At 55.7% G+C, this 57671-nt stretch carries 50 protein-coding genes and 3 pseudogenes (2 of these 53 only partly in view); 25 read left to right on the forward strand and 28 right to left on the reverse strand.

Annotation, left to right across the window (positions count from 1 at the left end; genetic code table 11):
- On the reverse strand, positions 1–104 hold the beginning of the coding sequence (gpmM, locus tag BFV64_RS00555) for a 2,3-bisphosphoglycerate-independent phosphoglycerate mutase (protein ID WP_045281321.1). It extends 1441 nt beyond the left edge of the window; 104 of the gene's 1545 nt are visible here — the first part of the coding sequence; the start codon lies at positions 102–104; the stop codon falls past the left edge of the window.
- 246 nt (positions 105–350) lie between these two features.
- Here gpmM and BFV64_RS00560 point away from each other — a divergent pair, with 246 nt between their 5' ends.
- The 5 genes from BFV64_RS00560 (at position 351) to cysE (ending at position 3461) form a co-directional block, all read left to right on the forward strand.
- The gene (locus tag BFV64_RS00560; protein WP_014882007.1) at positions 351–782 is read left to right on the forward strand and encodes a rhodanese-like domain-containing protein; all 432 of its coding nucleotides are present in this window, start codon (positions 351–353) and stop codon (positions 780–782) included.
- Positions 783–793: 11 nt separating this feature from the next.
- Positions 794–1045, forward strand: a complete 252-nt coding sequence (gene grxC / locus BFV64_RS00565; protein WP_014882008.1) for a glutaredoxin 3 — start codon at positions 794–796, stop codon at positions 1043–1045.
- Positions 1046–1077: 32 nt separating this feature from the next.
- Positions 1078–1545 (forward strand): protein-export chaperone SecB, encoded by a 468-nt coding sequence (gene secB / locus BFV64_RS00570; protein ID WP_008502716.1) that lies wholly within the window; start codon positions 1078–1080, stop codon positions 1543–1545.
- The gene (gene gpsA / locus BFV64_RS00575) at positions 1545–2564 is read left to right on the forward strand and encodes an NAD(P)H-dependent glycerol-3-phosphate dehydrogenase (protein WP_014882009.1); all 1020 of its coding nucleotides are present in this window, start codon (positions 1545–1547) and stop codon (positions 2562–2564) included. The genes secB and gpsA overlap by 1 nt, the downstream gene beginning before the upstream one ends.
- Positions 2565–2639: 75 nt before the next feature.
- Positions 2640–3461 carry a serine O-acetyltransferase gene (gene cysE, locus BFV64_RS00580; RefSeq protein ID WP_008502718.1) on the forward strand — a complete coding sequence of 274 codons (822 nt, stop codon included), beginning with the start codon at positions 2640–2642 and terminating at the stop codon, positions 3459–3461.
- On the opposite strand, the gene trmL is transcribed toward cysE, so the two are convergent.
- The 9 genes from trmL to BFV64_RS00625 form a co-directional block, all read right to left on the reverse strand.
- A complete protein-coding gene (gene trmL / locus BFV64_RS00585; RefSeq protein WP_014882010.1) occupies positions 3458–3931 on the reverse strand; it encodes a tRNA (uridine(34)/cytosine(34)/5-carboxymethylaminomethyluridine(34)-2'-O)-methyltransferase TrmL in 474 nt (157 codons plus the stop codon). The genes cysE and trmL overlap by 4 nt on opposite strands.
- Before the next feature lie 45 nt (positions 3932–3976).
- Positions 3977–5317 carry an MFS transporter gene (locus BFV64_RS00590; protein ID WP_023331734.1) on the reverse strand — a complete coding sequence of 447 codons (1341 nt, stop codon included), beginning with the start codon at positions 5315–5317 and terminating at the stop codon, positions 3977–3979.
- Positions 5318–5499: 182 nt separating this feature from the next.
- Complete coding sequence (lldD, locus tag BFV64_RS00595) at positions 5500–6687, reverse strand: FMN-dependent L-lactate dehydrogenase LldD (protein ID WP_045134456.1); 1188 nt, start codon at positions 6685–6687, stop codon at positions 5500–5502.
- A complete protein-coding gene (lldR, locus tag BFV64_RS00600) occupies positions 6684–7457 on the reverse strand; it encodes a transcriptional regulator LldR (protein ID WP_014882013.1) in 774 nt (257 codons plus the stop codon). The genes lldD and lldR overlap by 4 nt, the downstream gene beginning before the upstream one ends.
- Entirely contained in the window at positions 7454–9109 is a 1656-nt protein-coding gene (lldP, locus tag BFV64_RS00605) for an L-lactate permease (RefSeq protein WP_014882014.1), read from the reverse strand. Before lldP ends, lldR begins: the two co-directional genes overlap by 4 nt.
- 271 nt (positions 9110–9380) lie before the next feature.
- Positions 9381–9743, reverse strand: coding sequence for a YibL family ribosome-associated protein (locus BFV64_RS00610; protein WP_014882015.1), 363 nt, complete (start codon positions 9741–9743; stop codon positions 9381–9383).
- A 58-nt stretch (positions 9744–9801) separates the two neighbouring features.
- Entirely contained in the window at positions 9802–10392 is a 591-nt protein-coding gene (gene mtlR, locus BFV64_RS00615; RefSeq protein WP_069601604.1) for a mannitol operon repressor MtlR, read from the reverse strand.
- Positions 10389–11537: a mannitol-1-phosphate 5-dehydrogenase gene (gene mtlD / locus BFV64_RS00620; protein WP_014882017.1), complete on the reverse strand. Its 1149-nt coding sequence runs from the start codon at positions 11535–11537 to the stop codon at positions 10389–10391. Before mtlD ends, mtlR begins: the two co-directional genes overlap by 4 nt.
- 102 nt (positions 11538–11639) lie before the next feature.
- Positions 11640–13547, reverse strand: coding sequence for a PTS mannitol transporter subunit IICBA (locus BFV64_RS00625; RefSeq protein ID WP_014882018.1), 1908 nt, complete (start codon positions 13545–13547; stop codon positions 11640–11642).
- Positions 13548–14208: 661 nt separating this feature from the next.
- Between BFV64_RS00625 and BFV64_RS25175 the strand changes: the two are divergent.
- Positions 14209–14304 (forward strand): annotated as a pseudogene (locus tag BFV64_RS25175) (DUF3302 domain-containing protein); the annotation flags it as partial.
- An 11-nt stretch (positions 14305–14315) separates the two neighbouring features.
- Here BFV64_RS25175 and BFV64_RS00635 read toward each other — a convergent pair.
- Positions 14316–15014: pseudogene (locus BFV64_RS00635) on the reverse strand (IS1-like element IS1B family transposase).
- Between the two features lie 56 nt (positions 15015–15070).
- Here BFV64_RS00635 and BFV64_RS00640 point away from each other — a divergent pair.
- From BFV64_RS00640 to aldB, 6 genes and pseudogenes are all read left to right on the forward strand, one after another.
- Positions 15071–15343 (forward strand): annotated as a pseudogene (locus tag BFV64_RS00640) (DUF3302 domain-containing protein); the annotation flags it as partial.
- A gap of 2 nt (positions 15344–15345) precedes the next feature.
- The gene (locus BFV64_RS00645) at positions 15346–16482 is read left to right on the forward strand and encodes an HlyD family secretion protein (RefSeq protein ID WP_069601606.1); all 1137 of its coding nucleotides are present in this window, start codon (positions 15346–15348) and stop codon (positions 16480–16482) included.
- 90 nt (positions 16483–16572) lie between these two features.
- Positions 16573–17181, forward strand: a complete 609-nt coding sequence (locus tag BFV64_RS00650) for a glutathione S-transferase (RefSeq protein ID WP_069601607.1) — start codon at positions 16573–16575, stop codon at positions 17179–17181.
- A 103-nt stretch (positions 17182–17284) separates the two neighbouring features.
- Positions 17285–18670, forward strand: coding sequence for an L-seryl-tRNA(Sec) selenium transferase (gene selA / locus BFV64_RS00655; RefSeq protein WP_032635340.1), 1386 nt, complete (start codon positions 17285–17287; stop codon positions 18668–18670).
- Positions 18667–20514, forward strand: a complete 1848-nt coding sequence (gene selB / locus BFV64_RS00660) for a selenocysteine-specific translation elongation factor (protein WP_045282194.1) — start codon at positions 18667–18669, stop codon at positions 20512–20514. The genes selA and selB overlap by 4 nt, the downstream gene beginning before the upstream one ends.
- Positions 20515–20600: 86 nt before the next feature.
- Positions 20601–22139, forward strand: a complete 1539-nt coding sequence (aldB, locus tag BFV64_RS00665; protein WP_014882024.1) for an aldehyde dehydrogenase AldB — start codon at positions 20601–20603, stop codon at positions 22137–22139.
- Here the strand turns inward: aldB and BFV64_RS00670 are convergent.
- Complete coding sequence (locus tag BFV64_RS00670) at positions 22136–23101, reverse strand: LysR family transcriptional regulator (RefSeq protein ID WP_063161495.1); 966 nt, start codon at positions 23099–23101, stop codon at positions 22136–22138. The two genes, aldB and BFV64_RS00670, sit on opposite strands and share 4 nt — an antisense overlap.
- A gap of 116 nt (positions 23102–23217) precedes the next feature.
- On the opposite strand from BFV64_RS00670, the gene BFV64_RS00675 reads away from it, so the two are divergent.
- Positions 23218–23958 (forward strand): MipA/OmpV family protein, encoded by a 741-nt coding sequence (locus BFV64_RS00675; RefSeq protein ID WP_014882026.1) that lies wholly within the window; start codon positions 23218–23220, stop codon positions 23956–23958.
- A gap of 74 nt (positions 23959–24032) precedes the next feature.
- Here BFV64_RS00675 and BFV64_RS00680 read toward each other — a convergent pair whose 3' ends face one another.
- Both BFV64_RS00680 and BFV64_RS00685 read right to left on the reverse strand, forming a co-directional pair.
- Positions 24033–25982: a glycoside hydrolase family 127 protein gene (locus tag BFV64_RS00680; protein ID WP_023331741.1), complete on the reverse strand. Its 1950-nt coding sequence runs from the start codon at positions 25980–25982 to the stop codon at positions 24033–24035.
- 10 nt (positions 25983–25992) lie between these two features.
- Complete coding sequence (locus BFV64_RS00685; protein WP_045282192.1) at positions 25993–27393, reverse strand: MFS transporter; 1401 nt, start codon at positions 27391–27393, stop codon at positions 25993–25995.
- A gap of 225 nt (positions 27394–27618) precedes the next feature.
- Between BFV64_RS00685 and BFV64_RS00690 the strand changes: the two genes are divergently transcribed.
- Positions 27619–28428, forward strand: coding sequence for an AraC family transcriptional regulator (locus BFV64_RS00690; protein WP_069601608.1), 810 nt, complete (start codon positions 27619–27621; stop codon positions 28426–28428).
- 56 nt (positions 28429–28484) lie between these two features.
- Here the strand turns inward: BFV64_RS00690 and avtA are convergent, their stop codons facing one another.
- Together avtA and BFV64_RS00700 are read right to left on the reverse strand one after the other, a co-directional pair.
- Positions 28485–29741, reverse strand: coding sequence for a valine--pyruvate transaminase (avtA, locus tag BFV64_RS00695; protein ID WP_014882030.1), 1257 nt, complete (start codon positions 29739–29741; stop codon positions 28485–28487).
- Positions 29742–29984: 243 nt separating this feature from the next.
- Positions 29985–32015: an alpha-amylase gene (locus tag BFV64_RS00700; RefSeq protein WP_069601609.1), complete on the reverse strand. Its 2031-nt coding sequence runs from the start codon at positions 32013–32015 to the stop codon at positions 29985–29987.
- A gap of 314 nt (positions 32016–32329) precedes the next feature.
- Between BFV64_RS00700 and BFV64_RS00705 the strand changes: the two genes are divergently transcribed.
- Entirely contained in the window at positions 32330–33154 is an 825-nt protein-coding gene (locus tag BFV64_RS00705; protein ID WP_014882032.1) for a protein bax, read from the forward strand.
- 38 nt (positions 33155–33192) lie between these two features.
- On the opposite strand, the gene xylR is transcribed toward BFV64_RS00705, so the two are convergent.
- The 4 genes from xylR to xylF all read right to left on the reverse strand — a co-directional run bounded on the left by xylR (position 33193) and on the right by xylF (position 38170).
- Positions 33193–34371: a D-xylose utilization transcriptional activator XylR gene (gene xylR / locus BFV64_RS00710; RefSeq protein ID WP_014882033.1), complete on the reverse strand. Its 1179-nt coding sequence runs from the start codon at positions 34369–34371 to the stop codon at positions 33193–33195.
- 33 nt (positions 34372–34404) lie between these two features.
- A complete protein-coding gene (gene xylH / locus BFV64_RS00715; protein ID WP_069601610.1) occupies positions 34405–35586 on the reverse strand; it encodes a xylose ABC transporter permease XylH in 1182 nt (393 codons plus the stop codon).
- Positions 35564–37105, reverse strand: a complete 1542-nt coding sequence (locus BFV64_RS00720) for a xylose ABC transporter ATP-binding protein (RefSeq protein ID WP_063614450.1) — start codon at positions 37103–37105, stop codon at positions 35564–35566. The genes xylH and BFV64_RS00720 overlap by 23 nt, the downstream gene beginning before the upstream one ends.
- 72 nt (positions 37106–37177) lie before the next feature.
- Positions 37178–38170 (reverse strand): D-xylose ABC transporter substrate-binding protein, encoded by a 993-nt coding sequence (gene xylF / locus BFV64_RS00725; RefSeq protein ID WP_014882036.1) that lies wholly within the window; start codon positions 38168–38170, stop codon positions 37178–37180.
- A gap of 370 nt (positions 38171–38540) precedes the next feature.
- On the opposite strand from xylF, the gene xylA reads away from it, so the two are divergent.
- The gene (gene xylA, locus BFV64_RS00735) at positions 38541–39863 is read left to right on the forward strand and encodes a xylose isomerase (protein ID WP_086527836.1); all 1323 of its coding nucleotides are present in this window, start codon (positions 38541–38543) and stop codon (positions 39861–39863) included.
- Between the two features lie 61 nt (positions 39864–39924).
- Complete coding sequence (xylB, locus tag BFV64_RS00740; RefSeq protein WP_069601611.1) at positions 39925–41379, forward strand: xylulokinase; 1455 nt, start codon at positions 39925–39927, stop codon at positions 41377–41379.
- Positions 41380–41433: 54 nt separating this feature from the next.
- On the opposite strand, the gene BFV64_RS00745 is transcribed toward xylB, so the two are convergent.
- Positions 41434–42429, reverse strand: coding sequence for an acyltransferase (locus BFV64_RS00745; protein ID WP_023338914.1), 996 nt, complete (start codon positions 42427–42429; stop codon positions 41434–41436).
- A gap of 182 nt (positions 42430–42611) precedes the next feature.
- Between BFV64_RS00745 and BFV64_RS00750 the strand changes: the two genes are divergently transcribed.
- The 4 genes from BFV64_RS00750 to BFV64_RS00765 all read left to right on the forward strand — a co-directional run bounded on the left by BFV64_RS00750 (position 42612) and on the right by BFV64_RS00765 (position 48124).
- Positions 42612–42917 carry a YsaB family lipoprotein gene (locus BFV64_RS00750; RefSeq protein WP_014882040.1) on the forward strand — a complete coding sequence of 102 codons (306 nt, stop codon included), beginning with the start codon at positions 42612–42614 and terminating at the stop codon, positions 42915–42917.
- Positions 42918–43077: 160 nt separating this feature from the next.
- Entirely contained in the window at positions 43078–43989 is a 912-nt protein-coding gene (gene glyQ / locus BFV64_RS00755; protein ID WP_003860141.1) for a glycine--tRNA ligase subunit alpha, read from the forward strand.
- A gap of 9 nt (positions 43990–43998) precedes the next feature.
- The gene (gene glyS, locus BFV64_RS00760) at positions 43999–46068 is read left to right on the forward strand and encodes a glycine--tRNA ligase subunit beta (RefSeq protein WP_014882041.1); all 2070 of its coding nucleotides are present in this window, start codon (positions 43999–44001) and stop codon (positions 46066–46068) included.
- A 436-nt stretch (positions 46069–46504) separates the two neighbouring features.
- The gene (locus tag BFV64_RS00765; RefSeq protein WP_069601612.1) at positions 46505–48124 is read left to right on the forward strand and encodes an ABC-F family ATP-binding cassette domain-containing protein; all 1620 of its coding nucleotides are present in this window, start codon (positions 46505–46507) and stop codon (positions 48122–48124) included.
- Positions 48125–48162: 38 nt separating this feature from the next.
- On the opposite strand, the gene BFV64_RS00770 is transcribed toward BFV64_RS00765, so the two are convergent.
- Positions 48163–48450: an HTH-type transcriptional regulator gene (locus BFV64_RS00770; protein ID WP_014882043.1), complete on the reverse strand. Its 288-nt coding sequence runs from the start codon at positions 48448–48450 to the stop codon at positions 48163–48165.
- A 332-nt stretch (positions 48451–48782) separates the two neighbouring features.
- Between BFV64_RS00770 and BFV64_RS00775 the strand changes: the two genes are divergently transcribed.
- Both BFV64_RS00775 and cspE read left to right on the forward strand, forming a co-directional pair.
- Positions 48783–49493: a DUF3053 domain-containing protein gene (locus BFV64_RS00775; RefSeq protein ID WP_014882044.1), complete on the forward strand. Its 711-nt coding sequence runs from the start codon at positions 48783–48785 to the stop codon at positions 49491–49493.
- A 247-nt stretch (positions 49494–49740) separates the two neighbouring features.
- Positions 49741–49953, forward strand: a complete 213-nt coding sequence (gene cspE / locus BFV64_RS00780) for a transcription antiterminator/RNA stability regulator CspE (protein WP_003860775.1) — start codon at positions 49741–49743, stop codon at positions 49951–49953.
- Between the two features lie 58 nt (positions 49954–50011).
- On the opposite strand, the gene ghrB is transcribed toward cspE, so the two are convergent.
- From ghrB to BFV64_RS00805, 5 genes are all read right to left on the reverse strand, one after another.
- Positions 50012–50986 (reverse strand): glyoxylate/hydroxypyruvate reductase GhrB, encoded by a 975-nt coding sequence (gene ghrB / locus BFV64_RS00785; protein ID WP_023338918.1) that lies wholly within the window; start codon positions 50984–50986, stop codon positions 50012–50014.
- Positions 50987–51012: 26 nt separating this feature from the next.
- Complete coding sequence (locus BFV64_RS00790) at positions 51013–52293, reverse strand: MFS transporter (RefSeq protein WP_023331751.1); 1281 nt, start codon at positions 52291–52293, stop codon at positions 51013–51015.
- 117 nt (positions 52294–52410) lie between these two features.
- Complete coding sequence (locus BFV64_RS00795) at positions 52411–53349, reverse strand: sugar kinase (protein ID WP_023331752.1); 939 nt, start codon at positions 53347–53349, stop codon at positions 52411–52413.
- Positions 53350–53352: 3 nt separating this feature from the next.
- The gene (locus tag BFV64_RS00800; RefSeq protein ID WP_032629647.1) at positions 53353–54102 is read right to left on the reverse strand and encodes a sugar phosphate isomerase/epimerase family protein; all 750 of its coding nucleotides are present in this window, start codon (positions 54100–54102) and stop codon (positions 53353–53355) included.
- A 103-nt stretch (positions 54103–54205) separates the two neighbouring features.
- Positions 54206–55222 (reverse strand): LacI family DNA-binding transcriptional regulator, encoded by a 1017-nt coding sequence (locus tag BFV64_RS00805; protein ID WP_014882049.1) that lies wholly within the window; start codon positions 55220–55222, stop codon positions 54206–54208.
- A gap of 309 nt (positions 55223–55531) precedes the next feature.
- On the opposite strand from BFV64_RS00805, the gene BFV64_RS00810 reads away from it, so the two are divergent.
- Positions 55532–56467 carry an IS110 family RNA-guided transposase gene (locus BFV64_RS00810; RefSeq protein ID WP_045282185.1) on the forward strand — a complete coding sequence of 312 codons (936 nt, stop codon included), beginning with the start codon at positions 55532–55534 and terminating at the stop codon, positions 56465–56467.
- A gap of 69 nt (positions 56468–56536) precedes the next feature.
- On the opposite strand, the gene BFV64_RS00815 is transcribed toward BFV64_RS00810, so the two are convergent.
- Entirely contained in the window at positions 56537–57199 is a 663-nt protein-coding gene (locus BFV64_RS00815) for an OmpA family lipoprotein (RefSeq protein ID WP_010426241.1), read from the reverse strand.
- Between the two features lie 176 nt (positions 57200–57375).
- On the opposite strand from BFV64_RS00815, the gene BFV64_RS00820 reads away from it, so the two are divergent.
- Positions 57376–57671 carry the 5' portion of a molybdopterin guanine dinucleotide-containing S/N-oxide reductase gene (locus BFV64_RS00820; RefSeq protein ID WP_069601613.1) on the forward strand. The gene runs 2020 nt beyond the window's last position, so only the first 296 of its 2316 coding nucleotides appear in the window; its start codon is at positions 57376–57378; its stop codon lies off the right edge, out of view.

Raw genomic sequence — 57671 nt, forward strand, 5'->3', positions numbered from 1 at the left:
ATCACCGGGGTTTTTGCGCTGAAAATAGCGTTATCCTGGCTGTCTTCACGGTAGCCATAGCCATCCAGAATCACCAGTACCATAGGTTTTTTAGAAACCGACATTGCAACAACCTCATGCTCAAGAGTCAAAATTTGCGTAATTTTACTACAGCTGAATCGATCAAATAGCCGCAGAAGATCAAAGAAAGCGCAGGGGCAAGGCGCTGACCGGACCATTTTGAGGCATTTTTTTAGGTGGCATGCCGCAGAAAATGGATTAGGTTAGGGTCGCTGGCTGTATTTGCCAGAACGCACAGGTATACTCCTGTCCTGGTTTTTTTATCACTTAGTCGGGAGTAGTTACCCTCCATGCAAGAAATTATGCAATTCGTTAGCCGCCATCCGGTTCTGAGCATCGCGTGGATTGGCCTGCTGGCTGCTGTGCTGTTCACCACATTTAAGAGCCTAACGTCTAAGATTAAGGTTATCACCCGTGGTGAAGCGACGCGTCTTATCAACAAAGAAGATGCCGTCGTTGTCGATCTGCGTCAGCGTGACGATTTCCGTAAAGGTCACATTGCAGGCGCAATCAACCTGTTGCCAGCTGAAATCAAAGCGAACAACGTGGGTGAGCTTGAAAAACACAAAGCCCAGCCAATTATCGTTGTTGATGCAACCGGTATGCAGGCGCAAGAATCTGCCAGCGCGCTTTATAAAGCGGGCTTCGAAAATGTAACGGTACTGAAAGAAGGGATCTCCGGCTGGAGCGGGGAAAATCTTCCTTTGGTTCGCGGTAAATAAGGAGTTCAGTCATGGCCAATATTGAGATCTACACCAAAGCGACGTGCCCGTTCTGCCACCGTGCGAAAGCGCTGCTGAACAGCAAAGGCGTCACGTTCAAGGAACTGCCGATCGACGGTGACGCGGTTAAACGCGAAGAGATGATCCAACGTAGTGGTCGTACGACGGTTCCGCAGATTTTTATTGATGCGCAGCACATTGGCGGCTGTGATGACTTGTATGCGCTCGACGCCCGTGGTGGACTCGATCCGCTGCTGAGCTAAGAGACTTTAGGACAATTAAAAAGGGTTTTTCCATGTCAGAACAAAGCAATAATGAAATGATTTTCCAGATCCAGCGCATCTACACGAAAGATGTCTCTTTTGAAGCGCCAAATGCGCCGCACGTTTTCCAGAAAGACTGGCAGCCAGAGGTTAAACTTGATCTGGATACCGCATCTACCCAACTGGCAGATGACGTGTATGAAGTTGTACTGCGTGTGACCGTGACCGCCTCTCTGGGCGAAGAAACCGCGTTCCTGTGTGAAGTACAGCAGGGCGGCATCTTCTCCATCGGCGGCATCGAAGGCAACCAGATGGCGCATTGCCTGGGTGCATACTGCCCGAACATCCTGTTCCCGTATGCGCGCGAATGCATCACCAGCCTAGTTTCTCGCGGTACATTCCCGCAACTGAACCTTGCGCCAGTTAACTTTGATGCGCTGTTCATGAACTATCTGCAGCAGCAAGCTGGCGAAGGTGCTGAACAACATCAGGATGCCTGATGAGCACTGTTAATGCTTCAATGACTGTGATCGGTGCCGGCTCATACGGCACCGCTCTTGCCATCACGCTGGCAAGAAATGGTCACGACGTGGTCCTGTGGGGCCACGATCCAAAACATATCGCCACGCTGCAGCACGACCGTTGCAATGTGGCGTTTCTCCCGGACGTTCCGTTCCCTGACTCTCTGCACCTGGAAAGCGATCTTGCGACCGCGCTGGCGGCCAGCCGCAACATTCTGATTGTCGTCCCGAGCCATGTGTTTGGCGAAGTGCTGCGTCAGATTAAGCCGCTGATGCGCCCGGATGCCCGTATTGTCTGGGCAACCAAAGGTCTTGAAGCGGAAACCGGACGCCTGCTGCAGGACGTTGCCCGCGAAGCGCTGGGTGATGCGATCCCGCTGGCGGTCATCTCCGGTCCAACCTTTGCCAAAGAGCTGGCTGCTGGCCTGCCGACGGCGATCTCGCTGGCATCGACTGACCAGGCTTTCGCCGACGATCTCCAGCATCTGCTGCACTGTGGCAAGAGCTTCCGCGTCTACAGCAACCCTGATTTTATCGGTGTCCAGCTGGGCGGTGCGGTGAAGAACGTGATTGCTATCGGTGCCGGGATGTCTGACGGTATTGGCTTTGGCGCCAACGCCCGTACGGCGTTGATTACCCGCGGCTTAACCGAGATGTCCCGTCTTGGCGAGGCGCTGGGCGCCGATCCGGCCACCTTTATGGGGATGGCGGGTCTGGGCGATCTGGTGCTGACCTGTACCGACAACCAGTCTCGTAACCGCCGCTTTGGCATGATGCTCGGACAGGGCAGCGATGTAAAAAGCGCGCAGGAGAAGATTGGACAGGTGGTGGAAGGCTACCGCAATACCAAAGAAGTCCGCGAATTGGCGCACCGGTTTGGTGTCGAAATGCCAATAACCGAGGAAATTTATCAGGTATTGTATTGCGGAAAAAATGCGCGCGAGGCAGCATTGACCTTATTAGGTCGTGCGCGCAAGGACGAGCGCAGCAGTAAGTAGTCGGAACCATTGTCACCTGAATGACCCAGCCAGCGCAGAACTGGCTGGTCATTAATTTATCGTCTGGAGTAAGCAATGCCGTGTGAAGAACTGGATATCGTCTGGAACAATATTAAAGCCGAAGCCCGGGCGCTGGCCGACTGTGAGCCTATGCTGGCCAGTTTTTACCACGCTACGCTACTCAAACACGAAAACCTTGGCAGTGCTCTCAGCTACATGCTCGCCAACAAGCTGGCCTCCTCGATTATGCCTGCTATCGCCATCCGCGAAGTGGTGGAGGAGGCATACGCCGCTGACCCGGAAATGATCGCCTCTGCCGCCTGTGATATTCAGGCCGTGCGTACGCGTGACCCGGCGGTAGATAAATACTCTACGCCTCTGCTATACCTGAAAGGCTTCCACGCCCTGCAGGCGTATCGCATCGGCCACTGGCTATGGAATGAAGGCCGCCGCGCGCTGGCAATCTTCCTGCAAAATCAGGTCTCCGTGACCTTCCAGGTCGATATTCACCCGGCAGCGAAAATTGGCCGTGGAATTATGCTCGACCACGCCACCGGCATTGTTGTGGGTGAGACGGCGGTGATTGAAGACGACGTTTCGATCCTGCAGTCGGTTACCCTTGGCGGTACCGGTAAAACCAGCGGCGATCGCCATCCGAAAATTCGTGAAGGGGTGATGATTGGCGCGGGTGCCAAAATCCTCGGCAATATCGAAGTCGGACGCGGCGCGAAGATTGGTGCAGGGTCGGTTGTGCTCCAGCCGGTTCCGCCGCACACCACCGCGGCTGGCGTACCGGCGCGTATCGTCGGCAAACCAGACAGCGATAAGCCGTCCATGGATATGGATCAGCACTTCAACGGTATCCACCATACGTTTGAGTATGGTGACGGCATTTAACTTCTGAGAATGGCGCCCGGGTACCCCAGCTGGCGCCATGCTTCATACACCACCACCGACACTGCGTTCGACAGGTTCATGCTGCGGCTGTCCGGCATCATCGGAATTCGGATTTTCTGCTCCGCGGGCAGGGCATCCAGAATCGTGGCTGGCAGGCCGCGGGTTTCCGGGCCAAACATCAGATAGTCACCGTCCTGATAGCTCACGGCGCTGTGCGCTGGCGTGCCTTTGGTGGTCAGGGCGAACATGCGCTGCGGCTTTTCGCTTTCCAGAAACGCGGCGTAATCATGATGGCGCACGACGGCAGTAAATTCATGGTAATCCAGCCCCGCGCGACGCAGACGCTTGTCGTCCCACGTAAAGCCCATCGGCTCAATGATGTGCAGACGAAAGCCGGTGTTGGCACACAGGCGGATGATATTGCCGGTATTCGGCGGAATTTCTGGTTCGAATAAAACGATGTTAAGCATGCTGCCCCCTTAATTGCGGGGGCAGAATAGCAGAAAAGTGAGGAATTACGCGACGCCAGGTTCCTGCGCACGGCAACGCAGCATTTTGTAGCACGTTGCCGCTGCGGCGACCAGGGCAGGCACGCTGAGGATCATCAAAATACTGTCCGCCTGCCACTGCAGGGAAAGCAGCTGAGCGCTGGTCATGGTTCCCGCCACGCCGCCAAAGCGGCCGATCCCCTGCATCCAGGCAATACCCGTTGCGCGGCACTCTGTTGGGTAAAAAGTCGCTGCCAGGGTTTGCATGCCCGATTGCGCCCCGTTCATCGCGATCCCCATCAGGAAAATCAACCCGCCAAACAGGGCGATATGATTATGCTCAATGCCCAGTAACAGAATGAGACCCATTGTCAGCACAAAGCCACCCGCGACCACTTTGTGTGCCTCCCAGCGATCCATCATCCAGCCCGCGAGCAGAATGCCTGCGGTACCGCCGAAGGTGAACAGCGAGGTGAGCCAGGCGGATTCCGCCAGCGCATAGCCCATCCCCTGCATCAGGGTCGGCATCCAGCTCAGCAGGACGTAGTAAATCACCAGCCCCATAAAGTAGGTGACCCACAGCATCAGTGTGCCGGGCAGCCAGGGCATGGAGAAGAGCTGCGCCACGCTCCCTTTCTCAGAAGCGACTTTTTCCTCGGCCAGGAAAAAGCCGGTAACGCTCTCCAGGGTATTGCGGCTGAACCGGCTGGCGATACGGCGGATCTGCATGACGTCCTTCCCGCGCTGCACCAGAAACTTCACCGACTCCGGCAAGAACAGCGCCAGCAGCAGCGTCAAAATCAGCGGCGCAATTGCACCCGTCAGCAGCACGCTTCGCCAGCCATGGTGGGGAATAAGCCACGAAGAGATCGCACCACCCCCTGCGGCACCCAGAGGGAAGCCGCAGTACATGGTATTAATCGCCATGGCGCGGCAGCGCTGGGGGGCGAACTCGGAAATCAGCGTGATGGCGTTTGGCATTGCGGCACCGAGGCCAAGGCCCGTCAGAAAGCGCCACAGCGTCAGCGTATTCAGAGTTTGCGCCCAGGCCGTGCCCAGGCTTGCAAGGCCGAAGAACAGGCAGGAGAAGACCAGCACGCGCTTGCGCCCCATCTTGTCCGATACCGGGCCTGCAATGAGGGCACCCAGCGACAAGCCCAGCAGGGCTGCGCTCAGCACCGGCCCCAGATCCTGTTTATGTATCCCCCATTCTGCCGACAGCGTAGGGGCGATGTAACCCATTGCTGCGGTATCAAATCCATCGATCGCCAGAACCAGAAAGCCCAGTACGATAAGAAGCCAGTGAAACCCTGAAAAGGGACTCTCATCGATCACCTGCTGAATATCCACCTTGCCTGAATACGTCATATGCTCCTCTCCGATGTGATGTTGTTTTTGTATTCTTGTATTTGCTTGTCTATACAATTGCGGAGGGAGCAAATATGTCAAATTTTCTTATCCAATTTGTTATCCAAGTGTTATTTCCGGCAAAAAAAAGCGCCCGAAGGGGGAACCGGGCGCGTGAACAGCGGTGTTAACAGGAGGGGTATTCAGGCAGCGTTTCCCTGCGCAAGGGGAGCCAGCGCCGCCGGTAATCGACTTAACTCCTGCACCAGAGAGTCTTTGCTGATTTCGCTAATGGTTTTCGCACCGGTCAGCGTCATCGCGACTTTCATCTCTTTTTCGATCAGGTCAAGCAGGTTCGCCACGCCAGCCTGACCCGCCGTCGCCAGCGCGTACAGATACGCACGGCCCAGCAGCACGCTGTCGGCGCCGAGCGCGATCATGCGTACCACATCCAGCCCGTTGCGAATGCCGCTGTCGGCCAGAATCGCGATATCGCCTTTCACCGCATCGGCAATGGCGGGCAGCGCGCGTGCGGAGGAGAGCACACCGTCGAGCTGACGCCCGCCGTGGTTTGAGACCACAATGCCGTCTGCGCCAAAACGTACCGCGTCGCGGGCATCTTCCGGGTCGAGGATCCCTTTGATCACCATCGGGCCGTCCCAGAATTCGCGGATCCACTCCAGGTCTTTCCAGGAGATGGACGGATCGAAGTTGTTCGCCAGCCAGCCGATGTAATCTTCCAGCCCGGTCGGTTTACCGAGGTAAGCCGAGATATTGCCCAGATCGTGCGGACGTCCGTTCAGACCCACATCCCACGCCCACTGCGGGTGCGTCACCGCCTGCCAGTAGCGGCGCAGAGCGGCATTCGGGCCGCTCATGCCGGAGTGGGCGTCGCGGTAGCGCGCGCCCGGCGTTGGCATATCGACGGTAAAGACCAGCGTGGAACAGCCCGCCGCTTTGGCGCGCTCCAGCGCGTTGCGCATAAAACCGCGATCGCGCAGGACGTACAGCTGGAACCACATCGGACGCTTGATGGTCGGCGCGACCTCTTCAATCGGGCAGACGGAGACGGTAGAGAGGGTAAACGGAATACCCCTGGCATCCGCGGCCGCCGCCGCCTGCACTTCGCCACGACGGGCGTACATACCGCACAGGCCGACGGGGGCGAGGGCGACCGGCATGGAGAGCGTTTCGTTGAACAGCGTCGTCTCAAGGCGCAGGTCAGACATATTCTTCAGCACGCGCTGACGCAGGGCCACCTCTGACAAGTCTTCCACATTGCGGCGCAGGGTGTATTCGGCATACGCCCCGCCGTCGATGTAGTGGAACAGGAACGGGGGCAAAATGCGCTGCGCCGCGGCGCGATAGTCACTGGCTGCTGAAATGATCATGCTTTGTTCTCCCTGGAAATATCACTGTCGCCAGGCAGACGGGTAATACGCGCCTGTCGGGCCTGGTCTTCATCGAATCGTTTGATGGTGGTGTGAACGAAGCCGAGATGCGCCATCATCGCCTTGCGTGCGGCCTCGGCATCACCGGCCAGAATGGCGTTAAGCACCGCCTCGTGTTGTTCAGTCAGCTGGGCAAACACCGGCGGAACCAGGTACATGCGCTGGCGGCTTTGTTTGACAGAGGATTGCAACAGGTCGAAGAACCCGCGCATGGTCTGGAGCAGAACCACATTGTGCGACGCTTCGGCAATGGCCAGGTGAAAACGCACGTCAGCCTGGGAGGCGATATCCGGGTCGCTGCTTTGCGTGGCCTCAAAGCAGGCTTTGAGCTTCTCTTTGTCGGCCTCGGTTGCCCGCATGGCCGCATGCCAGGCGGTGCTGGTCTCGATGGCGTGACGCGCTTCGAGGATGTCAAAGCTGTAGTCCGGGTCATTTTCCATCAGCGTCTTCAGCGGCTGAACGATGTTTTGCTCGGACCAGTCGTCATGCTGCCAGCGCACAAAGGTGCCGCCGCCGCGACGGCTCACCAGTACCCCTTCGCTGACCAGCGTGGCCAGCGCTTCACGCAGGGAATTACGCGATACACCAAGCTGGGCGGCGAGCTGGCGTTCAGCGGGCAACTTCATGCCCGCTTCCAGCTGTTGTTCTTCAATCAGCGCCCGTACGCGAGAGGCTATCTCGTCGGACAGGCGTCTGGGCATCACTATCATGGGATCATCCAGGTTAAGACATAAGCCTGCAGGGTGGTGATCACCCCGACCATGCAGGTGAATATCAGGCTGTGTTTCACGGTAAAGCGGAACAGATCCGACTCTTTACCGACCAGTCCCACCGCCGCACAGGCAATGGCGATGGATTGCGGGGAGATCATTTTCCCGGTCACGCCGCCGGTGGTGTTCGCAGCGACCAGCAGGACATCCGACACGCCAATCTGCTGGGCCGCCGTAGCCTGCAGTGCAGCAAACAGGGCGTTCGACGAGGTATCTGACCCGGTCAGGAACACACCCAGCCAGCCGAGGAACGGTGAGAAGAAGGTGAAGGCGTGGCTGGTATGGGCCAGCGCCAGTGCCAGCGTCGATGACAGGCCGGAGTAGTTTGAGATAAACGCGAACGCCAGCACCATGCCGATGGAGTAAATCGGCAGCATCAGCTCTTTAATCGTCGCTGCGAAGGTCTGCACCGCGGCGGCAGGCTTCATGCGCAGCCACACCACGGAAAGGATCGCGGCAAACAGGATGGCGGTCCCGGTGGCGGAGAACCAGTCGAACTTATAGACCGCGGCATACGGTGTGGCGGCATGCACGACTGGCGGCATGCGGGCGACCATTTTGTCGAGGAACGGCACGGAGATGTTAATCACCATGTCGTACAGCGCGCCGCCCGGGGCGAACAGGGCTTTAAACGGCGGGATGCTCCACAGCGTTACCGTTGCGGTCAGGAACAGGAACGGTGACCAGGCACGGATCACCTGCCCTGCGGTATAGCCCGTGCGTGCCAGGGTTTGATCGACCTGCGAGGCACCCATGTCGGCGAAGCGGAAAATACGTACCGGCTGCCAGCGTTTCAGGAACAGGGTCAGGCAGACCAGCGAGACCAGCGACGAGATAATGTCCGGCAGCTCCGGACCGAGGAAGTTTGAGCTGAGGTATTGCGCGATGGCGAACGAACCGCCCGCCACCATTACAGCAGGCCACGTCTCTTTCACGCCGCGCCAGCCGTCCATAATCGCCATGATCCAGAACAGCACGATGATGGTTAGGAACGGCAGCTGGCGACCCACCATCTGGCCGATCTCAAAGCTATCCAGCCCGGTCACCTGTCCGGCGACCAGAATCGGAATCCCCATTGCGCCAAACGCCACCGGGGCGGTATTCACAATCAGGCACAGGCCCGCGGCATAAAGCGGGTTAAAGCCGAGGCCCACCAGCAGGGCGGCCGTAATGGCGACCGGTGCGCCAAATCCGGCGGCACCTTCCAAAAACGCCCCGAAGGAGAAGCCGACAATCAGCATCTGCAGGCGCTGGTCCGGCGTGATGGAGAGAATCGACGAGCGAATGATGTCGAACTGCCCGGTTTTCACCGAAATTTTATAGACAAAGACAGCGGCGATGATGATCCACGCAATTGGCCACAGACCGTAGAAGAAACCGTAGACAACGGAGGCCAGCGCGCGATCGACCGGCATTTTGTAGAAGAACAGCGCCACCAGCAGAGCGATGGCAACGGTGTACGTCGCGGCAAGGTAGCCCTTCAGCTTGAGCTTAATCAGCGCAAAGAAGAAGAACAGGATTGGAAGCGATGCGATCAGGCTCGACAGCCAGATATTTCCGGCCGGGTCGTAGTTTTGTTGCCAGAGGCTCATGCAGGTCTCCTGGGGACCAGATAACCTGCGCGGCGGGTGAGTCTCCGCTCATCTCTGCATCACAGGTTATGTAAAAGTGGTCCTGCCAATGATGTGTTGTAGGGTTAATGACAATGAATGGTTAATCAGATGTTATGGGGTGGCAATGGTTTTGTGAGCGGAAATAATGGAATTGTGAACCAGGGGAGGATTGATTGCGCAATTGGTTGGACCAATTCACGCGAAGGGGAAAAGAGTAGGCCGGGTAAGCGCAGCGCCACCCGGCATGAAATCAGAATGCGGTCTTACAAAAACCCGTCATCTCTTTCAGGCCCATTTCACGGCCAAGCTCGGTCATCGGGTGCACGACCACCAGGCCACGGACGCTTTTCTTCAGCTTGCCCATGTCAGCCTGTTCTTTTTTGGTGATTGCGCGGCGGTGTGGCATGTTCATCAGCTTCTGCGCTTCGTTGCTCAGCTTCTGACCTTTTACTTCGCGCAGGCGCTCGATCTCTGCCTCCAGCTTCGCGGTCTCTTTCTCCAGCTCGGCGTACTTCTCGGCGGAATCGACCAGTGACAGACCCGCCATCTGGTGACGGATCAGATCCAGGCGGTCGCTCAGGCGTTTAATTTCGTTCTTTTCGACTTCTTTCATGACAAATAACTCTGAAAACGGGGAATTTACAGGGAAGGATACACCAATGTGAGCAGGCTTACTTCTGAAACGCTTTTTTTAAGCTGATCCGGGAAATCAGCTCAGTCAGGGAAAGGACCATCGTGGAGCGGACAACCTGCTGATAACGCAGCTTTTGCATTGCATATAGCTCAGGGTCGCTGCTGTCGAAATGAGGGGCAGGGGGCAGCGCGGCCACGCAGTGCAGCTCGCCGAAGGGCCCCAGGATCTCATCATCGGTAAAGGCGTATTCGTTACCGTCATGATTGAACTCCTCACGTAGCGCCATTAACAGCTCTGCATCTTCGTACTCTTGCCGGTTCAGCACGCCAAGACCGTAAATCAGCTTCAGACGCACCGATAAATCGCCCAGCGGTCCATCGCCGTCCAGTAACGGTTCTACAGCATATTTTACCGCGTAGTCGTCTTTGCGAAACACCTGAAGCACCAGGATATTTACCGCCTCGGTTAACAGCTCGACGGCGGCAATCAGGAAGCTTCGTACGGTTTTGCCAGCATTCAGACGCTCAAGCACACGATTTTCAAAGGCCTGGGTTTGTTCCATTATTGCCTGCATATCTGACAATCTGTTATCTGGGCGCAGGCTAACCTGCGCCACACTGTGCATCATTTGGTTGCGTTGTATGCGTTAACCGCCTCCACAACCACGTCGCTATTGGCGTCCAGACCGGAAATCTGCGCCAGCGCAGCCTGCGCGCCTTTGTCATCAATCAGCTGAGCCAGCTCGATCGCCTGCGGGTCCTGATCGCTGCGGTAGTGCATTGCAGCGGCAATCCCTTTCACCAGGTTGGCATGCGGCAGACCGTATTCCAGCGTGCCGAGCAGCGGCTTAATCAGACGGTCGCCTGCACTCAGCTTACGCAGCGGTTGACGTCCCACGCGCTCAACATCATCTTTCAGATACGGGTTTTCAAAGCGACCGAGGATTTTCTGGATGTAGGCTGCGTGTTTATCAGCATCAAAACCGTAGCGTTTGATCAGCACCGCGCCGCTCTCTTCCATGGCCCCTTTTACCACCGCGCGGATTTTCTCATCGAGGATCGCATCGCGAATGGTCTGATGACCGGCCAATTTTCCGAGGTACGCGGTTATAGCATGCCCGGTGTTCAGCGTGAAGAGTTTGCGTTCGACAAATGCCATCAGGTTATCGGTTAATTCCATTCCCGGAATAGTTGGCAGCGCACCTTTAAACTGAGTTTTATCGACGATCCACTCGCTGAAGGTTTCCACGGTCACTTCCAGCGGGTCGTGGGTGGCGGATGCTGACGGCGGAACGATGCGGTCCACGGCGGAATCCACAAACCCAACGTGCGCGTCGACCCAGGCTTTATCTTCGTCAGCCACGGCCGCCATGACATGGCCTTTCAGCTGTGTGGTGCCGCGTACCATGTTTTCACAGGCGATGATGTTCAGCGGGGTGTCGATGCCCTGCGCTTTACGTTTTGCCAGGCCTTTAGCCACCGCCGGGGCGATACGCTCCAGAACCACCGGGCCTACCGCCGTGGTGATAAGGTCAACGCTGGCAATCAGGTCGATTACGTCGTCGCCAATGCTGCTGACCGCGTTCACGCCTGAGACGGTATCGACCTGCTCGTTTTCGCCCACCACATGGACCTGATAGCTATGACGGGCATTCAGGGCATCCAGGACCACCTGATTCACATCGGCGAACGTCAGCGTAATGCCCGCGTCTGCCAGCAGTTTGCCGATAAAACCACGACCGATGTTACCTGCGCCAAAATGTAATGCTTTCATAGTGTTAACCTTCATCAATGTTTTTACCCGAGAGGGCTGGGGTGAGGAGCTTTCTCCCCCTCACCCTAGCCCTCTCCCCGGGGGGAGAGGGAAGAGGCGCTGTTATTTGTTCAGCAGTGCCAGAACTTCTTCAACGCTGGTGGTTTTGGCCAGACGCTCGATAACGGACTCATCGTCCAGGGCGTTGGTCAGGCTGGTGATCACCTGGATATGCTCGTTGTTGCGAGCGGCGATACCAATCACCAGACGGGCGATGTCATCTTCTTCTTCACCGAAGCGTACGCCATCAGGATACTGACAGAACACCACACCGGTTTTCAGCACGCGGTCTTTCGCCTCAACGGTACCGTGTGGAACCGCGATAGATTCACCGAGATAGGTTGGGGTCAGTTTTTCGCGCTCCAGCATCGCATCGACATATTCAGGCTGAACGTAACCGCCTTTTACCAGCTGTTCACCGGCAAAGCGAATCGCTTCTTCTTTAGTAGCCGCGGTACGGCCGAGGAAGATGTTCTCCGCACCCAGTTTAAACAGGTGGGCATTACTCTCGTCAAAGCTATCCTGCAGGCTGGTGCGCACTTTCACTTCGTTATCTTCATGACGCTGCGCGGCAACCAGACGTTCGGTCAGGCTGGTGTACAGGCCGCTGTCGAGGAAGTTAGTCAGCGAAATGTGCTGTGCCTGCGGTACCTGACGCATGGCGCGTTCGGTCAGATCGCGGTGGGTGATCACCAGGTCAACGTCCGGCGGCAGACTGTTAATTGCGCTGTTGGTCACGGAGATGTTGGTCAGGCCCGCATCCTGTACTTTCTTACGCAGCACGCCGGCACCCATTGCGCTGGAGCCCATACCAGCATCACAAGCAACGATGATTTTACGCACGTGGCTCAGGTCGTTAGAGACATCGCCAGCCGCCAGCGGGGTCGCGCCTTTGGATTCCGCTTTCATGTCGTGCATACGGCGGGTTGCCGCTTCGATATCGTCATCTTCTTTCACTTTGCTGGTTTTCAGCAGGATAGAAGAAACCACGAAGGAGACCGCCATGGCCGCACAGATAGCCGCGATGTTAGCGAAGTAGGCACCTTTCGGGGTCATCGCCAGCACGGCCAGGATAGAGCCCGGAGAAGCAGGAGAGACCAGACCGCCGCCCAGCACGCTCAGGGTGAACACGCCGGTCATACCGCCGAGGATAACGGCCAGGATCAGGCGTGGGTTCATCAGCACGTACGGGAAGTAAATTTCGTGGATACCGCCCAGGAAGTGGATGATAGCCGCACCGCCAGCAGACTGCTTAGCGCTGCCGCGACCAAAGAACATGTATGCCAGCAGAACGCCCATACCCGGACCTGGGTTCGCTTCAATCAGGAAGAAGATGGACTTGCCGAGATCGTGAGACTGCTGAATACCCAGCGGCGAGAAGATACCGTGGTTGATGGCGTTATTAAGGAACAGAATTTTCGCCGGTTCAACGAAGATAGACGCCAGCGGCAGCATGTCGTGCGCCACCATAAAGTTAACGCCTGCCGCCAGAATTTTGGACAGCACTTCAACCGCAGGACCAATGCCGAGGAACGCCAGAATCGCGAGGATCATCCCGATGATGCCCGCAGAGAAGTTGTTCACCAGCATTTCGAAGCCGGATTTGATCTTACCATCTACCCAGACGTCGAATTTCTTAATCGCCCAGCCGCCCAGAGGACCGGCAATCATGGCACCGAGGAACATCGGCATATCCGCACCGACGATAACACCCATTGTGGTGATGGCACCCACAACGCCACCACGGTCACCGCCTACCAGACGACCACCGGTGAAACCGATCAGCAGCGGCAGGAGGTAAGTAATCATAGGGCCAACAAGTTTCGCCAGCGTTTCGTTAGGCAACCACCCTGTCGGAATGAACAATGCGGTGATAATACCCCACGCGATAAACGCGCCGATATTTGGCATCACCATGTTGCTGAGGAAACGACCAAAGCTTTGAACTTTGATCTTGAAATCGGATGACATAAAACACCCCTTCTTATGTTTACGCTTAGGCTTGCGGCCCGAGGTTTATCGTTAATGTGCGGCGGCAGAGGTAGCCGGACCCTGTTCTGATGCTGTGAAATCTGGCACTGAATCGTTCAACTGTCCAGACAGTGAAAATTTGTGTGACATATGTCACGTAAATGTAGGGGGTGTGGCATTTAATGACGTGATACGAATCACAAAATTAGTGGGTAAAAAAAATACGATGGCGAAAAACAAAGCAAAAACCACGCGTTTTTGTGATTGCGATCGCATTTTTGTTTTGTGGGTTTGTTTCTGGATTGTGACTGATTTCACAAAATATTTTTATGCAGATTTCTCTGGCTGTGATCGGCGGCAAACTCTGCTTTGCGAATTGGCGTCAGGATAGTCTTGAGTGACACGTAAAGCTAAAAAACCACTTTTCATGTGTGGTATGGCGAAAAGTTAAAAGGTGGATTACGCTCTTAATGTAAGGTTAAGTATATTATTATTCAGGTTATATTTTGACACGTTTATAAACTTGCATGGAGATATTATAAAAACCGATACTCCCCGGCTCTGAAATAACCAGTGTGCCTTTTAAATTTAAAAATAAATTAATTAGGCTGCGTGCTGTTTTATTCGTTTAATGAGTTGACGTTGTTTAAGTGAGGAAAATATGTTTCTCAACTATTTTGCGTTGGGCGTATTGATTTTTGTATTTCTGGTGCTTTTTTACGGGATTATCGCTATTCATGATATCCCTTATAAGGTAATGACTCCAACTTATTGATAGTGTTTTATGTTCAGATAATGCCCGATGACTTTGTCATGCAGCTCCACCGATTTTGAGAACGACAGCGACTTCCGTCCCAGCCGTGCCAGGTGCTGCCTCAGATTCAGGTTATGCCGCTCAATTCGCTGCGTATATCGCTTGCTGATTACGTGCAGCTTTCCCTTCAGGCGGGATTCATACAGCGGCCAGCCATCCGTCATCCATATCACCACGTCAAAGGGTGACAGCAGGCTCATAAGACGCCCCAGCGTCGCCATAGTGCGTTCACCGAATACGTGCGCAACAACCGTCTTCCGGAGCCTGTCATACGCGTAAAACAGCCAGCGCTGGCGCGATTTAGCCCCGACGTATCCCCACTGTTCGTCCATTTCCGCGCAGACGATGACGTCACTGCCCGGCTGTATGCGCGAGGTTACCGACTGCGGCCTGAGTTTTTTAAATGGCGGAAAATCGTGTTGAGGCCAACGCCCATAATGCGGGCGGTTGCCCGGCATCCAACGCCATTCATGGCCATATCAATGATTTTCTGGTGCGTACCGGGTTGAGAAGCGGTGTAAGTGAACTGCAGTTGCCATGTTTTACGGCAGTGAGAGCAGAGATAGCGCTGATGTCCGGCAGTGCTTTTGCCGTTACGCACCACCCCCGTCAGTAGCTGAACAGGAGGGACAGCTGATAGAAACAGAAGCCACTGGAGCACCTCAAAAACACCATCATACACTAAATCAGTAAGTTGGCAGCATCACCCCCTTATAATATGGCTAAAAAACGTAATCATCCCCATGCCGATGCGATTCATACGGCAGGCTGGATTAGCCTGTTCACCCTCCATGCCATCTGGCCGTTTCTGTGGATTTGGGCCACGCTCTACCGTGAAGATCGCGGTTGGGGCATGCAGAACCACATTACAAAGCCAGATGAGGTCCCGGGCATGGATGCGCTGTCCAAACGCGTGGCCGAATTAGAACAAAAGCTGGCGGCGGTACAGCCCACTGCTGATCAGAACACGCTGGAGCGCTAATCATGGATCTGTTGATTATTTTGACCTATGTGGCATTTGCCTGGGCGATCTTTAAAATATTCCGCATTCCGGTAAATCAGTGGACGCTCGCCACCGCAACGTTGGGTGGGGTATTTATTGTTGCCGGACTGATTCTGTTAATGAACTATAACCATCCGTATACCTTTACGGCGCAAAAAGCGGTTATTTCCATTCCGATTACACCGCAGGTGACGGGCGTGGTCACCGAAGTGACTGATAAAAACAACCAGCTCATTAAAAAAGGCGAAGTGTTATTTAAACTTGATCCGGGCCGCTACCAGGCGCGGGTCGATAGACTCAAGGCCGATCTGGTCACCCCAACCCACAATATCGATAGCCTGAAAGCGCAGCTTGCAGAAGCCGTCGCTAATACCACGCGCGTCTCGGCAGAGCGTGACCGCCTGTATAAAGATTATCAGCGTTACCTGAAAGGCAGCCGGGCGAAGGTGAACCCGTTTTCTGAAAGCGATATCGACAACGCGCGGCAGAACTATCTGGCGCAGGATGCGCTGGTGAAAGGTTCTGTGGCTGAACAGACGCAGATTCAAAGTCAGTTAGACAGCATGGTGAACGGTGAACAGTCGCAGATTGCCTCATTACGCGCCCAGCTTGCCGAAGCGAAATACAATCTCGATCAGACCGTGGTGCGCGCGCCGAGCAACGGCTATATCACCCAGGTGCTGATCCGTCCGGGGACCTATGCCGCCGCGTTACCTCTGCGTCCGGTCATGGTCTTTATTCCTGAACAGAAACGTCAGATTGTGGCGCAGTTCCGCCAGAACTCGCTGCTGCGTCTTAAGCCGGGTGATGAAGCAGAAGTGGTGTTTAATGCGCTGCCGGGCCAGGTATTTACCGGGAAACTCACCAGCGTCCTGCCGGTGGTGCCGGGAGGGTCGTACCAGGCGCAGGGGGCGTTGCAGGCATTGACCGTCACACCGGGCACGGATGGCGTACAGGCGCTGATTGAACTGGAGCCTAACGCCGACGTCGATGCGCTACCAGACGGTATCTATGCCCAGGTGGCGGTCTATTCAGACCATTTCGCCCACGTCTCGGTGATGCGTAAAGTGTTGCTGCGCATGACCAGCTGGATGCACTACCTCTACCTCGATCATTAATCCCGCCAGGGCAGGAATGCGACATCCATACCTGCCCTTTTTTCATCCCGTGATCCATACTGACCTTTTCCCAGCATCAAGGATCAGGCAATGAAACTCATCGGTAGCTACACCAGTCCCTTCGTGCGAAAAATCTCGATTCTCCTGCTGGAGAAAGGGATGACATTCGAATTCGTCAATGAACAGCCCTACAACGCTGAAAACGGCGTCGCGCAGTACAACCCGCTGGGAAAAGTTCCGGCGCTGGTGACGGACGAGGGTGAATACTGGTTCGACTCCCCGATTATTGCGGAGTATATCGAGCTGTTGGGCGTGGCCCCGGCAATGCTGCCGGCTGACCCAAAAGCGGCGCTGGCGGTGAAGCAGATTGAAGCCCTGGCCGATGGCATTATGGATGCGGCGCTGACTTCCGTGCGTGAGCAGGCAAGGCCCGCCGCACAGCAGTCAGAAAACGAACTGCTGCGCCAGCGGGAAAAAATCAACCGCAGTCTGGATATGTGCGAAAAGCTCATCCGGGAGGGAAAAATTCACACCGACAGCCTGAACCTGGCCACCATCGCCATTGCCTGCGCCATCGGGTATCTCAATTTCCGCCGCGTGTCCCCCGGCTGGTGCGTTGACCGACCGTTGCTGGTGAAGCTGGCTGAAACGCTCTTTAGCCGCGAGAGCTTTGCCCGTACCGAACCGCCAAAGGCTTGACGCGGGTTATAACACTTCGCTGCAGGAGGCGGTACAATCTCTCCACATGTTAACTCCCTCTCCCGTCGGGAGGGGGGAAGATATTTACTCGCCAGGCGCTTTCATGACTACTCATCATTCGCTCTACAGCCAGATCCCCGCTACCGATCGTCTTCTTCGCGAACCTCGCATTCATGCTGTTGTGGAGCGTTTCGGCCATACCGCGACGGTTGAGATGTTACGCCTGCTTCAGGACGAAGCCCGATGCGCCATTCAGGCAGAAAATAGCTTGCCCGACTGGTGTAGCGAGTGGGAGCTGGAAGTGGAACATCGGCTGGACAAGAACGCGCAAAGCGCATTACGCCCGGTGATCAACCTTACCGGTACCGTGCTGCACACCAACCTGGGCCGCGCGCAGCAGGCGGAAGAGGCCGTGGCTGCGGTCGGGCAGGCCATGCGAACGCCGGTGACGCTGGAGTACGATCTGGACGGCGCAGGACGCGGGCATCGCGATCGTGCCCTGGCGGATCTGCTGTGCCAGCTGACCGGTGCAGAAGATGCCTGCATTGTGAATAACAACGCCGCAGCGGTGCTGCTAATGCTGGCGGCCACCGCCAGTGGCAAAGAGGTGGTGGTATCCCGCGGCGAGCTGGTGGAAATTGGCGGGGCGTTTCGCATCCCGGACGTGATGCGCCAGGCGGGCTGCACGCTGCATGAGGTCGGTACCACCAACCGTACCCATGCGAAAGATTATCGCGCAGCGGTGAATGAAAACACCGCCCTGCTGATGAAGGTTCACACCAGCAATTATCAGATTGAAGGCTTCACCAAAACGGTTGATGAGGCCGAGCTGGCGGAGATTGGGCGCGAACTGAATCTCCCGGTGATTGCCGATCTCGGCAGCGGTTCGCTGGTGGACCTGAGCCAGTACGGCTTGCCAAAAGAACCGATGCCGCAAGAGATGATTGCGGCGGGCGTCAGCCTGGTGAGTTTTTCCGGCGACAAACTGCTGGGCGGGCCGCAGGCCGGGATTATCGTCGGCAAACGCGAGCTGATTGCCCGGCTGCAGCAGCATCCGCTCAAGCGCGCCCTGCGAGCCGATAAAATGACCCTTGCCGCGCTGGATGCGACGCTGCGGCTCTATCTCCATCCGGAGAAGCTGGCCGACCGCCTGCCTGTGCTGCGTCTCTTAACCCGTGATGCCGCCTCGATTCGTGCGCAGGCCGAGTTATTGCTGCCGCGCATCGCCCCGCACTACCCTGATTTTGACGTTCGGATTGAGCCCTGCCAGTCGCAGATTGGCAGCGGTTCGCTGCCGGTGGACAGGCTGCCGAGCGAAGCGCTCACGTTTACCCCGCGTGACGGGCGCGGCAGCCACCTGGAGGCCCTGTCGTTACGCTGGCGCGCCATGCCTGTGCCGGTTATCGGGCGGATTTACGATGGACGAATGTGGCTGGATCTGCGTTGCCTTGATGATGAAGAGCGATTTCTGGAGATGTTGATGAAATGATTATTGCCACCGCCGGTCATGTCGACCACGGAAAAACTACGTTGCTGCAGGCGATTACTGGCATAAACGCCGATCGTCTGCCGGAAGAGAAAAAGCGCGGCATGACTATCGACCTGGGCTATGCCTACTGGCCCCAGCCAGACGGCCGCGTGCTGGGTTTTATTGATGTACCAGGGCACGAGAAGTTTCTGTCTAACATGCTGGCGGGGGTGGGGGGTATCGATCATGCCCTGCTGGTCGTGGCCTGCGATGACGGCGTGATGGCGCAAACCCGCGAGCATCTGGCAATCCTCCAGCTGACCGGCAACCCGCAGCTGACCGTAGCGCTGACGAAAGCTGACCGCGTGGATGACGCGCGCGTCGGCGAGGTGCGCGAAGGGGTGCAGGCCACCTTACGGGAGTATGGTTTTGCCGATGCGCCGATTTTTGTCACCGTGGCCACCGAAGGCCGCGGCATCGACGAACTTCGTCACCATTTGCAGCAACTGACGTCACGTGACCACGCAAGTCATCATCGCTTCCGTCTGGCGATTGATCGGGCATTTACCGTAAAAGGGGCGGGCCTGGTGGTCACCGGTTCCGCGTTGAGTGGTGAAGTGAAGGTGGGCGATAGCCTGTGGCTGACGGGCGTTAACAAACCGATGCGCGTGCGCGGCTTACATGCACAGAACCAGCCCGCAGAGCAGGCGCATGCCGGGCAGCGGATCGCGCTGAATATTGCCGGAGATGCGGAAAAAGAGCAGCTTAACCGCGGCGACTGGCTGCTGGCCGATGCTCCGCCAGAGCCGTCTGAACGCGTGATTGTCTCTCTGCAGACGAATGTGCCGCTGACTCAGTGGCAGCCGCTGCATATTCACCACGCGGCCAGCCATATCACCGGACGCGTGTCGCTGCTGGAAAACGATCTTGCTGAACTGGTTTTCGATTCACCGCTCTGGCTTGCAGACAACGACCGTCTGGTTCTGCGGGATATCTCCGCGCGGGAAACGCTGGCCGGGGCACGGGTGGTGGCGCTTAACTCGCCGCGACGCGGCAAGCGTAAACCGGAATATCTGCAATGGCTGGCCGCGCTGGCACAGGCCCCTGATGATAACGCCGCGCTGCGGGTGCATCTCGATCGCGGTGCGGTGAACCTGGGTGATTTTGCCTGGGCACGCCAGCTGAGCAGGGAAGGATTAGACCCGCTGACCCGGCAGCCGGGCTTTATTCAGGCCGGTAATAGCCTGTTGAATGCCCCGGTTGCCGCACGCTGGCAGCGCAAAATACTCACCACTCTCGCGACGTATCATGAACAGCATCAGGATGAGCCTGGTCCGGGGCGTGAGCGTCTGCGCCGCATGGCGCTGCCGATGGAAGACGATGCGCTGGTGCTGCTGCTGATTGAAAACATGCGCGAAAGCGGGGTGATTAAAAGCCACCACGGCTGGCTGCACCTGCCGGATCACAAAGCCGGATTCACCGCAGAGCAGGAGGTTATCTGGCAGAAAGTGGCTTCGCTGTTTGGTGATGAGCCGTGGTGGGTTCGCGATCTGGCGCGCGAAACGAACACCGACGAGCAGGCGATGCGTCAGGTATTACGCCACGCGGCGCAGCAGGGGCTGATAGTTGCGATCGTGAAAGATCGTTATTACCGTAACGATCGCATTGTGGCGTTTGCTAACCTGATCCGCGAGCTGGATCAGGCGCGCGGCTCTACCTGTGCAGCCGATTTTCGCGATCGGCTGAACGTAGGGCGCAAGCTGGCGATTCAGATCCTGGAATATTTCAATCGTATTGGGTTTACGCGTCGCCGCGGTAACGACCATGTTCTGCGAGATTCGTTATTATTTCCTGAAACTCCGTGACCCCCGTCGTAAACACCGTTACCGGTTGGCGAGAAAATCGCCAGCCGGGACTACCCTTGTTGTACACCAACAGCAAGGAGACGGTCATGACAAACAATCCTCCCTCTTCGCGTATCCAGCCTGGCGAGTATGGTTTTCCCCTCAAGCTAAAGCCTCGTTATGACAACTTTATTGGCGGCGACTGGGTGGCCCCCGTCGACGGCGAATACTATTCCAACCTGACCCCCGTTACCGGCCAGCCGCTGTGTGAAATAGCCAGCTCCGGCAAGCGCGATATCGATCTGGCGCTGGATGCGGCGCACAACGCGAAAGACAAATGGGGGCATACCTCCGTTCAGGATCGGGCAGCCATTCTGTTCAAAATCGCTGACCGGATGGAGCAGAATCTGGAACTGCTGGCGACGGCAGAAACCTGGGATAACGGCAAGCCGATCCGGGAAACGATGGCGGCAGACGTGCCGCTGGCCATTGACCACTTCCGCTATTTTGCCTCCTGTATTCGCGCTCAGGAGGGCGGAATCAGCGAGGTCGACAGCGACACCGTGGCGTATCACTTCCACGAACCGCTGGGCGTGGTAGGGCAAATTATTCCGTGGAACTTCCCGCTGCTGATGGCGAGCTGGAAAATGGCGCCCGCGCTGGCAGCAGGCAACTGCATTGTGCTCAAACCGGCGCGTCTGACCCCGCTTTCGGTTCTGCTGCTGATGGAAATCGTTGGCGATCTCCTGCCGCCGGGCGTGATTAACGTGGTGAACGGTGCGGGTGGCGAGATAGGGGAGTATCTGGCTACGTCTAAACGTATCGCCAAAGTGGCATTTACCGGGTCGACGGAAGTGGGCCAGCAGATCATGCAGTACGCCACCCAGAACATCATTCCGGTGACGCTTGAGCTCGGGGGAAAATCCCCGAACATCTTCTTTGCAGACGTGATGGAAGAAGAGGATGCCTTCTTTGATAAAGCCCTGGAAGGGTTTGCGCTGTTTGCGTTTAACCAGGGTGAAGTCTGTACCTGCCCGAGTCGCGCGCTGGTGCAGGAGTCTATCTATGAACGCTTCATGGAGCGCGCCATTCGCCGCGTCGAATCTATCCGCAGCGGGAACCCGCTCGATAACGTTACGCAGATGGGGGCGCAGGTCTCACATGGACAGCTGGAGACCATCCTCAACTACATTGATATCGGCAAGAAAGAGGGCGCAGATATCCTGACCGGCGGCCGCCGTAAGGTACTTGGTGGCGATCTGCAGGACGGGTATTACCTTGAGCCGACGATCCTGTTTGGCAAGAACAACATGCGCGTCTTCCAGGAGGAGATTTTCGGACCGGTGCTGGCGGTGACCACCTTCAAAACGATGGAGGAGGCACTGGAGATTGCCAACGACACGCCGTATGGCCTGGGGGCAGGCGTCTGGAGCCGCAACGGTAATCTGGCCTATAAAATGGGCCGGGGCATTCAGGCCGGGCGCGTCTGGACCAACTGCTATCACGCCTATCCGGCACACGCCGCATTTGGGGGTTATAAGCAATCCGGCATCGGGCGTGAAACCCACAAGATGATGCTGGAGCATTACCAGCAGACGAAATGTTTGCTGGTCAGCTACTCCGATAAACCGCTGGGCCTGTTCTAGTCGCCCTGCTCAGGCCGTCCCTGGGCGGCCTGAGCAATTTGCTGGCGCAGGCAATTGAGGACGCCATCAAGGACGTACTGCACACGCCAGGGCTGGTATTCACGTTTGCGGAATATCGCGGTCAGATCGAGCCACCACTCTTCCTGATGCGGGAAGCAGGGAACCAGCATGCCTTGCGCTAATTCTTTTTTCAGGCTCTCTTTAGGTGCGAATACGATCCCAAGGTTATTTCTTGCCAGCTCCAGCGCCGTCTGCGTATTGTCACAAATATAATTTCCGGTCACCCTGTAATCTTGCACGTTATCACTACCATGGGTACGAAAACGCCAGATATTTGCATCGTCGACCAGCATGGAATCGATCAGAATACATGAGTGATTAATTAAATCGTCAGGTCCGGCTAACGGATGATTATTTAAATATTCCTGAGTGGCGAATGCCGTAACGGAATATTTTGTTAATACGCTGGCGACCAGATTTCCATCTTTTGGTTGTGCATAGGTAATTAAAATATCGCAGTCATCCGGGAAGGAAACGCCTTCTGAAAATTCATTGCGGTCCAGGTTGTACGTTTTCAGGGAGATACGAATGTCGCCGATGTCTTTTATCTGATGGATGACATGGCGCGCGAGGTAGGTGACAATTCCCGTGGGCGCGTAAAGGGTCACTTTGCCCCGCTTTTCATGCTTATAATCGGCAATGAAATTCACGAGCTGATCGTTTTTGTCCAGCGAAGCGTCAATATAGGGAAGTAACGATTCACCAAACTGAGTAAGCGCAAGCTGACGGGTCGTGCGCTCAAAAACCTTTAGTCCAACCCGCGCTTCAAAATCAGAGAGATATTTACTGACGTTAGCCTGCGCCATACCCAACAGGGCAGCAGCATCACCAATGCTGTGAGTGGCGGCGATGACGGAGATTATTTTTAATTCGCGTGGTTTTAGTTGTAATTTACTCATCATGCGCACCCATCTATATCATTATATATATAATATTATATAAACCGCAGCGTTGCATTGGCAAATTTGTAACCATTATTATTCGCCCCGCTTGTTTGGCGTTTAAATGGATTACTTTGATGACTATTAAATACAATTTACTTATCGCTGCCACGTTATTTGCAGCCACATCTGCGATGGCCGGTGACTTTTCAATAGGGGCGGGGGCTGTATTTAATGAGTCGCCTTATAAGGGATATAACGAAAATACCACTGCGGTGCCGTTAATCAGTTACGAAAGCGATCGTTTCTATGTGCGCCAGACCACGGGCGGCTGGATCCTGTGGAAAGACGCAAAAAATGAACTCAGCCTGACCGCATCGTGGATGCCGCTGCATTTTGATCCCGATGACAATGACGACCATCAGATGAAACAGCTTGATGAGCGTAAGGCGTCCGCTTTCCTCGGTGGCGCGTACTATCACCACGAAAGCTGGGGTTCTTTGAAAGTGGCGGTCTCTGGCGATGCCACGGATGAAAGCGGCGGCATGATTGGAGAAGTCTCCTACTTTCGACCCATCAGGATGGAACGTCTGACCCTGACGCCATCTGTGGGTGTTTTTTATACCGACGAAAGCTATAACGACTACTACTACGGCGTATCCGGCAACGAGTCTCGCCGCTCAGGTCTGAAGCAATACACCGCCGGTGACAGCTGGACGCCATACGTTGGCCTGGCGGCTAAATATCAGTTAACTCAGAAGCTGTACCTTAACGCCAGCGCGGTCTACACCGTGTTGCCTGACGACGTGAAGAACAGCCCGATGATCGACCGCGACGACAGCTTCGTGCTGATGACCGGGCTGACCTGGCGCTTCTGATACGTTAAAGCCGGTTTACTCCCTCTCCCCGTGGGTGTGTACAGTCCGGGGGGAGGGCAACAGACCGCAAATATTCAGCCTTCATCCACCCATATCCGCATCTCCCCTTCTCCCCGGTTTGCCCAACTGAACCAGGGAATAAAGGTCAGCGTCTGGGGCTGACGCTGTACCGGCGAGCGATCGTACTGCCACAGCGCATCCGTATCCTTCACGTGATAACCGCGCCCCTCCGCCTGTATCAACATTTTGTGCGCGAAAATGCCTTTGCCTTCAAATACCCGGAACGCACTGTTTTCAGGCAAAGAGAGGTTATGCAGATTTGCGCCGTTATCAGCTTCTTCCAGACAGTAAACCAGGGGCCCGCGCTGAAGCGCGACTTTACCTGCCTGCTGGCGCACCTGCGGGTTACCGTACACGCGGCGAACCGGCATAGGGAGTGTCAGAGTCAGCGTGTCGCCCTCATGCCAGCAACGGTTGAGGTAAAGATATCCACGAACGACCTCACCAGTGACGCGTTCACCATTCAGCGAAACAGCCGGTTCGGCGCACCAGTCCGGCAGCCGCAGGGCCAGCGTGTGAGTCACCGGAACAGGCGAGGTTATTTCGATGGTCACCTGATCCTGCCACGGATAGTTACCGCTAATACGTAGCCGGAGTGTGTTTTCATCAATCTGTATGGCGACATCGTTCCCCACATACAGGTTGATCAACAGGGCATCCGGGCGAACGGTATAAATGTAATGTCCCAGTGAGGTCAGCACGCGGGCGATATTCGGCGGACAGCAGGCGCAGCCGAACCATCGCTGGCGGACGGGCTTCACGTGATCGTAGATATGGTTGAACGCCAGCGTTTTCGGATGTACCTCCAGCGGGTTCACATAGAAGAAGTGTTTTCCGTCCAGCGCCATGCCGCCGAGTACCGTGTTGTATAACGCGCGCTCCATCACGTCGGCGTAGTGGCTGTCTGCCTCCATCTCGAGCATCCGGCGGGCAAACATCATCAGGCCAATGGAGGCGCAGCTTTCCGCGTACACCGTATCGTTGGGCAGATCGTAATCGCTGCTGAATGCCTCGCCGCTACTTTGCGAGCCAATCCCGCCGGTAATGTACAGCTGGCGCTGCGCCATGTTATTCCACAGCCGCAGGCAGTCCTGGCGTTTACCTTCGTCGCCGCTCAGGCGCGCCAGATGCGCCATGCCCGCCATCAGGTAGACAAAGCGTACCGCATGGCCGATGGCCGTTTGTTGTTCAGCAAGAGGTTGATGTGCCTGGCTGTAGGCTTTGTCCTTGACCATCCACGCAGGTCCATAGGTATTCCAGTATGACGTTTTGCCACGCTTCTCGTACTCGATATCGTAGAAGTGAGGCTGGGCGCCGCGTTCCTCAATAAAGTATTTCACCAGATTGAGGTAGCGTGGTTCCTCCGTGACGTCGTACAGCCGCATCAGCGCCAGCTCGATTTCCGGGTGGCCAGGATAACCGTGCAGCTGCGTTTCGCCAGGGCCAAACACGCTGTCGATATGGTCTGCCAGCCTGCACACCACATCCAGCAGGTTGCGTTTACCGGTTCCCTGAAACCAGGCCACGCCAGCCTCAATCATATGCCCGGCGCAGTACAGCTCGTGGCATTCGGCCAGATTGGTCCAGCGCGCCTCGGGGGCCTTAACCGTAAAGTACGTATTGAGATAGCCATCTTCACACTGTGCTGCGGCAATCAGTTCAATGACCTCGTCGGCGGTTTTTTCCAGTTCAGCATCCGGTTTCTGGCATAGCGACCACGCCACGGCCTCCAGCCATTTCGCCACGTCGCTGTCCTGAAACACCATCCCGTAGAATTCACCCTCTTCCAGACCCGCGGCAATGCGGAAGTTGGTAATGGCGTGGCTGGGTTCAGCCTCTGCCACGCGATCGTTCAGCGCATCCCACTGGTAGGGGATCACCACATCACGGACCAGTCGTTGATACTGCCCGAGAAACGGGTCATTGATTTTCAGTTGGTGCAGATCGGGTTCCATTACGGACATCGTATTCTCCTCAGGAAGGGACATGACGCTGGCGCAGATCGGTGGCAATGCGCGACATTAGTGGATTGTTAAGCCTGCACCAGCGGATAGTGACCGCCAGCAGCAGATGGAAAAGGGCAGGCAGCAGTGTCTCCATGGCGGTGATGCCCTGTAACGAGGCTGGCGTCTGGTTACCCATGCCCGGCTGATAGGCTACGGTGATAAACACCAGGCTGATGATCCCGGCGCTGGATGCCCATGCGAGCTTGATGAAAAACAGGTTGAAGGCGAAGTTCATGCCCGATGAGCGCACGCCGTTTTTCCATTCACCGTAGTCATCGGCAAAAGCCATCAGCGAGAAGTGCAGTGGCAGGGTAAAACCGAGGATCACGCCGTTGCTTAAAATAATCACCAGCCAGAGCGTCTGGTGCGCCGGGCCTCCCGGCAGAAACCACATGCCCACCGCAAGCGCAGCGAGCACCAGGTTGGTGTAGTAGTAGAGTTTGACGGTATCAATACGGCGCGACAGCGGATTGACGATCACCGCACCCAGAATGGCCGCAAAAGTCACCATCGTGAAAAAGAGCGAGGTATAGGCCGTGCTGCCCTGCAGGACGTAGGTGATGAAGTACATGTATCCGCCGCCGCGAATGTTGAAAACGTTGATCAGCAGAAACGACATTACCAGCATCAGGAGCAGTTGATCGTTTTTACGCAGGCCCGCAAGGTGCTCGCGTAAGGTGAATTTACCCATCAGCGCCAGCGGGACGCGCTCGCGAACCCAGAAGAAGCAGCAGAGAAACATCACCACGGCGACAGCACACAGGACGCCGACGCCAAGCTGATAACCCTTTGCGGCATCGCCCTGACCGAGCTCCGCGACCAGCCATGGCAATCCCACAGAGACCAGAAATCCCGCCACGCCGCACAGCACAAAGCGCCATGACTGGCAGGCGATCACCTCGTTGTGTCGGGTAGTCATGGTGTTAATCAGCGCGCAGTAGGGCACGTTAATGGCGGTATAACCAACGGACAACAGCAAATAGGTACCAAACGCCCAGGCGATTTTCACCCCCATGCTGGCTTCCGGTACGGTGAACGTCAGCACGCCAATAACCCCGATGGGGAGCGCCACCCATAGCTGCCAGGGACGAAAACGTCCCCAGCGGCTCTGCGTGCGGTCAGCAATCACGCCCATCACCGGATCGGAGATGGCATCAAACACACGAAGAGCAATAAATAGCGTGCCCACGAGCGCGGGAGTGAGGCCAAAGACATCGGTATAGAAAAAGGTCAGGAAATTCATGATCAGGCAGGTAATTACCGTCCCGCCCGCATCACCCAGGCCGTAGCCAATTTTTTCGCGGACGGACAGCCGGTCATCTGCCGCCCCTTGTGTCACGTCTGATTCAGTAATCGGTGTGGAAGTCATGAAGTAACTCCTCGATGAACGAATTTATTATCGTATTTATGCAAGGTACCCATTTATTCTGCATTGAACGGCAAGGCCAACAAGGGAAGGGAAAAGTATAAAAAGGTGACGATTCCGACCTGATGAAGAAAATGTGATTTCGATCGGACAGTTATTCAGATATTAGTTAATAATCAATGCGTAAATTGAATATTGATGGCAATAAAAGCGGAATGGTGAATATCCATGCTCGAATTATCCATAGCGCTTCCGATTAAGGTCCAAAATGGCGGCCTATTTATTTCCCGGGGCGTGGGTCGCCATCCTGCGCGGAAATTAACATCGTGGGAGATTATTTTTGTCGAAAAAGGGACATTAACGATCCAGGAAGAAAATACGGTGTTTGAGGTGCGTGCAGGGGAGACGTTACTGCTTTGGCCTGACAGGCGACACGTGGGCGTAGGCGAATTCTCTGTCGATCTTAAATTTTACTGGCTGCATTTTGAGATTGAACATTACCCCTCTTCACAACCCAATCTGGCGATAGAACAGCATTGTCGCGTGAGGGACGCCCAGTCTGTCATTTCTCTTTTCCGCCAGTTCTTAAGCGAGCAGGAGAAATTACAGCGAACCATGGCGCTTGAAATCATTTTACTGCTGATCTTACAGCAAATTTCCCGTCCTTCCGGATATGAAGACAGCGGCAATGAAGCCGGTGCGGCCATGGCGTGGAAGGCGAAACAGCTTATTCGCACACAGTTTCATTTACCGCTTTCAACGTCGCTACTGGCAAAAGAGCTGCACTGCAATGCGGATTACCTTGGGCGAGTATTTCGCCGGACATTTCATTTAACCCTGACGGAGGCCATTCATCGCCAGCGTGTCCGGGCGGCAGAAAAATTACTGCTCAACGAGGCCGCATCATTAACCGAAGTAGCGACACGCTGCGGTTTTAATGATGTGGGCTATTTTCGACAGATTTTTTCTAAGCACACCGGTCTAACGCCCGCCGTCTGGAAACGGCGGTACTGTAAAGAGCATATTAATTCTGGTTGACCTGCCTCGGGGTCGCCAGATTATGCCCGCTGTGCAGCATCATCTGGCGTAACGCGTCACTGACCGTCTTCGCGCCAGGCTTTTTCGATTTCTTCGGCGAGAATTTTGACGCCCGCTTCAATTTTTTCCGGATCGGGCACGTAGTTCATACGCATGCACTGGTGCGTGTGCGGCCACGGCTTATCCAGACCCGGGAAGAAGTAATCACCCGGCACCATCAACACACCGCGTTTTTTCAGACGCTGGTAGAGCAGTTCGGTGGTGATCGGCAGGTCCTTAAACCACAGCCAGAGGAAAATCGCCCCTTCAGGTTTGTGGATCAGGCAGCGCTCTTCCGGCAGGTAGCGGCGAATCGTCGCGATGGTTTCCTGAACGCGCTGATAATAAAACGGCTTGATAACCTCGTTAGACAGACGCAGCAGGTCGTTGCGCTTAATCATTTCACACATCATTGCCGGACCGATGCCGCCCGGTGAAAGGCTGATAATGCCGTTCATATTGGTAATGGCGGTGATGATTTTCTCGTTGGCGATGATGATGCCGCAGCGGCTACCCGGCAGGCCCAGCTTAGAGAGGCTCATACACAGAACGATATTCGGGTTCCACAGCGGACGCGCTTCGCTGAAGATAATGCCCGGGAACGGCACGCCGTAGGCGTTATCGATCACCAGCGGAATGCCGTGCTGATTTGCCAGCGCATCCAGCTTCATCAGCTCGTCGTCGGTAATGACGTTGCCCGTCGGGTTAGTCGGACGGGAGACGCAGATCATGCCCGTCTCTTCACCGATATGCAGATGTTCAAAATCGACGTGATATTTGAACTGGCCTTCCGGCAGCAGCTCAATGTTAGGGCGTGCGGAGACGAACAGATCCTCTTCCAGACCGGAATCGGCATAGCCGATATACTCCGGGGCCAGCGGGAACAGCACTTTTTTGGTCGTGCCGTCGGCGCGACGTCCAGCGAACAGGTTAAACAAGTAGAAAAACGCGCTCTGGCTGCCGTTTGTTAGTGCAATATTCTGTGGTTCGATATCCCAGCCCAGCTCGTCACGCAGCATTCCAGCGAGAAGCGCCAGCAGTTCAGTTTTGCCCTGAGGACCGTCGTAATTGCAGAGCGCATCGGTCGCTTTGCCGTTTTCCAGCATCTGAGCGAGCAGCGTCTGGAAATAGGTATTCATCTCCGGAATTTGAGCCGGGTTTCCGCCGCCGAGCATGATTGCGCCCGGTGTGCGCAGCCCGTCGTTGAGGTCCTCCATCAGGCGAGTAATGCCTGAATGGCGGGTGAATTTGTCGCCGAAAAGTGAAAACGTCATAGCAGGTGATCTGTCGAGCTTATTTTGAAAGTGGGTAACCATAACGCTAGCACCGTGTTGGTGCAAATCGGGTGGTGTGGTCGGATTTGTTGTTTTGTGTGGCGGGTAAGGATTTATTCAGTGAATTGTTCTGGCGGTTTTTTCTCCCCTCACCCCGGCCCTCTCCCCAAAGGGGCGAGGGGGAAAAGACGGCTCCGTGCGGTTCCCTCTCCCCTGTGGGGAGAGGGTTAGGGTGAGGGGGGATTATTGATTACCAGCCCATACCACCATGACTTTATCGCCCTTGTGCTCGCGCACAAAGCCATACCCTTCTTTCAGCGACAGCGTGGTTTGCTTGCCTTCGCCGATCGCCGGGTGACGGGCGCGGAACTGACCCAGCATTTGCCAGTGGGCGACGGTTGACGCCTGCGTGCCCGTGACATCCTGCCAGTTCATATCCGAACGGGTGCCCTGAAGCGGGTCGGAGCCCGTCGGGCCGAACGGACGTTCGGATTCATCCCCGTAATAGATTTGTACGCTGCCCGGTGCCAGCAGGAGCAGCTCAGCCGCGCGCTGACCACCTTCGCGGAACAGGCGTGTGTCATGGGAGGAGAGGTAGCTCAGAACGTTGAAGCTTTGCAGCTTTTCTGCCATCTGCTGCCACGTCAGGTCGATATCGGCCAGGCAGTTCACCGCCTTTGCCGCCTGCTCCTGATAATCAAAGTTGATCATCGCATCGAAACCGTGGCGGTAATAATCACTCTGCATCACCCCGTGACCCCAGGATTCCCCGGTCATCCAGAACGGTGCGTTGTCGAGCTTTTTGTCCGGGTTCGCCCCTTTCCAGGCCGCCAGTGCCTGACTTGTCTGATCTTTTAGCTGCTGCCAGGCCGCAAGCTCGACGTGCTTCGCGGTATCGACCCGAAAACCGTCGATGCCGTAGTCTCGTACCCACTGGCTGAGCCAGTGAGTCAGATAGTCGCGCGGGGTATATCCCGGGATGGCCTTCGCGTGGGTATCGGGTTTGTGCTGATAAAAATTGGGTAACCCGGAAGGGACGGTGGATTCCGTTTTCAGGTCGGGCAGGAACGCCAGCGACATCGTCAAATCATCAAAGCCAGGGTTGTCGTAATCACCGATGTCGGTACGGATCCATTTCTTGCCCCACCATTTTTCCCATGCGGCTTTGTCGCTGAAGTTAATGTAGTCATTGAAGCTGTGCCAGGTTTGGCCTGCACCTGGCTTCCAGTCTGTCCAGTGTTCACCCAGCGTTTTTTTCAGCTCATCACCCTGTAAATACAGCGCGCCAAACTGATACGCCTGCATGTCTGCTAGCGTCGCGTAGCCCGTGTGGTTCATGACGATATCGAACAGGATGCGGATACCACGCTTGTGTGCTTCATCGACAAGATGGCGCAAATCTTCTTCGGTACCCATGTTGGCATCAAGCTTTGTCCAGTCCTGGGTGTAATAGCCATGATACGCATAGTGAGGGAAATCCCCTTTGGTCCCCCCGCCTACCCAGCCGTGGATTTGCTCAAGCGGAGAGCTTATCCAGAGCGCATTCACCCCCAGTTGCTGTAAATAATCGAGCTTGCTGGCAAGTCCCTTGAGGTCGCCACCGTGGAAGGTGCCAATCTCCTGCATGCCGTCTTTATGGCGGCCATAGCTGTTGTCGTTGCTCGGGTCACCGTTCACATATCGGTCGGTCAGGACAAAATAGACGGTGGCGTTCTGCCAGCTAAACGGTGCGGGTTTGTCCGTTTCGGCGCGCTCAAGCAGCAGCAGGCCATTACTGCCAGCGGCGGGCTGCAGGGTAATGTTTCCGTTCTGTACCGTCGCAGTCTGTTTGCTGTAGAAATCACGCACTACTGTCCCTTCCGGGAAAGTATCGCTAACGTTCAGCGTCAGCGGTTTACCATCCCACTTCGGACACTGGCGGATAGCGGTTGCCACCGGTTGTTCTGCTGCACTCTGAATTGTCAGCAGCATTGTGGGCGTGCCGGAGCGAGTATCAATCCGCATCTGATATTCACCGTCGCGGAAAAGGCGCCACTGCGGCGGCGTGCCATCGCAGGGTTTGAGCGACAGCATCTCATTGAGTTTTATCGCCTCTGATGGCTGCCAGCACGTCTTGTCAAAACTCAGCGTAATAGGACGCGTACCCTTCGCAAGCTTTGCCTGGCTGGTGAAAATCCCGGTGCCTTCGGCGCTAAAACTATTAAACCCCGGTGATGACCAGTCAGCGTGTGCCAGTGTGGGTAGCATCAGAAAAGCCAGAGCGGTGCGTTTCATTCCATTTTCCTGTCGCGGCATTTTTAACCAGTTTGCCATCAGGCGGGGGGTAAAAACTCATCCTCCAGCGCTTTCTGCCAGGAGGACGTGTGAGGATGAGTGATCCCGCGCAAAATTAGGCAGTTATCTGCGATATCGCGCACAAATTTTCAGGAGTGCTGTTTTTATAAGCAAGTTTCAGGTGACATAGTTTCGGATTTGGACTATTTCTATACGTGCTCTTGAAGTCTATTTTTGATATGATTTGAGATTCCGCTCTCAAATTTGTGAAAAAAATAAGGTGTTAGGATGATGACATCCGACCAGGAGACCTAATGATATCGACTCCCATTCGACGATATGGGGCTGCGATACTCATGTTACTCACCATGGCATTTTCAGGTGAGGTGCTTGCGAAGACGCACACGGATACAACGAGTAAGAAAGCCCACGTAATAAAGACGACAAGTAGTAAGGTTAGCAGTAAACAAGAGTATTCTCGCAATAGTGCAAAGAGTAGTTCACTTCCTGATTTGCGAAAATACCCTTCCGGAACACCAAGGAAAAAAGCGTTTCTCCGGACGGTAATGCCTTACATCACGAGTCAAAATGCCGCGATTACTGCGGATCGTAACTGGCTGATTTCCAAACAGTACGATAGCCGCTGGTCGCCTTCAGAACGCGCGCGTCTGAAAGATATCACGAAGCGCTACAAGCTGAGCTGGAACGGTAACACCCGTCGTGTGCCGTGGAATGCTCTCCTTGAACGTGTCGATATCATCCCGAATAGCATGGTTGCGACCATGGCGGCAGCCGAAAGCGGCTGGGGAACGTCAAAGCTGGCGCGTAATAACAACAATCTTTTCGGTATGAAGTGTGTGAAAGGTCGTTGTAATAATGCGCCTGGCAAGGTGAAAGGCTATTCTCAGTTTGAATCAGTTAAAGATTCCGTGGGTGCCTATGTGGTCAATCTGAACACGCACCCGGCCTACTCATCCTTCCGTAAATCACGTGCTCAGTTGCGTAAAGCGGATCAGGAAGTGACGGCCAGTACGATGATCCACAAGCTGAAGGGTTATTCGACGAAGGGACAGAGCTATAACAACTATCTGTTCGCGATGTACCAGGATAACCAGCGCTTAATCGCCGCCCATATGTAATCACTAAAAACGCCTTCTAAATGAAGGCGTTTTCTTTTCTATATCAGCACCTCGCTGTGGCGATCCCGATACTCTTTTGGCGTGGTGTCATACTCTTTGCGAAACACCGAATAGAAATATTGCAGCGACGGATAACCGCACATCTGCGAGATTTCGTTGATCGACAGTGATGTTGAGATGAGCAGGCTGCGGGCTTTCTCCAGTTTCTCCGCATGGATGACGGCATGAATGGTTTCGCCCACTTCTTCTTTGAAACGCTTCTCCAGATTCGAACGAGAAATGCCCACCGAATCCAGAACCTGATCGACCTTAATTCCTTTACAGGCGTGGTTGCGAATATAGTGCATCGCCTGAATGACGGCCGGGTCACTCAGGGAACGATAGTCGGTTGAGCGACGCTCCACGACGCGGACAGGGGGTACCAGCAAACGCTGAAGCGGCAGAGACTCTTTATCCAGCAGACGATGCAGCAGCTTCGCTGCCTGATAGCCCATCTGACGGGTGCCCTGTGCCACAGAGGAGAGCGCCACGCGGGAGAGATAGCGGGTGAGTTCTTCGTTATCAATGCCAATCACGCACAGCTTCTCGGGCACGGGGATATGTAAATGCTCGCAGACCTGCAGCACGTGGCGGGCGCGGGCGTCGGTGACGGCAATAATGCCGGTTTGCGGGGGCAGCGTTTGCAGCCAGTCCGCCAGCCGGTTTTGCGCGTGCTGCCAGTTTTCCGGAGCCGTCTCCAGCCCCTGATACACTACGCCGCGATACTTCTCCTGCGCGACCAGCTGGCAAAACGCATGCTCGCGCTCGACTGCCCAGCGCTTGCCGCTGGTGGCGGGTAAACCATAGAACGCGAAACGATGGACGCCTTTCTCTTTTAAATGAAGAAAAGCGGCTTCGACCAGGGCATGATTATCGGTGGCGATATAGTGAACCGGCGGGTAATTTTCGGGGGAATGGTAGGAGCCGCCGACGCCCACGATCGGGACGTCGACGTCGGTCAGCAGCTGTTCAATGACGGGATCGTCATAGTCAGCGATGACGCCATCCCCCAGCCAGTCTTTGATGTTCTCCAGACGGGTGCGGAAGTCTTCCTCAATGAAGATATCCCACTCGGATTGCGACGCCTGCAAATATTCACCCACGCCTTCAACGACCTGACGGTCGTAGGCTTTATTGGCATTGAATAACAACGTAATGCGGTGACGCTTTTCAAACATGGCTCACTTCCCAATTAAGTCACAATACGGTTATCAGGCTCGTCGCTTGGTGGCAGAGTCCATCCAGACTGCCAGCAAAAGAATGGCCCCCTTGACGATATACTGCCAAAACGTCGGGACGTCCATCATACTCATCCCGTTATCCAACGACGCCATGATAAATGCCCCCATGACCGCACCCGCCACGCTACCGATACCGCCGGCGAGGCTGGTGCCGCCAATGACGCAGGCGGCAATCGCATCCAGCTCGGCGATGTTACCTGCGGAGGGCGAACCGGCACCCAGACGCGAACTGAGGATCAACCCGGCGATGGCGACCATCAGGCCGTTAATGGCGAACACCGCGAGCTTAGTGCGCTCGACGTTGATCCCCGAGAGACGGGCAGCTTCAAGGTTGCCACCGATGGCATAAATGCGGCGGCCAAACGCGGTGCGCGTCGCCATAAACATCCCGCCCAGCAGTAACAGCGCCAGCAGCAGGACCGGTGTCGGAACACCGCGATAGTCGTTAAGAAGCCAGATGGCGCCCAGCACAATGACCGCAGTCAGCGCATGGCGTCCTACCACGGAGGTTGATGCCGGTGACGCCAGCCCCAGCGCCTGACGACGCATGCGCCCCCGCCACTGCCAGGCGACAAACGCCAGCAAACCTACCACGCCAATCGTAAAGCCCACGCTATCGGAGAGGTAGCTCTGACCAATTTGCGACATGGCGGCGCTGGTGGGAGAGACGGTAGTGCCGTTGGTAATCCCGATTAAGATCCCACGGAAGGCCAGCATACCCGCCAGGGTAACAATAAACGACGGGACTTTGCGGTAGGCAACCCACCAGCCGTTCCAGGCCCCCAGGACCAGACCCAGTATCAGCGTCACCGCCACGGTCAGCGGCAGCGGCCAGCCAAGCCAGACGTCGAAAATAGCCGCCACGCCGCCGAGCAGGCCCATCATCGAGCCTACAGACAGGTCAATTTCTGCCGAGATAATGACGAACACCATGCCTACGGCCAGGATCCCGGTAATGGCGGTCTGGCGGAGCAGGTTAGAGACGTTACGCGCGCTTAAGTATGAGCCATCGGTCATCCAGGTAAAAAACAGCATGATGACGATAATTGCTGCGATCATCACGAAAACCTGCAGGTTCAGCGCTTTTAGCCCTGCGAACGCACCGGGCGTCGGAACGGCGACTTTGATATCAGACGGATTGCTTTTCGACATGACGTTCGCTCCTTAAAGCGGCTTCCATCACCTGCTCCTGCGTCAGGTTCTGGTTAATCAGGTTGGCTTTCAGTTTCCCCTCGTGCATCACCAGCACGCGGTCGCTCAGGCCGAGCACTTCGGGTAACTCAGACGAAATGACAATGACGGCAATCCCTTGCTGAACAAGCTGATTAATCAGTTTGTAGATTTCATATTTGGCACCGATATCAATCCCGCGCGTTGGCTCATCGAGGATTAATATGCGTGGGTTGAGAAGCAGGCAGCGCGCCAGAATCGCTTTCTGCTGGTTACCGCCACTCAGGCGGCCAATCGCCAGTTCCGGGGAGGACGTTTTGACCTTCAGCCTGGCAAGCGACTGAAGAATGCACTGCTGCTCTGCGGCATCGTCCAGGCTGCTCAGCGCGCCGGAGAACCGATCGAGTGCCGCAAGCGTGATGTTTTTCCCCACCGCCATGACCGGTACGATGCCGTCTTTTTTACGATCTTCCGGCACCATAGCAATGCCGCGGGCAATCGCCTGCTGGCAGTTGTCGATTTTCACTGGCTGGCCGTCGATATAAATCGTCCCCTCCCAGCGCCCGGGCCACACGCCAAAGAGACACTCTACGGCCTCCGTGCGTCCGGCGCCGACGAGGCCCGCAATCCCGAGAATTTCGCCGCTGTGAAGAGAAAACGAGACGTTATTCACGCGTTTAATGTGGCGGTTAACGGGGTGCCACGCGGTCAGGTTTTCCACACGCAGCACTTCCTCGCCTCTGGCGTGTGGCTCATTCGGGTAGAGCGCCGTCAGCTCGCGGCCTACCATCATGGTGATGATGTCATCTTCACTCATGCCTGCCGCTTCGCGCGTGCCGATGTGTTGCCCGTCGCGAATGACACAGATGGTGTCCGAAATGGCTTTAACCTCGTTTAGCTTGTGCGAAATGTAGATACAGGCGATGCCGTGGTTTTGCAGATCGCGGATGATATTGAGCAGAACTGCGGTTTCCTGTTCGGTGAGCGAAGCCGTGGGCTCATCGAGGATCAGCAGCCGTACCTGTTTGTTCAGCGCCTTAGCAATTTCTACCAGCTGCTGTTGCCCCAGACCCAGATCGCCCACGCGGGTATCCGGTGAAATATTGAGGCTCACCTGCGCCAGCAGCTTTTCACAGCGGAGCGTCATGGTGTCGTAATCCAGTACGCCGTGGCGGGAAATCTCGGCTCCAAGGAAGATGTTTTCCAGCACGGTGAGATGCTTCACCAGCGCCAGCTCCTGGTGGATAATGGCGATCCCTTTACGTTCGGTATCGCGAATGTGTGTCGCCTGGATCACTTCACCGGCAAAGACAATTTCGCCTTCGTAACTGCCGTGTGGGTAGATCCCACACAGAACTTTCATCAACGTTGATTTGCCCGAACCGTTCTCGCCGCACAGCGAAACCACTTCGCCGGGGTTCAACCGGAGGCTGACGTTGTCGACGGCCTTCACTGCGCCGAAGCGCTTGGTGATGCTTTTCATTTCAAGTAAATAAGGCATACCTGCTCCACATAACCCGAGGGAAGAACAGTACAACGTGATGCGCCCCCGCAGAGCGGGGGCCGCGCTGGATTACAGTTCGCTCTTCTTGTGGAAACCGTCTTTAATCACGGTGGCGTCAATGTTCTCTTTATTGACTTCAATTGGCGTGAGCAGGCGAGCCGGAACATCTTTCAGCCCGTTATTCAGCGTCGCGTCTGCTTTAGGCTGCTTGCCATTGCCCAGCTCCACGGCGATTTCCGCCGCGGTATTGGCAAGCTCGGTAATCGGTTTGTAGACCGTCATGGTTTGTGTGCCAGCGATAATGCGTTTTACCCCTGCCAGGTCGGCATCCTGCCCGGAGATAGCGACTTTCCCGGCCAGCCCCTGGGCGCTCAGCGCCTGGATAGCACCGCCTGCGGTGGCATCGTTGGAGGCCACGACCGCATCAATTTTGTTGTTGTTGGCCGTCAGCGCGTTTTCCATAATTTTCAGCGCGTTTTCTGGCAGCCATCCGTCGGCCCACTGATCGCCAACCACCTTAATTTTCCCGTTGTCGATGTAAGGTTTAAGGACTTTCATTTGTCCTTCACGGAACAGTTTGGCGTTGTTATCTACCGGAGAGCCACCCATCAGGAAATAATTGCCCTGAGGCACTTTGTCGATCAGGCTTTGCGCCTGTAATTCACCCACTTTTTCATTGTCGAACGAAATATAATAATCAATATCCGCATTATTAATCATGCGATCATAAGCGAGAACTTTTATGCCTTCTTGCTTCGCTTCTTTCACTACGTTACTTAATACCTGGCCGTTATAAGGGATAATGACCAGGACATCGACACCACGGTTAATCATATTCTCAATCTGTGACATTTGCGTTTCTTCATTGCCATTCGCTGACTGAACAAAGACATTCGCACCGAGTGATTCCGCTTTTTTCACAAAGATATCGCGATCTTTTTGCCAGCGCTCCAGGCGCAGGTCGTCAATCGCCATGCCAATTTTGACCTCTTTGGCATGTCCTGCAAAGCTTACAAGGAGGAGAGTAGTGCAGATCGTTAGGGTCAGGTTCTTTATCTTCATAATTATTAGGCCTTTTGTAGGGGTATGTGTTGCTGAGATAAAAGAAACATTCACTGCTGGGACGCAGCAAATTTTTAACGCGGAAAGGCGGGCTGGCAATTACAGATTTTTATCTTCTCATTACGATATTTGGTTTATTTCTGAATTTATGACCGCGATCGGATTTTAAAATGCGTAACGTCTTAATTACATTTGATTCTGGAATTTACGCCGAAAAATAGTTTGCCTGCGCATTATTTTGCGAGCCAGCGCACAGTTGTGCATTCTCTCAATAGCAGTGTGAAATAACGTAATTGAGCAACCCAAAATGTCTATTCACTATTACTCCTGTATCAACGACTCGCCGCATACCCTGATTATGGAGCTCAATATGCAAGCTTATTTCGACCAACTCGATCGTGTTCGTTACGAAGGTCCAAAAACGACCAATCCTTTAGCATTTCGTCACTACAACCCGGATGAGCTGGTTCTGGGTAAGCGCATGGAAGACCATCTGCGCTTTGCCGCCTGTTACTGGCATACCTTCTGCTGGAACGGCGCCGATATGTTCGGTGTGGGTTCCTTTGACCGCCCATGGCAGCAGCCGGGTGAAGCCATCGAGCTGGCGAAACGCAAAGCCGATGTGGCATTTGAGTTTTTCCACAAGCTGAACGTGCCGTACTACTGCTTCCACGATGTGGACGTCTCGCCGGAAGGTGCGTCTCTGAAAGAGTACCTGAACAATTTCGCGCAGATGGTGGATGTGCTGGCGGCAAAACAGCAGCAAAGCGGCGTGAAGCTGCTGTGGGGCACAGCAAACTGCTTCACTAACCCACGCTACGGCGCGGGCGCGGCAACCAATCCGGATCCGGAAGTGTTTAGCTGGGCGGCCACGCAGGTGGTGACGGCCATGAACGCCACGCATCAGTTGGGCGGCGAAAACTATGTCCTGTGGGGCGGCCGTGAAGGCTACGAAACCCTGCTCAACACCGATCTGCGCCAGGAGCGCGAGCAGATTGGCCGCTTTATGCAGATGGTTGTCGATCATAAGCACAAAATCGGCTTCCGTGGCACGCTGCTGATTGAGCCGAAACCGCAGGAACCGACCAAGCACCAGTATGACTACGACGTGGCGACGGTTTATGGCTTCCTGAAACAGTTCGGTCTGGAAAAAGAGATTAAAGTTAACATTGAAGCCAACCACGCCACGCTGGCGGGCCACTCTTTCCATCACGAGATTGCGTCTGCGATTGCACTGGGCATCTTTGGCTCTGTCGATGCTAACCGCGGCGATGCACAGCTGGGCTGGGATACAGACCAGTTCCCGAACAGCGTGGAAGAGAATGCGCTGGTGATGTACGAAATCATTAAAGCGGGTGGTTTCACTACCGGCGGACTGAACTTTGACGCCAAAGTACGTCGTCAGAGCACCGACAAATACGATCTGTTCTACGGCCACATTGGCGCGATGGACACCATGGCGCTGGCGCTGAAAGTCGCCGCACGCATGATTGAAGACGGTGAGCTGGATAAGCGTGTTGCGAAGCGCTACAGCGGCTGGAACAGTGAGCTGGGTCAGCAAATTTTGAAAGGCCAGTTATCACTTGCGGAGATCGCGAAGTACGCTGAACAGCAGCAGCTGGCGCCGCAGCACCAGAGCGGGCACCAGGAACTGCTGGAAAACCTGGTCAACCACTACCTGTTCGATAAATAACAGCACGTAGGCCCGGTAAGCGTTAGCGCCACCGGGCATTTCTGTTAAAGGAGTCACCGTAATGTATATCGGGATCGATCTTGGCACGTCGGGTGTGAAAGCCATCCTGTTAAGCGAGCAGGGCGATGTGTTAGCCACGCAGACGGAAACGCTGCAGGTTTCACGTCCGCATCCGCTGTGGTCGGAACAGGACCCGGAGCAGTGGTGGCAGGCAACGGACCGTGCCATCAAGGCGCTAGGCGAGAAACACCCTCTGCGTGACGTCAAAGCGCTGGGGATTGCCGGGCAAATGCACGGCGCAACGCTGCTTGATAGCCAGCATCGCGTGTTGCGTCCTGCGATCCTCTGGAACGATGGCCGCTGTGCAGAAGAGTGTGCGCTTCTTGAGGAACGTGTACCCACCTCCCGCCAGATCACCGGCAACCTGATGATGCCCGGTTTTACCGCACCGAAACTTCTGTGGGTACAGCGTCATGAACCTGAGATTTTCCGGCAGGTGGCGAAAGTCCTGCTGCCGAAAGATTATTTGCGTTTTCGCATTACGGGTGATTTCGCCAGCGACATGTCTGACGCGGCGGGCACGATGTGGCTCGACGTGGCGAAACGTGACTGGAGCGAGGCGATGCTGGATGCCTGCCATCTGACCCGCGCCCATATGCCCGCGCTGTTCGAAGGTAGCGAGGTGACAGGCACGCTGCAGCCAGCCGTTGCTGAACGCTGGAATATGCCAGCCGTACCGGTGGTGGCCGGAGGCGGTGACAATGCGGCGGGGGCCGTCGGTGTCGGCATGGTGGAGGCAGGGCAGGCGATGCTGTCGCTGGGAACGTCCGGTGTCTATTTTGCCGTTAGCGACGGGTATCGCAGCAACCCTGAAAGCGCAGTGCACAGTTTCTGCCATGCCCTTCCGGGGAAATGGCATTTGATGTCAGTGATGCTCAGTGCCGCATCTTGCCTGGACTGGGCGGCAAGACTCACCGGCATGGCCGATGTTCCGGCGCTCATCTCCGCCGCGCAGCAGGCGGATGACACCGCGGGTACGATCTGGTTTTTACCGTATCTTTCCGGTGAGCGAACGCCGCACAACAACCCGGAAGCGAAAGGGGTGTTCTTTGGTTTAACTCATCAGCATGGCCCGGCTGAGCTGGCGCGTGCGGTTCTGGAGGGTGTGGGCTATGCGCTGGCCGACGGCATGGACGTGGTGCATGATTGCGGCCTGAAACCGTCGAGCGTCACCCTGATTGGCGGCGGCGCGCGGAGCCCTTACTGGCGACAGATGCTGGCTGACATCAGCGGATTGCAGCTGGATTTCCGCACTGGTGGCGATGTCGGGCCCGCACTCGGCGCCGCACGGCTGGCACAGATAGCCATGAACCCCGAAAAACCGCTTTCACAATTGTTACCGCAGCTTCCGCTTGAACAGGCGCACTTGCCTGACGCAGCACGCCATGCCCGCTATGCGCAGAGGCGCGACGTGTTCCGCAAAATCTATCAGCAGCTGCTGCCGCTGATGTCGTAAACATCCGCCGGGTGGCGCTGCGCTGACCCGGCCTACCACTCCCCGTCCATCTGGTTAACTTACAAACCTACGCGTATCGATTCTTTGCAGCAGCATCGACAGCAGCAGGCTGATGACCAGCGTGGCGGCAAAAATCCAGATGATATCCAGCACCGGCCAGCTCTTTAGCTCCACACCTCTTGTTCGCAGGGCGTGGATAACCAGCGCGTGAAAACCATAAATTCCGAGCGAGTGCCGCGAAATCACGCTCAGGACCGGGAGTGGCCGCGCGTTGAGCGTGTTTTTAACGAGCGTAAGCAGCGAGACGGCACAGAGAAACACCATCGGTCCGCAATACAGGTACCAGGTATCGGCAAAATTACCGCGCCACTGCAATTCGTGCAGCGTCCCGCGCGATATCACCGCCACGCCTGCGATAAACAGCGACGCACAAAGCCAGTTCAGACTACGTTTTTGCGTCTCCATCATCCCGATGGCGCGCCCCAGCATGCCGTAAAGCACGTAATAGAAGGTATCGCCGTTGATATAGAGATTGACCGGCAACCATTCAAATCCGTCGATTTTCTGCGAGACCGTATTCGGGTTGGCGATGAGGCCAATCACCACCATCAGGGCCAGCAGCATTTTCCCGCTGACGTTTTTCACCTGAATAAGAGGAGAGACAAGATAGATAACGATAATGGCGAAGAAAAACCACAGGTGATAGAACACTGGTTTTTGCAGCAAATATTTGAGTGATAGCCCGGCGTTAATTGAGGTGAACAGGGTGATATAGAGCAAGGCAACGGCGCTGTAAAACCCCAGACAGGCCGCGATGCGGGTGAAGTGCCTCGGTTGCGCGCTACGTTCGCCAAAAAAGAGAAAGCCGGAAATCATAAAAAACAGCGGAACGCTGACGCGAGACGCAGAGTTGAGAATGTTGGCAATGTCCCAGTTAACAGAGCTGATGCTGTGCGCATTCGTGACATACCAGGTCGTAGTGTGGATCATGACCACCATCAGACACGCTATTCCTCGCAGGTTATCAATCCAGTTAATTTTTGACGCCATCAGTTCCTCGTGTTCCCTGTAAATGGAGTGTGACTGCCATTGTCCAAAAGTCTTCGTTTGGAAAATTCTGAGTTTTATCAGCAGGCTTGCCGGAAGACCGCGAGATTCGCAGAATGGCGAACCTTAATCTATAAAAGCTTTGATACTAAAAATAACAGCCACTGACCAGGACGGTAATAAAAATGATGATGAAGCGAGTGGCGTCACTCTTTCTGCTGCTCATGCTGGCAGGTTGCAGTACGCCACAAGAAGCACCTGTGCAAAAAGCACAGCAGGGCAAAATGAGCCCGGAACGTTCACTGAACATGGAGGCAATCTGTAAAGATCAGGCTGCACGCCGCTATAACTCGGCCGTTCAGAAGATTGATGTCACCGGATTTGAGCGCTTTCAGGGAAGCTATGAGCTGCGGGGCCATACGTCGCGTAAAGAGGGCTTTGTCTGCTCGTTTGATGCAGACGGCCAGTTTTTACACCTCTCCATGCGCTAGCCTGCTCGCATAATCAACAGCCAGAGGCCGCCCGCGTTCTGGCCTGAAGGCTTATTTCCCAATTTTCCCTAAACAACCCCGTTTCGTACTGTATATCTTGCAGCCAGCGGGTATACTGGTCCCTTCCATTTAAAACCACACGTATCCAGCACGAAATACTATGCAAAAGTTTGATACCAAGACCTTCCAGGGCCTGATCCTGACCTTACAGGATTACTGGGCTCGTCAGGGCTGCACCATTGTTCAACCTTTGGACATGGAAGTCGGCGCCGGCACTTCACACCCGATGACCAGCCTGCGCGCGTTGGGACCAGAGCCAATGGCGACCGCGTATGTGCAGCCTTCCCGTCGTCCGACCGATGGTCGTTACGGTGAGAACCCGAACCGTCTGCAGCATTACTATCAGTTCCAGGTGGTGATTAAGCCATCGCCCGACAATATTCAGGAACTGTACCTCGGGTCGCTGAAAGAGCTGGGTATGGATCCAACCATTCACGATATCCGTTTCGTGGAAGATAACTGGGAAAACCCAACGCTGGGTGCCTGGGGTCTGGGTTGGGAAGTGTGGCTGAACGGCATGGAAGTGACCCAGTTCACTTACTTCCAGCAGGTTGGCGGTCTGGAATGTAAGCCGATCACGGGTGAAATCACCTACGGTCTGGAACGTCTGGCGATGTACATTCAGGGCGTAGACAGCGTTTACGACCTGGTCTGGAGCGACGGCCCGCTGGGTAAAACCACCTACGGCGACGTGTTCCATCAGAACGAAGTGGAGCAATCCACCTATAACTTCGAATACGCGGACGTGGACTTCCTGTTCACCTGCTTCGAGCAGTACGAGAAAGAAGCGCAGCAGCTGCTGGCGCTGGAGACTCCGCTGCCGCTGCCTGCTTACGAGCGTATTCTGAAGGCCGCCCACAGCTTCAACCTGCTGGACGCCCGCAAAGCCATCTCCGTGACTGAACGTCAGCGCTACATTCTGCGTATTCGTACCCTGACCAAAGCCGTTGCTGAAGCGTACTACGCGTCCCGTGAAGCCCTTGGCTTCCCGATGTGCAACCGAAACAAATAAGAGGCGGCCATGTCTGAGAAAACTTTCCTGGTGGAAATCGGCACCGAAGAGCTGCCACCAAAAGCCCTGCGCAGCCTGGCTGAATCTTTTGCTGCGAACGTGACTGCTGAGCTGGATAACGCTGGCCTGGCGCACGGTAAAATTGAGTGGTTTGCTGCGCCGCGTCGTCTGGCGCTGAAAGTGGCAAATCTGGCGGCGTCTCAGCCGGATCGTGAAGTCGAAAAACGTGGCCCGGCTATTGCCCAGGCGTTCGACGCGGAAGGCAAGCCGAGCAAAGCGGCTGAAGGCTGGGCGCGCGGTTGCGGCATCACCGTTGACCAGGCCGAGCGTCTGACCACCGACAAAGGCGAGTGGCTGCTGTATCGTGCGCATGTGAAAGGCGAGAGCGCAGAAGCGCTGCTGCCGGACATGATTGCCACGTCGCTGGCGAAATTGCCGATTCCTAAACTGATGCGCTGGGGCGCGTCTGACGTCCACTTCGTGCGTCCGGTGCATACCGTGACCCTGCTGCTGGGCGACACCGTTATTCCTGCCACCATTCTGGGCGTGGCGTCCGATCGCGTGATCCGCGGCCACCGCTTTATGGGTGAGCCGGAGTTCACCATCGACAATGCCGACCAGTATCCGCAAATCCTGCTGGAGCGCGGTAAGGTCATTGCTGACTACGAACAGCGTAAAGCCAAAATCAAAGCGGACGCGGAAGAGGCGGCGCGCAAGATTGGTGGTAATGCCGATCTGAGCGACAGCCTGCTGGAAGAAGTGACCTCTCTGGTTGAATGGCCGGTGGTGCTGACCGCGAAGTTCGAAGAGAAATTCCTGGCCGTTCCGGCAGAAGCGCTGGTGTACACCATGAAGGGTGACCAGAAGTACTTCCCGGTATACGCCAACGACGGCAAGCTGCTGCCAAACTTCATCTTTGTCGCCAACATCGAATCGAAAGATCCGATCCAGATTATCTCCGGTAACGAGAAAGTGGTGCGTCCGCGTCTGGCGGATGCCGAGTTCTTCTTCAATACCGACCGTAAAAAGCGTCTGGAAGATAACCTGCCGCGTCTGCAGACCGTGCTGTTCCAGCAGCAGCTGGGTACGCTGCGCGACAAGACCGACCGTATTGCGGAGCTGTCCGGCTGGATCGCCCGCGAAATTGGTGCCGACGTCAACCATGCGACCCGTGCGGGCCTGCTCTCCAAGTGCGACCTGATGACCAACATGGTGTTCGAATTTACCGACACCCAGGGCGTGATGGGCATGCACTACGCGCGTCACGATGGCGAAGCGGAAGACGTGGCTGTGGCACTGAACGAGCAGTATCAGCCGCGCTTTGCGGGTGACGAACTGCCGTCTAACCCGGTCGCCTGCGCCGTGGCGATTGCCGACAAGATGGACACCCTGGCGGGTATCTTCGGTATCGGCCAGCATCCAAAAGGGGACAAAGACCCGTTTGCGCTGCGTCGTGCTGCGCTGGGCGTGCTGCGCATCATCGTTGAGAAGAACCTGAACCTGGATCTGCAGACACTGACCGAAGAAGCGGTGCGTCTGTACGGCGACAAGCTGACCAACGCGAACGTGGTGGACGACGTTATCGACTTTATGCTCGGTCGTTTCCGCGCCTGGTATCAGGACGAAGGTTACACCGTTGACACCATTCAGGCGGTGCTGGCGCGTCGTCCGACCCGTCCGGCTGATTTCGATGCGCGTATGAAGGCGGTTTCCCACTTCCGTACGCTGGAAGCGTCATCTGCGCTGGCTGCGGCTAACAAGCGTGTCTCCAACATTCTGGCGAAATCCGACGAAACGCTGAACGAACGCGTGAACGCCGCAACCCTGAAAGAGCCGGAAGAAATTGCTCTGGCGATGCAGGTTGTGGTGCTGCGCGACAAGCTCGAACCGTACTTCGCGGAAGGCCGCTACCAGGAAGCGCTGGTGGAGCTGGCGGAACTGCGTGACGTGATCGACGCCTTCTTCGAGAAAGTGATGGTGAACGTAGAAGATAAAGACCTGCGTATCAACCGTCTCTCTATGCTCGAAAAACTGCGCGAGTTGTTCCTGCGCGTGGCGGATATTTCGCTGCTGCAGTAATGTGCCCGCTGTCATAAACATATGAGCCGTCTTTCTTGCCGGGTGGCGCTACGCTTACCCGGCCTACATTGTGTAACGGGTTGCACGTTTCATTGTAGGCCCAAGCGTAGCGCCGCCGGGGGAAACTGACAAAATGCACTTTGCCAGCAGTTTGAAAACCCGCTTCGGCGGGTTTTTTTATGGGGCTTTTGTAGGCCGGATAAGCGCGGCGCCTTCAGGGTATCGGCAAAGTAGTCCTTCCCAAAGGGCTGAGGGAGTATAAGTCGCCCAAAATTTAACCTTGAAACCTTCAACACATTACCGTTATCCTTACCCTCGTTAAATTTCTCGCGCTGGAGTGCCCCCCAAAAATGAACAAACACGACTGATGAATTTCGATCCTTGCTAAACGCCACCGCGTCGGCAGGGGATGTTTTGATTTCATTCAGGAGTGCTTATGGCTCATTTTGCGCAGTCCCCTTCTTTTATTTTGCATCAGGTCACCTGTCAGTTTGCGACGGGGGATATCCTTTTTGGTCCGCTGAATCTTTCTCTGGAGCCGTCTCTGTGCGCGCTGGTGGGCCGCAACGGCAGTGGGAAAACACGTCTGCTGCGCCTGCTGGCGGGGCTTGATGAACCCGCAAACGGGCATATCGAACGAACCGGAACACAGGTTTATGTGGCGCAGCAGCAGGATATTTTGCCACACACGACGCTGGCTGAATTGCTCGGGTACGAGGCCATCTTCGCGGCGCGAGCGCGTGTCGACAGCGGAGAGTATCAGCCTGACGATCTGGAAACGCTTGATGGCTTCTGGGATTTAGCAGAGCGCCTGAGAGAGGCGTTTGCCCGGGCGACACTGCCGCCGTTTGAGCCTGATAAGCCTGCCGCTGAACTCAGCGGTGGCGAGCGTGTCCGCGCGTTGCTGTGCGGGGCGTTTACGGCGCAAGCGGATTATCTGCTGCTGGACGAACCCACTAACCACCTGGACCGGCAAGGCCGGACATGGTTCTACGACCAGCTTGCCCGTTATCAGGGCGGTGTACTGGTGGCCTCCCATGACCGTGAGCTGCTGGCGCAGGTGCCGCGTATTCTTGAACTGAGTGGCGCTGGTCTTCGCAGCTATGGCGGGAATTATGCGGATTATCAAACCCAGCGCGATGCTGAGCAACAGGCTGCCCGCGCGGCGCTGGAGCACGCGGCGACGGCGCGCAAACGTACCCGCGCGCGCATGCAGAAAGAGCATGACGACAGCCAGCGGCGGTCGGCAAAAACATTACGCACCGTCGATACCCTCAATATCGCATCGTTCGAACGTGTCAAATATAAAGGCGCGGCAAAGGAACGTATTGGCAGCTGGAAAAAGCAGCATAACGAGCAAAATGATGCCCTGAACGCTGCCGTAAACAAGGCGCGTGAGCGGGTTGAAGACGATAACCCGGTGATGTTTACCCTGCCGGGGAGTCAGATTCCGGAAGGAAAACAGGTGCTGGTGATGGAAAATCTGGTGCTGCCGCATGTGCCCGTTCCCCCACTCAACTGGCGGATGGATGGTCCGATGCGCGTGGTGTTAAAAGGACCAAACGGCTGCGGGAAGTCGACGCTGTTAAAAGCGATTCTCGGCGAAATCAGCCCGCGTTCAGGGACCTGCAACGTTTCCGTCAGCTGCGCTTATCTCGACCAACATCTGTCCCGGCTCGATCTCTCGCAGTCGGTCATGACCCACCTCAACCTGGGCAATACGCCCCTTGAAGAGGGGGTATTACGAACCCGTTTAGCGCAGCTTCAGTTGGGGGCCGATAAAGTCGCGCTCCCGCTGGCGGATCTGAGCGGCGGTGAGCGTCTTAAGGCGGCACTGGCATGCGTATTATGGCGTGCTGAGGCCACGCAGCTCCTGTTGCTGGATGAACCGACCAACCATCTGGATCTGGCCTCGGTTCAGGCCATTGAAGCGGCATTGGCCGGTTTTCCGGGAGCTCTGCTGGTGGTGTCTCACGATGACGCTTTTTTACAAGGGTTAACGTTGTCGCACGAGATGATCTGGGAAGAGGCGGGCTGGCGTTGCGAAAGCCTTTAAACACAAGCCCCCGCGAAGGCGGGGGCGTTCAAACGTCACTACGCTATCTGTTTGCTGAGTGCAGGGTTGGCCTGAATCAGGCGCATCAGCTTTAACTCGGTTGGCGTGGGTCTCTCACGTTTTGACTCCCACTCCAGCACCATCGCTACGCTGACACCCATCGCTCTGGCGAATTCTTCTGTCTTCAGACCTGTCCCTTTGCGCAATTGCTCATATTCTGTAAAGGGATTGGCTTTTTGTTGCAGGGTAATCGTCTGCGGTACATCTTTAAAAATGATCTGTTCCAGACTGCTCAGCAGCTCAAACTCAGGATCTTTATATTCCATTGAGAACTCCTCTTAAATCTCACATCGTGATCAAGAACATCAGAGAGCCAATTAAGAATAGTCCCTAATACAAACCCAGGATCGTCACGGGTGTGATTAATCGTGCGGTAACGATCGCTTTATCCGATTCAGCTATATGGATAGTTATGCTAATTACCTGATTAACCATAAGGAGGGCCCGTCAGGTATTTTTTTGTAAATGATAAGAAATAAATCGGCAATAGGCGTTTTACATGAAAAGAGTATCTTGCAAGGCTGACCTGGACTATCCTTGTAAGCCGTCGGGCACGCGTGTGCCGGTGTGCGCTTTTTTGGGTGAAAGGAGTAATAAAATGGCGACAGGAAAGTCCTGCTCTCGCTGGTTTGCGCCTATTGCGGCGTTGTTGATGGTTGTTAGCCTGAGTGGGTGTTTTGATAAAGAAGGCGATCAGCGCAAAGCGTTTATCGATTTTCTGCAGAATACAGTGATGCGCAGCGGCGAGCGGTTACCGACGCTGACTGCGGATCAGAAAAAACAGTTTGGTCCCTTTGTGTCTGATTACGCCATTCTTTATGGGTATTCACAGCAGGTGAGCCAGGCGATGGATTCCGGTATCCGCCCGGTCGTGGATAGCGTAAACGCCATCCGCGTTCCACAGGATTATGTGACTCAGCGTGAACCGCTGCGCCAGTCCAACGGGGCGCTTGGCGTGCTGAGCCAGCAGCTACAGAATGCAAAAATGCAGGCTGATGCGTCACGTTCTGCGCTTAAGCAGGGCGACGATCTCAAACCGGTCTTTGACAAAGTGTATGAGAAAGTGGTGACCAAACCGTCTGAAGCACTGCAACCGCTGATTCCGGCCGCGCAAATCTTTACGCAGCAGCTGGTTCAGGTGGGTGACTTTATCGCCCAGCAGGACACTCAGGTGAGCTTTGTTGCCAACGGCATCCAGTTCCCGACTTCGCAGCAGGCAAGTCAGTACAATACGCTGATTGGGCCACTGGCCTCCCAGCATCAGGCCTTTAGCCAGGCCTGGAGTGCCGCCGTCACGGCCACAGAATAAACCGGAAAAACCCCGCGTCAGGCGGGGTTTTTTTATGCATTGCGAAAATAACGCTTGTCATTCCTCTACCACATCGGTATAACTATTCCCGTCGGTTTGTTACACAGACCTAAAGCAGTTTAGTAAAGCAGTCCAGATTGTTATCCATAGATACCCTTCGTTGTGACCCTTCCTTCATCGCTTAAAAATCTGTAACGCAATCCATCAAGCCGGAAGGCACAATATATTTGTTAATTAAGGTAATTCTATGTCTGCTAAAATGACTGGTCTGGTAAAATGGTTCAACGCTGATAAAGGTTTCGGCTTCATCACTCCTGACGATGGCTCAAAAGACGTGTTCGTACACTTCTCTGCTATCCAGAACGATGGCTACAAATCTCTGGACGAAGGTCAGAAAGTGTCCTTCACCATCGAAAGCGGCGCTAAAGGCCCAGCAGCTGGTAACGTTGTAAGCCTGTAAGCTTCCAACCCAGTAGCACAAAATTCAAAAACCCGCCTTCTGGCGGGTTTTTTCGTTTCTACTGTTGGATCTGCGGGTTAACGCAGTTTTTATCCACTTTTCCACCCAGCGCGGCAATCAGGTTGTCCACTGCGGTAGCCGCCATGTTGTAGCGCGTCTCGTGAGTGGCAGAGCCGATGTGGGGTAGGGCGACGACGTTTGGCATTTTCAGCAGTGGAGAATCCACCGGCAGTGGCTCCTGCTCAAACACGTCCAGACCGGCGGCGTGGATCTCGCCATTTTGAAGGGCTTCAATGAGCGCCTGCTCATCCACCACCGGGCCACGACCCGCGTTGATGAAAATGGCGGATTTCTTCATTTTTTCAAATGCGGATTTGCCAATCAGGTGACGTGTTTCATCCGTCAACGGCAGGATCAGGCAGACAAAATCGGCTTCCTGCAACAGCGTATCCAGCTCACAGTAACGCGCGTTAAAACGTTCTTCCGCTTCACCGTGGTGACGGCGCGCGTTGTACAGTATCGGCATGTTGAAACCAAAATGCGCGCGCTGTGCCAGCGCCAGCCCGATACGTCCCATACCCACGATGCCCAGCGTTTTGCCGTGAACATCCACGCCGAACCAGTCCGGGCCAATGCTTTTTGTCCATTCGCCTGCTTTAACGCGCTCGGCCACTTCAACCACGCGACGGGCGGTGCTGAGCACCAGCGCCATCAGCGTGTCGGCCACGGTTTCCGTCAGGGCATGCGGCGTGTGCATCAGCAGGATTTTGCGGGCGCTCAGGGCATCCACGTCGAAGTTGTCATAACCTACTGAAACAGTTGAAGTAGCACGAAGCTTCGGCATTTTCTCCAGCAGGGCGATGTCCACTTTCTCGCTTGAACCCAGCAGGCCTTCGGCGCTGGCGAACGCATCGGCATGCTGTGCCACGGTCTCCGGACTCAGGTTTTTCACCTGCGTGACGGTGAAGTGCTCTTCAAGGCGTTTCTGCAGATCTTCCGGCAGTGCTTTATACAAAATGACGGACGGCTTCATGCTAATCTCCGTTGATTTTTAAGGATTCAGGCGTGGCGTGCGCCGACGGGGTGCTGTTGATTATTAGCAGGCTTAACAATCAGAGTAAGCCACACGGAGGCAAAAAGCGCCACCCCCATAAAGATGTACGATGCGGATGGGCTGCCGGTGGCTCCGTTCAGGTAACCAACAAACCAGGAGCCGCAGAACGAACCCAGCGCGCCCATGCTGTTAATTAATGCCATGGCACCGCCCGCCACGTTACGCGGCAGCATCTCCGGGATGATGGCAAAGAATGGACCGTACGGGGCGTACATGGCGGCACCGGCAATGACCAACAGGGTATAAGAGGCCCAGAAGTGATTCGCGCCCACGGCCCAGGAGCCGATGAAGGCAAAAGCAGCAATCAGCAGCAGCGGCCAGACGAACACCTTACGGTTTTGCAGCTTATCCGACGCCCAGGAGGCGACGATCATGGCGATGGTCGCAGCCAGATACGGTACGGACGAGAGCCAGCCCACTTCAACCATGCCGAGATTCTCACCGCCGCTGCGGATGATCGACGGCAGCCACAGCACAAAACCGTACACGCCGATACTCCAGGTAAAATACTGCGCGCAGAGCAGGATCACGTTACGGGAGCGGAAGGCTTCACCGTAGTTACGTACCGCCTTCAGACCCTGCTGCTCTTTATCCAGCTGCGCCTGGAGCGCCGCTTTTTCATCTTCGGAAAGCCATTTCGCCTGGGCAGGTTTATCTTTCACCAGCACCCACCAGCAGAAGGCCCAAATCACTGCCGGAACCCCTTCGATGATGAACATCTCGCGCCAGCCGAAGGACTGGATCAGGTAGCCGGAGACCACCGACATCCACAGTACGGTGACCGGGTTACCGAGGATCAGGAAAGTATTCGCGCGTGAGCGTTCAGATTTGGTAAACCAGTTGCTGATGTAAATCAGCATCGCGGGCATGACCGCCGCCTCAACGACGCCAAGGATAAAGCGAATGGCGGCCAGGGCAGGAATATTGTTCACCACGCCGGTAAGTGACGCACAGGCGCCCCACAGGATCAGACAGATGAAGATCAGCTTACGCACGCTGCGGCGTTCGGCGTAAATAGCACCGGGGATCTGGAAGAAGAAATACCCCAGGAAGAAGAGGGCGCCCAACAGGGATGAGACGCCCTTAGTGATCCCGAGGTCTTCGGTGATCCCCGCCGCGGATGCGAAACTGAAGTTGGCACGATCAAGGTACGCCAGGCTGTACGTGATAAACACGATTGGCATGATGTACCACCAGCGTTTTACTGCATTGGTCGAACTGTTCATAGGCTTGCCTCTGTTGTTGAGGTTGTTACCGCCGTTGCCTGTAGGGTACACGGTGGTTTAATTATTGGGTGCGGCCTGTTGCCCTCACCCTGGCCCTCTCCCACGGGGAGAGGGAATTTACATGCCGAGCTGTGCTCGTGTCGGTAATCCTTCGCTGTCGCCCTGCACCTGAATGGCCAGTGAGCCAATCTTGTTGCCTCGTGCAACCGCCTGCTGCAGCGGTTTGCCTTCCAGCAGCGCGCTAATGACGCCCACGGCAAAGCCATCGCCCGCGCCGACGGTGTCGACGACGTTCTCGACCTTCACCGCCGCGACCGCGCCTTGCTCGCCTTCGGCTGTTTTAAACCATGCGCCATCGGCACCGGTTTTCAGCACCACCGCTTTTACCCCTTTATTCAGGTAGAAGTCAGCAATGCCTTCCAGTGTATTTTCGCCGGTCAGGATCATCCCTTCTTTCAGGCCCGGCAGAACCCAGTCCGCCCTGAATGCCAGCCGGTTAAGCTTCTCGATCATTTCCGCTTCGCTTTTCCACAGCACCGGGCGCAAATTTGGATCGAAAGAGATCGTTTTGCCCAGCGACTTCATGGTCGTTGCCGCATGATCCAGCAGCGAATACGAGCTGGCAGAGAGCGCCGCCGCCACGCCGCTCAGGTGCAAATGGCGCGCGGAGGCAAAATAATCGGCGTGGTAATCTTCTACGGAGAGATGGCTGGCGGCCGACCCTTTACGGAAATACTCCACGATGGGATCGGTTCCATTTTCAACTTTAGACTTAAGCTGAAAGCCGGTGGGGAAGCGTCCGTCGAGCGTAACGCCTGCGGCATCAATCCCCTCTTTTTTCAGCGAATCGAGAACGAAGTGGCCAAAGCTGTCATCGCCCACGCGGCTGACCCAGCCGACGTTCAGGCCCAGACGCGCCAGGCCGGTTGCGACGTTCAGCTCTGCGCCCGCCACGCGTTTGATAAAGTGCTCTACCGCGCTCAGCTCGCCCGTTTCGGTGGCGACAAACATTGCCATGGCTTCGCCAATCGTGATGACATCCAGCGTCTTGTGCATGATTTACTCCTCGCGCAGCAGGTTGACGTAATGGCGGGTAACGGCGGTTAAATCCACCCCTTCCAGCGGGAACTCGATACCGCGCGGGGCATCGGCAGGCAGCTGGCCAAGCAGATCCAGCCAGCGGGAATCGGCACCGTCCGGCGCGACGGCGCGAAAGTTATCTTTATGCGGAACGGCGGCTTTAACGTGGATATAGCTCACGGCAGGCGCCAGATGACGCGCGGCCTCTTCCGGGGAGTCACCGACCCACAGCCAATTGCCCATGTCAAAAGTCAGCGTGACGGGAAGCGCCCTTTCGCGACAGGCGGCCTGAAAGCGTTGCATCGGTGCAAGCTGGCCGCAGTCGGTCTGATCGTTTTCCACAACCAGCGCTATACCGCTGGTATTGAGCAGAGTACGTAAGGCATCGAGAGGCTGCGTGTCGCTAAAATGGCCCAGGGAAACCTTCAGCCACAGCGCGTTCAGGGTGCTGGCTTCTGAGAGATACCGCGGCAGGTCCGGGTTGAGGGTGCCATCGGGCATAAACAGGGCGGCAGGTGCTGAGTAACACGCCAGCAGGCCCAGAAGCTCAATGGACTCACCGAGCGCAGGCAGCGCCAGTAACTCTTCGCTATTGAACAGCTCGCGGCGGATCTCCACGCCGTCGGCGCCTGCACCCGCAATAACGGGAAGCATCGCCCGCTGACCGCCCGCCTGTCGCACCTGCTCCGCGCCATACGCGGCGGTGACCACCATGATTTTCCTGCCCATCTTCGGACTCCATCGCAACATATCAATACTATTACGCTAGATGGAACCGGTTCCAAAGAAAAGCTCAGGATGTCGAATTTATGATCGCTATCACAAGGGGAAATTAACGTGCGGTGGAGCCGCGGACGATCAGCTCGCCGGAGAAGACCTGCTCGCGTACGGCCTCACTGGTGCCTTCAATACGACGAACCACTTGTTCTACAGCAGCATAGCCAATCTGCCAGGTGGGCTGTTTGAGGGTGGTAATGCCGACGCCAGCCAGCTCCGCCCACTCCAGTTCATCAAACCCCAGCAGACCGATATCGCTGCCCCAGTGCAGGCCAATACGCTTGAGTGAGCGGGCAACCTGCAGGGTTAGTGCCCCGTTGGCGGAGATAACGGCTTTGCGCATCCCGCGATGGCGCGTGTGGAACTGGCGTAGGGTATTGTCGAGCTGATCGGCTTCGTGAAGCGGCGTTTCGGCATTTTCGGCGATCACGCCAGGATAACGCGCCAGCGTGGCACGAAATGCAGCCAGCCGATCGCGTCGGGTATTTACCATGCCCAGCGGTTCGCTCAGAAAGAGAATCGCCTCGAAACCTTGTTCAATCAGATGCTCGGTCGCGGTCGTGGCAGCCTGGGTGTTATCCAGCCCGACCACATCGCAGGCAAATTCCGGGATTTTACGGTCGATGAGGACCATGGGCAGGGAGGATTGCTGCAGACGGTTCAGCCCCTCTTCACGCATGCCCACCGCGTTGACCACAATCCCTTCCACCTGATAGCTGCGCAGCAGATCGAGATAGTGCAACTCCTGGTCGACCTCGTTGTTGGTATTACAGACCAGAGGCGTAAAACCTTTTTCGCGGCAGGCGGCTTCGATACCGCTGAGCACGTTTACAGAGTAGGGGTTAGTGATATCCGCGATGATAAGTCCGATAAGGCGGGTGCGGCCACGTTTGAGCCCGCGGGCCATCAGGCTGGGGCGGTAGTCGAGATCGGCAATAGCCTGTTCAATACGCGCCAGCAATGCATCGGACAATAGATGTTTCTCGCCGTTAAGGTAGCGCGAAATGCTGGTTTTACCGGTTCTGGCGGCTTTCGCCACGTCGCTGATGGTGGCCCGGGCTGGTTTGCTCATCGCTGATTTCCCTGAATTTAGTGAGAATACCTTAACGGGAAAATCGGACGAATCAAGTAATTTGCCCGGTGGCGCAGCGCTTACCTGGGGTGCGGTCTGGTGCCCTTGTATGTTTAAAGTCACTTCAGTTACCCGTCAACAGACGGGTAAACTGTCACTGAGTTTGACCTGATGCCACAGCCCGTTAGCCCTCTGGGTTTCCAAGCCCGCGGGTGAGCTCCTGGCGTGGCTTCAGTTTTCCTGTTAACCCGAACAGCTGCCCGGGCGGCCTGTGCCAGCCCGTATATTACAAGGCCGGGAGACTCGAACATGACTGAACATACCACCGTTGGCATCGATATCGCCAAAGAGACCTTTGATGTATTTATCAGTCCTGACGGGATTTTCCTTCATCTGGACAATACCCCTCAGGGCCATCAGCTACTCCTCGACGCCCTTTCATCCCGTGCCGTTGCACGCATCGTGATGGAAGCCACCGGGCGCTACCACAACCTTCTTGCTGCCACACTTGAACTTGCCGGGCTGCCTGTCGCCGTCGTTAACCCTGCTCAGGTCAAACACTTCGCACGGGCTCTCGGGACGCTGTTCAAGACAGACCCGAACGATGCCCGCATCATCTGCGAGTTTGGCCGCAGAATGACACCGGATGTCAGACCCGCTCCGGACGAACAGACACAGCGTCTGGCCATGATGGTATCCCGCCGCCGTCAGCTGGTGGACAACAGAACCATGGAGCAGAACCGCTACGGCTCCTGCACTGATGAGCTTATCCGGACGGGCATCAAACGGCATATTGACTGGCTTAATGCAGAGATAAAGGACACGGATGACGACATCGACCAGCAGATAAAAGTGATGCCGCTATGGCAGGAGAAAGTGAAGCTGCTGGAAGAAGTCAAGGGTATAGGACGGACAACGCTGGCGGTTCTGCTGTCGATGCTGCCGGAGCTGGGACAACTTAACAGATGTAAAATCAGCGCACTGGTAGGCGTGTGTCCTTATGCCCATGACAGCGGAAAGATGAAAGGAAAACGATGTATCTGGGGAGGACGAAGTGCGGTGCGTGCAGCGCTGTACATGGCGGCAATGTCAGCGGTGCGTTATAACCCAACCATACAGGCTTTTTTTGAGAAACTGAGAAGCAAGGGAAAAGCCTTTAAAGTGGCGATGACAGCCTGCGTCAGAAAGCTGGTAACAATCCTGAATGCGATGGTGCGGGACAATAAAAAATGGGCGGCAGCTTAGTCGTCAGATGTTGACTTTAAACACAGCTGCTCACCCCAACCCTCTCCCACGGGAGAGGGAGAAATGCGATTACTGAATTGGACTCAACGTAATCTCTACGCGACGGTTCTGCGCTTTACCTTCCGCCGTGCTGTTGCTGGCGATAGGGTTGGCAGGGCCCATGCCGCTGGTGCGGATGCGGTTCGCTTCCACACCCTGGGCGATCAGCGAGCTGGCAACGGAATCCGCGCGCTGCTGTGACAGACGCATGTTCAGATCCTGGCTGCCGGTGCTGTCGGTGTAGCCAATCACGTTCACGGCGGTCTTGTTGTACTCTTTCAGCACCATCGCCACGCCGGTCAGCGTGTTCGCACCCGCTGGTTTCAGCGTTGCGCTGCTGCTGTCAAAGGTCACGTTGTTCGGCATGTTCAGAATGATGTTATCGCCGCTGCGCGTCACGCTTACGCCGGTTCCCTTCATTTTGTCACGCAGTTTTGCTTCCTGCACATCCATGTAATAACCGACGCCGCCGCCCAGTGCTGCCCCCGCCGCTGCGCCAATCAGCGCGCCTTTACCGCGGTCTTTCTTGGAGGAGGAGAGTGCCCCAACGCCTGCACCTACCAGTGAGCCGATACCTGCGCCGATGCCGGATTTACCCGCTTCGCGCTCACCGGTGTAAGGGTTGGTTGTGCAGCCAGAAACAGCCAGTGCACCGCTCACCAGAGCGGCAATAACGAGTACGCGTTTTTTCATCTTCTTTCCTTAATCCTTTTTATTCTTTGCCACGGCGTGCGTGGCAGTTGATTATGACGTCCAGATACGGAGAAAATTCCGGGTATAACTCTGAAATTTGTGACAAACCATAAACGGCCTCAGCAAGAAGGCCGTAAAACCTGCACGTAACCAGGAGCGCACGCTTGAGCACCTCAATGAAAACCATTCTGACCGCCGCCCACTGGGGGCCGATGCTGGTCGAAACCGATGGCGAAAATGTTTTGTCGTCCCGCGGGGCACTGCCAACACAACATCCCAACTCTTTACAGACCGTCGTTCGCGATCAGGTGCATAGCAAAACGCGCGTGCGCTGGCCGATGGTGCGTAAGGGTTTTCTGGCTTCGCCGGACAAACCGCAGGGTATTCGCGGCCAGGATGAGTTTGTTCGCGTGAGCTGGGATGACGCGCTGGCGTTGATCCACGCCCAGCATAAGCGCATCCGCGAACGTTA

It is taken from the genome of Enterobacter kobei (assembly GCF_001729765.1).
GTDB classification, from domain to species: domain Bacteria; phylum Pseudomonadota; class Gammaproteobacteria; order Enterobacterales; family Enterobacteriaceae; genus Enterobacter; species Enterobacter kobei.

Bases quoted from the DNA above. Each gene is read 5' to 3' on its own strand.
- BFV64_RS00560 (WP_014882007.1), top strand. From the start codon at position 351: ATGCAAGAAATTATGCAATTCGTTAGCCGCCATCCGGTTCTGAGCATC.
- grxC (WP_014882008.1), top strand. From the start codon at position 794: ATGGCCAATATTGAGATCTACACCAAAGCGACGTGCCCGTTCTGCCAC.
- secB (WP_008502716.1), top strand. From the start codon at position 1,078: ATGTCAGAACAAAGCAATAATGAAATGATTTTCCAGATCCAGCGCATC.
- gpsA (WP_014882009.1), top strand. From the start codon at position 1,545: ATGAGCACTGTTAATGCTTCAATGACTGTGATCGGTGCCGGCTCATAC.
- cysE (WP_008502718.1), top strand. From the start codon at position 2,640: ATGCCGTGTGAAGAACTGGATATCGTCTGGAACAATATTAAAGCCGAA.
- trmL (WP_014882010.1), bottom strand. From the start codon at position 3,931: ATGCTTAACATCGTTTTATTCGAACCAGAAATTCCGCCGAATACCGGC.
- BFV64_RS00590 (WP_023331734.1), bottom strand. From the start codon at position 5,317: ATGACGTATTCAGGCAAGGTGGATATTCAGCAGGTGATCGATGAGAGT.
- lldD (WP_045134456.1), bottom strand. From the start codon at position 6,687: ATGATCATTTCAGCAGCCAGTGACTATCGCGCCGCGGCGCAGCGCATT.
- lldR (WP_014882013.1), bottom strand. From the start codon at position 7,457: ATGATAGTGATGCCCAGACGCCTGTCCGACGAGATAGCCTCTCGCGTA.
- lldP (WP_014882014.1), bottom strand. From the start codon at position 9,109: ATGAGCCTCTGGCAACAAAACTACGACCCGGCCGGAAATATCTGGCTG.
- BFV64_RS00610 (WP_014882015.1), bottom strand. From the start codon at position 9,743: ATGAAAGAAGTCGAAAAGAACGAAATTAAACGCCTGAGCGACCGCCTG.
- mtlR (WP_069601604.1), bottom strand. From the start codon at position 10,392: ATGATGCACAGTGTGGCGCAGGTTAGCCTGCGCCCAGATAACAGATTG.
- mtlD (WP_014882017.1), bottom strand. From the start codon at position 11,537: ATGAAAGCATTACATTTTGGCGCAGGTAACATCGGTCGTGGTTTTATC.
- BFV64_RS00625 (WP_014882018.1), bottom strand. From the start codon at position 13,547: ATGTCATCCGATTTCAAGATCAAAGTTCAAAGCTTTGGTCGTTTCCTC.
- BFV64_RS00645 (WP_069601606.1), top strand. From the start codon at position 15,346: ATGGATCTGTTGATTATTTTGACCTATGTGGCATTTGCCTGGGCGATC.
- BFV64_RS00650 (WP_069601607.1), top strand. From the start codon at position 16,573: ATGAAACTCATCGGTAGCTACACCAGTCCCTTCGTGCGAAAAATCTCG.
- selA (WP_032635340.1), top strand. From the start codon at position 17,285: ATGACTACTCATCATTCGCTCTACAGCCAGATCCCCGCTACCGATCGT.
- selB (WP_045282194.1), top strand. From the start codon at position 18,667: ATGATTATTGCCACCGCCGGTCATGTCGACCACGGAAAAACTACGTTG.
- aldB (WP_014882024.1), top strand. From the start codon at position 20,601: ATGACAAACAATCCTCCCTCTTCGCGTATCCAGCCTGGCGAGTATGGT.
- BFV64_RS00670 (WP_063161495.1), bottom strand. From the start codon at position 23,101: ATGATGAGTAAATTACAACTAAAACCACGCGAATTAAAAATAATCTCC.
- BFV64_RS00675 (WP_014882026.1), top strand. From the start codon at position 23,218: ATGACTATTAAATACAATTTACTTATCGCTGCCACGTTATTTGCAGCC.
- BFV64_RS00680 (WP_023331741.1), bottom strand. From the start codon at position 25,982: ATGTCCGTAATGGAACCCGATCTGCACCAACTGAAAATCAATGACCCG.
- BFV64_RS00685 (WP_045282192.1), bottom strand. From the start codon at position 27,393: ATGACTTCCACACCGATTACTGAATCAGACGTGACACAAGGGGCGGCA.
- BFV64_RS00690 (WP_069601608.1), top strand. From the start codon at position 27,619: ATGCTCGAATTATCCATAGCGCTTCCGATTAAGGTCCAAAATGGCGGC.
- avtA (WP_014882030.1), bottom strand. From the start codon at position 29,741: ATGACGTTTTCACTTTTCGGCGACAAATTCACCCGCCATTCAGGCATT.
- BFV64_RS00700 (WP_069601609.1), bottom strand. From the start codon at position 32,015: ATGAAACGCACCGCTCTGGCTTTTCTGATGCTACCCACACTGGCACAC.
- BFV64_RS00705 (WP_014882032.1), top strand. From the start codon at position 32,330: ATGATATCGACTCCCATTCGACGATATGGGGCTGCGATACTCATGTTA.
- xylR (WP_014882033.1), bottom strand. From the start codon at position 34,371: ATGTTTGAAAAGCGTCACCGCATTACGTTGTTATTCAATGCCAATAAA.
- xylH (WP_069601610.1), bottom strand. From the start codon at position 35,586: ATGTCGAAAAGCAATCCGTCTGATATCAAAGTCGCCGTTCCGACGCCC.
- BFV64_RS00720 (WP_063614450.1), bottom strand. From the start codon at position 37,105: ATGCCTTATTTACTTGAAATGAAAAGCATCACCAAGCGCTTCGGCGCA.
- xylF (WP_014882036.1), bottom strand. From the start codon at position 38,170: ATGAAGATAAAGAACCTGACCCTAACGATCTGCACTACTCTCCTCCTT.
- xylA (WP_086527836.1), top strand. From the start codon at position 38,541: ATGCAAGCTTATTTCGACCAACTCGATCGTGTTCGTTACGAAGGTCCA.
- xylB (WP_069601611.1), top strand. From the start codon at position 39,925: ATGTATATCGGGATCGATCTTGGCACGTCGGGTGTGAAAGCCATCCTG.
- BFV64_RS00745 (WP_023338914.1), bottom strand. From the start codon at position 42,429: ATGGCGTCAAAAATTAACTGGATTGATAACCTGCGAGGAATAGCGTGT.
- BFV64_RS00750 (WP_014882040.1), top strand. From the start codon at position 42,612: ATGATGATGAAGCGAGTGGCGTCACTCTTTCTGCTGCTCATGCTGGCA.
- glyQ (WP_003860141.1), top strand. From the start codon at position 43,078: ATGCAAAAGTTTGATACCAAGACCTTCCAGGGCCTGATCCTGACCTTA.
- glyS (WP_014882041.1), top strand. From the start codon at position 43,999: ATGTCTGAGAAAACTTTCCTGGTGGAAATCGGCACCGAAGAGCTGCCA.
- BFV64_RS00765 (WP_069601612.1), top strand. From the start codon at position 46,505: ATGGCTCATTTTGCGCAGTCCCCTTCTTTTATTTTGCATCAGGTCACC.
- BFV64_RS00770 (WP_014882043.1), bottom strand. From the start codon at position 48,450: ATGGAATATAAAGATCCTGAGTTTGAGCTGCTGAGCAGTCTGGAACAG.
- BFV64_RS00775 (WP_014882044.1), top strand. From the start codon at position 48,783: ATGGCGACAGGAAAGTCCTGCTCTCGCTGGTTTGCGCCTATTGCGGCG.
- cspE (WP_003860775.1), top strand. From the start codon at position 49,741: ATGTCTGCTAAAATGACTGGTCTGGTAAAATGGTTCAACGCTGATAAA.
- ghrB (WP_023338918.1), bottom strand. From the start codon at position 50,986: ATGAAGCCGTCCGTCATTTTGTATAAAGCACTGCCGGAAGATCTGCAG.
- BFV64_RS00790 (WP_023331751.1), bottom strand. From the start codon at position 52,293: ATGAACAGTTCGACCAATGCAGTAAAACGCTGGTGGTACATCATGCCA.
- BFV64_RS00795 (WP_023331752.1), bottom strand. From the start codon at position 53,349: ATGCACAAGACGCTGGATGTCATCACGATTGGCGAAGCCATGGCAATG.
- BFV64_RS00800 (WP_032629647.1), bottom strand. From the start codon at position 54,102: ATGGGCAGGAAAATCATGGTGGTCACCGCCGCGTATGGCGCGGAGCAG.
- BFV64_RS00805 (WP_014882049.1), bottom strand. From the start codon at position 55,222: ATGAGCAAACCAGCCCGGGCCACCATCAGCGACGTGGCGAAAGCCGCC.
- BFV64_RS00810 (WP_045282185.1), top strand. From the start codon at position 55,532: ATGACTGAACATACCACCGTTGGCATCGATATCGCCAAAGAGACCTTT.
- BFV64_RS00815 (WP_010426241.1), bottom strand. From the start codon at position 57,199: ATGAAAAAACGCGTACTCGTTATTGCCGCTCTGGTGAGCGGTGCACTG.